The 57,542-nt window shown below is 71.3% G+C and carries 48 protein-coding genes and 1 pseudogene (1 of these 49 cut by a window edge); 18 read left to right on the forward strand and 31 right to left on the reverse strand.

The window, feature by feature from the left end:
* Positions 1–88: 88 nt before the first annotated feature.
* Positions 89–727, reverse strand: coding sequence for a helix-turn-helix domain-containing protein (locus AB0389_RS05365; RefSeq protein WP_366393970.1), 639 nt, complete (start codon positions 725–727; stop codon positions 89–91).
* Between the two features lie 207 nt (positions 728–934).
* Between AB0389_RS05365 and AB0389_RS05370 the strand changes: the two genes are divergently transcribed.
* Genes AB0389_RS05370 through atzF form a run of 4 tightly spaced genes read left to right on the forward strand, consistent with a single transcriptional unit; the run spans position 935 to position 7,648 of the window.
* Positions 935–1,762, forward strand: a complete 828-nt coding sequence (locus tag AB0389_RS05370; RefSeq protein ID WP_366393971.1) for an urea amidolyase associated protein UAAP1 — start codon at positions 935–937, stop codon at positions 1,760–1,762.
* Complete coding sequence (locus AB0389_RS05375; protein ID WP_366393972.1) at positions 1,759–2,385, forward strand: urea amidolyase associated protein UAAP2; 627 nt, start codon at positions 1,759–1,761, stop codon at positions 2,383–2,385. The genes AB0389_RS05370 and AB0389_RS05375 overlap by 4 nt, the downstream gene beginning before the upstream one ends.
* The gene (gene uca / locus AB0389_RS05380) at positions 2,382–5,975 is read left to right on the forward strand and encodes an urea carboxylase (RefSeq protein ID WP_366393973.1); all 3,594 of its coding nucleotides are present in this window, start codon (positions 2,382–2,384) and stop codon (positions 5,973–5,975) included. The genes AB0389_RS05375 and uca overlap by 4 nt, the downstream gene beginning before the upstream one ends.
* Before the next feature lie 11 nt (positions 5,976–5,986).
* On the forward strand, positions 5,987–7,648 hold the full coding sequence (atzF, locus tag AB0389_RS05385) for an allophanate hydrolase (RefSeq protein WP_366393974.1): 1,662 nt from the start codon (positions 5,987–5,989) through the stop codon (positions 7,646–7,648).
* A 101-nt stretch (positions 7,649–7,749) separates the two neighbouring features.
* Here atzF and AB0389_RS05390 read toward each other — a convergent pair whose 3' ends face one another.
* The 11 genes from AB0389_RS05390 to AB0389_RS05440 form a co-directional block, all read right to left on the reverse strand.
* Positions 7,750–10,578, reverse strand: a complete 2,829-nt coding sequence (locus AB0389_RS05390; RefSeq protein WP_366393975.1) for a DEAD/DEAH box helicase — start codon at positions 10,576–10,578, stop codon at positions 7,750–7,752.
* A 148-nt stretch (positions 10,579–10,726) separates the two neighbouring features.
* The gene (gene tatC / locus AB0389_RS05395; protein WP_366393976.1) at positions 10,727–11,683 is read right to left on the reverse strand and encodes a twin-arginine translocase subunit TatC; all 957 of its coding nucleotides are present in this window, start codon (positions 11,681–11,683) and stop codon (positions 10,727–10,729) included.
* A 54-nt stretch (positions 11,684–11,737) separates the two neighbouring features.
* Positions 11,738–12,034 (reverse strand): Sec-independent protein translocase subunit TatA, encoded by a 297-nt coding sequence (tatA, locus tag AB0389_RS05400; RefSeq protein ID WP_366393977.1) that lies wholly within the window; start codon positions 12,032–12,034, stop codon positions 11,738–11,740.
* A 231-nt stretch (positions 12,035–12,265) separates the two neighbouring features.
* The gene (locus AB0389_RS05405) at positions 12,266–12,463 is read right to left on the reverse strand and encodes a hypothetical protein (RefSeq protein ID WP_366393978.1); all 198 of its coding nucleotides are present in this window, start codon (positions 12,461–12,463) and stop codon (positions 12,266–12,268) included.
* 17 nt (positions 12,464–12,480) lie between these two features.
* A complete protein-coding gene (locus AB0389_RS05410) occupies positions 12,481–12,741 on the reverse strand; it encodes a hypothetical protein (protein ID WP_114658369.1) in 261 nt (86 codons plus the stop codon).
* Positions 12,742–12,871: 130 nt separating this feature from the next.
* Entirely contained in the window at positions 12,872–13,822 is a 951-nt protein-coding gene (locus tag AB0389_RS05415; protein WP_366393979.1) for a WYL domain-containing protein, read from the reverse strand.
* A 17-nt stretch (positions 13,823–13,839) separates the two neighbouring features.
* Positions 13,840–14,796 (reverse strand): WYL domain-containing protein, encoded by a 957-nt coding sequence (locus AB0389_RS05420; RefSeq protein WP_366393980.1) that lies wholly within the window; start codon positions 14,794–14,796, stop codon positions 13,840–13,842.
* A gap of 120 nt (positions 14,797–14,916) precedes the next feature.
* Positions 14,917–15,285, reverse strand: a complete 369-nt coding sequence (locus AB0389_RS05425) for an FKBP-type peptidyl-prolyl cis-trans isomerase (RefSeq protein ID WP_366393981.1) — start codon at positions 15,283–15,285, stop codon at positions 14,917–14,919.
* Between the two features lie 43 nt (positions 15,286–15,328).
* The gene (locus tag AB0389_RS05430; protein WP_366393982.1) at positions 15,329–16,264 is read right to left on the reverse strand and encodes an FKBP-type peptidyl-prolyl cis-trans isomerase; all 936 of its coding nucleotides are present in this window, start codon (positions 16,262–16,264) and stop codon (positions 15,329–15,331) included.
* 117 nt (positions 16,265–16,381) lie between these two features.
* Positions 16,382–17,743, reverse strand: coding sequence for a Pup--protein ligase (gene pafA, locus AB0389_RS05435; protein WP_366393983.1), 1,362 nt, complete (start codon positions 17,741–17,743; stop codon positions 16,382–16,384).
* Positions 17,744–17,752: 9 nt separating this feature from the next.
* Positions 17,753–19,021 carry an MFS transporter gene (locus AB0389_RS05440; protein ID WP_366393984.1) on the reverse strand — a complete coding sequence of 423 codons (1,269 nt, stop codon included), beginning with the start codon at positions 19,019–19,021 and terminating at the stop codon, positions 17,753–17,755.
* 135 nt (positions 19,022–19,156) lie between these two features.
* Here AB0389_RS05440 and AB0389_RS05445 point away from each other — a divergent pair, with 135 nt between their 5' ends.
* A complete protein-coding gene (locus tag AB0389_RS05445; RefSeq protein ID WP_366393985.1) occupies positions 19,157–20,182 on the forward strand; it encodes a LacI family DNA-binding transcriptional regulator in 1,026 nt (341 codons plus the stop codon).
* A 48-nt stretch (positions 20,183–20,230) separates the two neighbouring features.
* Here AB0389_RS05445 and prcA read toward each other — a convergent pair whose 3' ends face one another.
* From prcA to arc, 6 genes and pseudogenes are all read right to left on the reverse strand, one after another.
* Positions 20,231–21,031, reverse strand: a complete 801-nt coding sequence (gene prcA, locus AB0389_RS05450) for a proteasome subunit alpha (protein WP_366393986.1) — start codon at positions 21,029–21,031, stop codon at positions 20,231–20,233.
* Positions 21,032–21,072: 41 nt separating this feature from the next.
* On the reverse strand, positions 21,073–21,918 hold the full coding sequence (gene prcB, locus AB0389_RS05455) for a proteasome subunit beta (RefSeq protein ID WP_366393987.1): 846 nt from the start codon (positions 21,916–21,918) through the stop codon (positions 21,073–21,075).
* Positions 21,870–22,064: pseudogene (locus AB0389_RS05460) on the reverse strand (endonuclease VII domain-containing protein); the annotation flags it as partial. The gene prcB and the pseudogene AB0389_RS05460, both read right to left, overlap by 49 nt.
* A gap of 65 nt (positions 22,065–22,129) precedes the next feature.
* The gene (locus AB0389_RS05465) at positions 22,130–22,348 is read right to left on the reverse strand and encodes a ubiquitin-like protein Pup (protein ID WP_366393988.1); all 219 of its coding nucleotides are present in this window, start codon (positions 22,346–22,348) and stop codon (positions 22,130–22,132) included.
* 143 nt (positions 22,349–22,491) lie between these two features.
* Positions 22,492–24,003: a depupylase/deamidase Dop gene (dop, locus tag AB0389_RS05470; protein WP_366393989.1), complete on the reverse strand. Its 1,512-nt coding sequence runs from the start codon at positions 24,001–24,003 to the stop codon at positions 22,492–22,494.
* A gap of 193 nt (positions 24,004–24,196) precedes the next feature.
* Entirely contained in the window at positions 24,197–25,963 is a 1,767-nt protein-coding gene (gene arc / locus AB0389_RS05475; protein ID WP_114658381.1) for a proteasome ATPase, read from the reverse strand.
* Positions 25,964–26,218: 255 nt separating this feature from the next.
* On the opposite strand from arc, the gene AB0389_RS05480 reads away from it, so the two are divergent.
* Positions 26,219–26,539 (forward strand): ferredoxin, encoded by a 321-nt coding sequence (locus AB0389_RS05480; protein ID WP_366393990.1) that lies wholly within the window; start codon positions 26,219–26,221, stop codon positions 26,537–26,539.
* Between the two features lie 4 nt (positions 26,540–26,543).
* Here AB0389_RS05480 and AB0389_RS05485 read toward each other — a convergent pair whose 3' ends face one another.
* The 3 genes from AB0389_RS05485 to AB0389_RS05495 all read right to left on the reverse strand — a co-directional run bounded on the left by AB0389_RS05485 (position 26,544) and on the right by AB0389_RS05495 (position 29,504).
* Positions 26,544–27,137: a hypothetical protein gene (locus AB0389_RS05485; protein WP_366393991.1), complete on the reverse strand. Its 594-nt coding sequence runs from the start codon at positions 27,135–27,137 to the stop codon at positions 26,544–26,546.
* A gap of 172 nt (positions 27,138–27,309) precedes the next feature.
* Positions 27,310–28,215 (reverse strand): tRNA (adenine-N1)-methyltransferase, encoded by a 906-nt coding sequence (locus tag AB0389_RS05490; protein WP_366393992.1) that lies wholly within the window; start codon positions 28,213–28,215, stop codon positions 27,310–27,312.
* A 47-nt stretch (positions 28,216–28,262) separates the two neighbouring features.
* A complete protein-coding gene (locus tag AB0389_RS05495; protein ID WP_366393993.1) occupies positions 28,263–29,504 on the reverse strand; it encodes a site-2 protease family protein in 1,242 nt (413 codons plus the stop codon).
* 61 nt (positions 29,505–29,565) lie between these two features.
* On the opposite strand from AB0389_RS05495, the gene AB0389_RS05500 reads away from it, so the two are divergent.
* Positions 29,566–30,486 carry a PD-(D/E)XK nuclease family protein gene (locus AB0389_RS05500; protein ID WP_366393994.1) on the forward strand — a complete coding sequence of 307 codons (921 nt, stop codon included), beginning with the start codon at positions 29,566–29,568 and terminating at the stop codon, positions 30,484–30,486.
* 54 nt (positions 30,487–30,540) lie between these two features.
* Positions 30,541–31,212: a response regulator transcription factor gene (locus AB0389_RS05505; protein ID WP_366393995.1), complete on the forward strand. Its 672-nt coding sequence runs from the start codon at positions 30,541–30,543 to the stop codon at positions 31,210–31,212.
* Between the two features lie 81 nt (positions 31,213–31,293).
* Here AB0389_RS05505 and AB0389_RS05510 read toward each other — a convergent pair whose 3' ends face one another.
* The 3 genes from AB0389_RS05510 to metH all read right to left on the reverse strand — a co-directional run bounded on the left by AB0389_RS05510 (position 31,294) and on the right by metH (position 37,741).
* Positions 31,294–32,895 carry an ABC transporter substrate-binding protein gene (locus tag AB0389_RS05510; protein ID WP_366393996.1) on the reverse strand — a complete coding sequence of 534 codons (1,602 nt, stop codon included), beginning with the start codon at positions 32,893–32,895 and terminating at the stop codon, positions 31,294–31,296.
* 517 nt (positions 32,896–33,412) lie between these two features.
* Positions 33,413–34,111: an HAD family phosphatase gene (locus AB0389_RS05515; RefSeq protein WP_366393997.1), complete on the reverse strand. Its 699-nt coding sequence runs from the start codon at positions 34,109–34,111 to the stop codon at positions 33,413–33,415.
* A 120-nt stretch (positions 34,112–34,231) separates the two neighbouring features.
* The gene (metH, locus tag AB0389_RS05520; protein WP_366393998.1) at positions 34,232–37,741 is read right to left on the reverse strand and encodes a methionine synthase; all 3,510 of its coding nucleotides are present in this window, start codon (positions 37,739–37,741) and stop codon (positions 34,232–34,234) included.
* A gap of 237 nt (positions 37,742–37,978) precedes the next feature.
* Between metH and AB0389_RS05525 the strand changes: the two genes are divergently transcribed.
* The 5 genes from AB0389_RS05525 (at position 37,979) to AB0389_RS05545 (ending at position 43,818) form a co-directional block, all read left to right on the forward strand.
* Entirely contained in the window at positions 37,979–38,743 is a 765-nt protein-coding gene (locus AB0389_RS05525; protein ID WP_366393999.1) for an IclR family transcriptional regulator, read from the forward strand.
* A 230-nt stretch (positions 38,744–38,973) separates the two neighbouring features.
* Positions 38,974–39,765: an MIP/aquaporin family protein gene (locus AB0389_RS05530; protein WP_366394000.1), complete on the forward strand. Its 792-nt coding sequence runs from the start codon at positions 38,974–38,976 to the stop codon at positions 39,763–39,765.
* 52 nt (positions 39,766–39,817) lie between these two features.
* Positions 39,818–41,365 carry a glycerol kinase GlpK gene (gene glpK / locus AB0389_RS05535; protein WP_366394001.1) on the forward strand — a complete coding sequence of 516 codons (1,548 nt, stop codon included), beginning with the start codon at positions 39,818–39,820 and terminating at the stop codon, positions 41,363–41,365.
* Between the two features lie 53 nt (positions 41,366–41,418).
* Positions 41,419–43,029, forward strand: coding sequence for a glycerol-3-phosphate dehydrogenase/oxidase (locus tag AB0389_RS05540; protein WP_366394002.1), 1,611 nt, complete (start codon positions 41,419–41,421; stop codon positions 43,027–43,029).
* A 117-nt stretch (positions 43,030–43,146) separates the two neighbouring features.
* Positions 43,147–43,818: a FadR/GntR family transcriptional regulator gene (locus AB0389_RS05545; protein WP_366394003.1), complete on the forward strand. Its 672-nt coding sequence runs from the start codon at positions 43,147–43,149 to the stop codon at positions 43,816–43,818.
* 21 nt (positions 43,819–43,839) lie between these two features.
* On the opposite strand, the gene AB0389_RS05550 is transcribed toward AB0389_RS05545, so the two are convergent.
* Together AB0389_RS05550 and AB0389_RS05555 are read right to left on the reverse strand one after the other, a co-directional pair.
* Positions 43,840–44,616, reverse strand: coding sequence for an SDR family oxidoreductase (locus tag AB0389_RS05550; protein ID WP_366394004.1), 777 nt, complete (start codon positions 44,614–44,616; stop codon positions 43,840–43,842).
* On the reverse strand, positions 44,613–45,944 hold the full coding sequence (locus AB0389_RS05555; protein WP_366394005.1) for an enolase C-terminal domain-like protein: 1,332 nt from the start codon (positions 45,942–45,944) through the stop codon (positions 44,613–44,615). Before AB0389_RS05555 ends, AB0389_RS05550 begins: the two co-directional genes overlap by 4 nt.
* A 275-nt stretch (positions 45,945–46,219) precedes the next feature.
* On the opposite strand from AB0389_RS05555, the gene AB0389_RS05560 reads away from it, so the two are divergent.
* Positions 46,220–47,275, forward strand: a complete 1,056-nt coding sequence (locus AB0389_RS05560) for a PAC2 family protein (RefSeq protein WP_366394006.1) — start codon at positions 46,220–46,222, stop codon at positions 47,273–47,275.
* 197 nt (positions 47,276–47,472) lie between these two features.
* A complete protein-coding gene (locus tag AB0389_RS05565) occupies positions 47,473–48,516 on the forward strand; it encodes an NAD-dependent epimerase/dehydratase family protein (protein ID WP_366394007.1) in 1,044 nt (347 codons plus the stop codon).
* A gap of 90 nt (positions 48,517–48,606) precedes the next feature.
* On the opposite strand, the gene mshC is transcribed toward AB0389_RS05565, so the two are convergent.
* From mshC to AB0389_RS05585, 4 genes are all read right to left on the reverse strand, one after another.
* Positions 48,607–49,836, reverse strand: a complete 1,230-nt coding sequence (gene mshC / locus AB0389_RS05570) for a cysteine--1-D-myo-inosityl 2-amino-2-deoxy-alpha-D-glucopyranoside ligase (RefSeq protein ID WP_366394008.1) — start codon at positions 49,834–49,836, stop codon at positions 48,607–48,609.
* A 150-nt stretch (positions 49,837–49,986) separates the two neighbouring features.
* Complete coding sequence (locus AB0389_RS05575; RefSeq protein ID WP_366394009.1) at positions 49,987–50,880, reverse strand: SCO1664 family protein; 894 nt, start codon at positions 50,878–50,880, stop codon at positions 49,987–49,989.
* The gene (locus AB0389_RS05580; protein ID WP_366394010.1) at positions 50,844–51,434 is read right to left on the reverse strand and encodes a DUF3090 domain-containing protein; all 591 of its coding nucleotides are present in this window, start codon (positions 51,432–51,434) and stop codon (positions 50,844–50,846) included. Before AB0389_RS05580 ends, AB0389_RS05575 begins: the two co-directional genes overlap by 37 nt.
* Positions 51,435–51,549: 115 nt before the next feature.
* Positions 51,550–52,248, reverse strand: coding sequence for a histidine phosphatase family protein (locus tag AB0389_RS05585; RefSeq protein ID WP_366394011.1), 699 nt, complete (start codon positions 52,246–52,248; stop codon positions 51,550–51,552).
* 84 nt (positions 52,249–52,332) lie between these two features.
* Between AB0389_RS05585 and AB0389_RS05590 the strand changes: the two genes are divergently transcribed.
* Positions 52,333–53,355, forward strand: a complete 1,023-nt coding sequence (locus AB0389_RS05590; RefSeq protein WP_366394012.1) for a magnesium and cobalt transport protein CorA — start codon at positions 52,333–52,335, stop codon at positions 53,353–53,355.
* Positions 53,356–53,414: 59 nt separating this feature from the next.
* Here the strand turns inward: AB0389_RS05590 and AB0389_RS05595 are convergent, their stop codons facing one another.
* Positions 53,415–54,467 carry an LLM class F420-dependent oxidoreductase gene (locus AB0389_RS05595; RefSeq protein ID WP_366394013.1) on the reverse strand — a complete coding sequence of 351 codons (1,053 nt, stop codon included), beginning with the start codon at positions 54,465–54,467 and terminating at the stop codon, positions 53,415–53,417.
* Between the two features lie 193 nt (positions 54,468–54,660).
* On the opposite strand from AB0389_RS05595, the gene AB0389_RS05600 reads away from it, so the two are divergent.
* Together AB0389_RS05600 and AB0389_RS05605 are read left to right on the forward strand one after the other, a co-directional pair.
* Positions 54,661–55,644, forward strand: a complete 984-nt coding sequence (locus tag AB0389_RS05600; protein WP_366394014.1) for an aldo/keto reductase — start codon at positions 54,661–54,663, stop codon at positions 55,642–55,644.
* A gap of 23 nt (positions 55,645–55,667) precedes the next feature.
* On the forward strand, positions 55,668–57,542 hold the 5' portion of the coding sequence (locus tag AB0389_RS05605) for an ATP-dependent RecD-like DNA helicase (protein WP_366394089.1). The gene runs 372 nt beyond the window's last position; 1,875 of the gene's 2,247 nt are visible here — the first part of the coding sequence; the start codon lies at positions 55,668–55,670; its stop codon lies beyond the right edge, outside the window.

The raw sequence follows: 57,542 nt of genomic DNA on the forward strand, positions 1-57,542 counted from the left end.
CGGAGACAGTCGCGCGCGCCTACGCCCGCCCGACCGCGCCCCTGCCCGCGCCTCAGCCCTCGTCTCCGCCCGCGCCCCTGCCCGCGCCTCAGCCCTCGCCCCGCTCCGCCCCCACGATCCGCAGCGCCGCATCCGCCGTCGCCGCCGCGAACGCCGCCACCGGCCGCGCCGGATCGGAGCGGTGGACCAGGATCACGCCCTCGATCAGCCCGAAGACCAGATCCGTACGGAGCGCGGCCTCGTCCTTCTCCAGCGCCGCGCCCGCCGCGGTCGCGGCCAGCAGCGCGCCGTACGCGTCCTTCAGCTCGGCCCGTACCCGGTGGAAGCCGTCGAAGCGGTCCACCCGGACCTCGGGGAGCAGATACAGCCCGCCGAGGTTGTGCGGCCCGCCGCAGAGAAGTTCGACGTCCGAGCGGCACAGCTCCCACAACCTGGCCTCCGCGGAGCGCTCCTGATCGGCCAGCAGCTCGCGGGCCAGCTCCAGCGAGGGCCGTACGGTCGACTCCAGCAGTGCGGCGAGGAGATCCTCCTTGCCGCCGAAGTAGTGGTACATCGTGGCCTGCCGCAGCCCGGCGCGCTCGGCGACGGCCCGGGTGGTCGTCGCCGCGTACCCGTGCGTGGTGAAGAGTTCGGCCGCCGCGCGCAGCAGCTCCTCGGACGCGGACAGCCCGCTGTCCGGCCGCTGCTCCGCGCGCGGCCGGCCGACCCGTCGTCCCGTGGTCACCATGGGTCCGATCGTCGCACACGCCCCCGCGGTGCCCGTCCGCGGTTCCGCGTGAGTGTCCGGTAACTCCCGCGCAACACCCGGGCAATGGATCCGACGCACCCTCTCCGTAATTTCTGTCGGGCGACAGAAATCACGCGAGTGACGGCGAGTACCGGACACCGCCACCCAGGCGAGTACCGGACACCGCCACCCAACGGAGGCCGAGCCATGGCGACAGCGACGACTTACGGGGCCAGGGACCACGCCCGTGCCCAGGCCGGTACCGCGGCCGAGAACATGCCGACGGTGCCCGCCACCGACTGGCCGGATCCGCCCTGCGAGGCCGGCCATCTCGTCTGGGCGGAGACCGTGGCCGGCGGCGGCTACACCCACCGGACGGTGGCCCGCGGCACCGAGCTCCGGCTCACCGACCGCCACGGCGACGCCTGCGCCCATCTGCTGCTCCTCGCGGCCGGCCGGCCCTGGGAGCGCCTCAACACCGCCGACACCGTCAAGGTGCAGTGGAACGCGTACCTCCGCGCCGGCCAACTGCTGCTGTCCAGCCACGGCCGGGTCCTCGCCACCCTCGTCACCGACACCGCCGACGGCCGCCACGACGCCCTCTGCGCCACCTCCACCCTGGCCGGCAACACCGCCCGCTACGGCGCCGGCGCCCCGCACTCCGCCTCCCCCGCCGGCCGTGAGCTGCTGAAACTCGCCGCGCTCAAGAACGGCCTCGAACCCCGCGACCTGCCGCCGTCCGTCTCCTTCTTCCAGGGCGTGGTGGTACGGGACGACGGCGCGCTGGAGTTCACGGGCTCGGCCGGCCCCGGCGGCTCCGTGACGCTCCGCGCCGAGCAGGACCTGACCGTACTGCTCGCGAATGTGCCGCATCCGCTCGATCCGCGGCCCGCCTACACCAGCACCGCGCTGGAGGTGCTGGCCTGGACCGCGGGGCCCACCGCGCCGGGCGATCCCCTGTGGGACGCCACCCCCGAGGGCCGCCGCGCCTTCCTCAACACCGCCGAGTACCACACCTCGAAGGGCATCCGATGAGCACCACGGCCGTTCCCGCCCGGGCCGCCTGGTCCGCCGTCGTCCCCGCCGGGCACCACCTCACCCTCACCGATCTGCACGGCAACCAGGCCGTGGACTTCCTGGTGTACGACGCGCACGACACCGCCGTCCGCTACAGCGCCCCCGACACCATCGGCGCCCAGGGCAATGTCTTCCTCACCACCGGCAGCGTCCTGCTCTCCAACGAGCACACCCCGCTGATGACCGTCACCGAGGACACCTGCGGCCGGCACGACACCCTCGGCGGCGCCTGCTCCAAGGAGTCCAACACCCTGCGCTACGGCCATCACACCTGGTCGCAGCATGCCTGCATGGACAACTTCCTGAGCGAGGGGGCGCGCCACGGGCTCGGCCCGCGCGATCTCGTCCCCAACATCAACTGGTACATGAACGTACCCGTCGAGAAGGACGGCACCCTCGGCATCGTCGACGGCATCTCCGCGCCGGGGCTGCGCGTCACGCTCCGCGCCGAGACCGATGTGCTGGTGCTGGTCTCCAACTGCCCGCAGATCAACAACCCCTGCAACGGCTTCGACCCGACGGCCGTCGAGATGACGATCAGCGACGGAACGCCGCCGAGCGACGACGGGACCACCCCATGACCTCCGACAGCGTCGACACCTTCGACACGCTCCTCGTCGCGAACCGCGGTGAGATAGCCGTCCGGATCATCCGCACCGCCCGCCGCCTCGGACTCCGTACGGTCGCGGTCTTCTCCGACGCCGACCGCACGGCCCCGCACGTACGGCTCGCGGACGAGGCGGTACGGCTGGGACCCGCGCCCGCCAAGGAGTCCTACCTGGACGCGGGGCTGATCCTGAAGGCCGCGGAGCGGACCGGCGCGGGCGCCGTCCACCCCGGCTACGGTTTTCTCTCCGAGGACGCGGACTTCGCCCGGAGCTGCGAGGACGCCGGGATCGCCTTCGTCGGCCCGACCCCCGGTCAGCTCGACCTGTTCGGCGCCAAGCACACCGCGCGCGCCGCCGCCGAGGCCGCGGGCGTCCCGCTGGCCCCCGGCACCGGGCTGCTGCCGGATCTCGGCGCCGCGCTGGCCGCCGCCGACCGGATCGGCTACCCGGTGATGCTGAAGGCGACCGGCGGCGGGGGCGGCATCGGGATGCGTGCCGTGCACGACCCGGCCGGGCTCACCGACGCCTGGGAGGGGGTACGGCGGGTCGCGGCGGCGTCGTTCTCCTCCGCCGGACTCTTCCTCGAACGCCTCGTCGAACACGCCCGCCATGTCGAGGTCCAGGTCTTCGGCGACGGCGCGGGCCGCGTCGTCACCTTCGGCGACCGGGACTGCTCGCTCCAGCGCCGCAACCAGAAGGTGCTCGAAGAGGCCCCGGCCCCCGGCCTGCCCGACCGGGTCCGCCGTCAACTCGCCGACCACGCGCGGGAGCTGTGCGCCTCGGTCGGCTACCGGTCCGCCGGTACGGTCGAGTTCGTCTACGACGCGGCCCGCGAGGAGGCGTACTTCCTGGAGGTCAACACCCGTCTCCAGGTGGAACACCCGGTCACCGAGGCCGTCTACGGAGTCGACCTCGTCGAGTGGATGCTGCGCCTCGCCCAGGGCGAGCGGTCCGTCGTCCAGGAGCCGCCCGCGCCGCGCGGCCACTCCGTCGAGGCCCGTGTGTACGCGGAGGACCCCGGCCGGGACCACCGACCCGGCGCCGGACTCCTCACCCATGTCTCCTTCCCGCCGGAGTCCGACGCCCGCGTCGACGCGTGGATCGAGACGGGCACCGAGGTCACGACGGCGTACGACCCGATGCTGGCCAAGGTCATCGTCCACGGCGCCGACCGTACGGAGGCCCTCGCGGCGCTCGACCGGGCGCTCGCCGCCACCCGTATCGACGGCATCGAGACCAACCTCGGGCTCGTACGGGCCGCCCTGCGCCACCCCGATGTCAGCGCCGCCGCCCACTCCACGGCCACCCTCGCGACCGTCACCGATCCGACACCGCGCATCGAGGTGACCGCGGGCGGCACCCTCACCACCGTGCAGGACTGGCCGGGCCGCACCGGCTACTGGCAGGTCGGCGTGCCGCCGTCGGGGCCGATGGACAGCCTCTCGTTCCGGCTCGGCAACCGCGCGCTCGGCAACGACGAGGGCGCGCCGGGCCTGGAGTGCACCCTCCAGGGCCCCACCCTCCGCTTCACCACCGCCACCACCCTCTGTGTCACCGGCGCCCCCGCGCCGGTCACCGTCGACGGCACACCTGTCGCGCAGTGGGAGCCGGTCACGGTCCCGGCCGGCGCGACCCTCACCGTCGGCGCGCCCGCCGAGCTCGGGCTGCGGACGTACGTCCTGTTCGCGGGCGGCGGGCTGGACGTGCCGGACTTCCTGGGCAGCGCGGCCACCTTCACCCTCGGCCGGTTCGGCGGCCACGGCGGGCGCGCGCTGCGCACCGGCGACGTCCTGCACGGGCACGCGGCCGGCGAAACGCCCGCCCGGCCGGAGGCCACCGCTTCCGTACCCGCCGCCGAGCGCCCCGCCTTCTCCACCACCTGGCGGATCGCGGTGGTCGAAGGCCCGCACGCGGCGCCGGAGTTCTTCACCGAGGACGACATGCGGGCGTTCTACGCCGCCGAGTGGAAGGTCCACTTCAACTCGGCGCGCACCGGCGTCCGGCTGATCGGCCCCAAGCCGCGCTGGGCACGCGGCGACGGCGGCGAGGCCGGACTCCACCCCTCCAACATCCACGACACGCCGTACTCCGTCGGCGCCGTCGACTACACCGGCGACATGCCCGTCCTCCTCGGCCCCGACGGGCCCTCGCTCGGCGGCTTCGTCTGCCCGGCGACGATCGTCACCGGTCAGCGCTGGAAGCTCGGCCAGCTGCGCCCCGGCGACACCGTCCGCTTCGTGCCCGTCACCCCGGACACGGCCGCCGCGCTGCGCCTGGCCCCCGCCACCGAGCCCGTCGCCGACCGGCCGGACATCACCGACGGTGGCATTCTCGGCCGGGGCGCGTCCGTCACGTACCGCCGCAGCGGCGACGACAACGTGCTGGTCGAGTACGGCGAGATGCGGCTCGATCTGGCGCTGCGGATGCGGGTCCACGCCCTCGCCGAGGCGGTGGCGGCGGAGGAGCTGCCCGGGATCACGGACCTCACCCCCGGGATCCGCTCGCTCCAGATCCAGCTGGACCCGGACACGCTGTCCCAGGACGCGCTGCTCGCGGTGCTCACCCGGATCGAGGGCGAACTGCCGCCCACCGATGAGCTGGTGGTCCCGTCCCGTACCGTCCATCTGCCGCTGTCCTGGGACGATCCGGCGACCCGCGAGGCCATCGCCCGCTATATGGCGGGGGTACGGGACGACGCGCCCTGGTGCCCGTGGAACATCGAGTTCATCCGCCGGATCAACGGCCTGGAGTCGCCGGACGAGGTCTACCGCACGGTCTTCGACGCCGAATATCTCGTGCTGGGGCTCGGTGACGTCTATCTGGGCGCGCCGGTCGCCACCCCGCTGGACCCCCGGCACCGGCTGGTCACCACCAAGTACAACCCGGCCCGTACCTGGACCGCCGAGAACTCCGTCGGGATCGGCGGCGCGTATCTCTGCATCTACGGCATGGAGGGGCCCGGCGGCTACCAGTTCGTGGGCCGGACGACCCAGGTGTGGTCGGGCTGGCAGCAGCGCGGGGCGTTCCAGGAGGGCAAGCCGTGGCTGCTGCGTTTCTTCGACCGGATCAAGTGGTATCCGGTCGGCGCGGACGAACTCCTCACGCTCCGCGCCGACATGGCGGCGGGCCGCTTCGTCCCCCGGATCGAGGAGGGCACGTTCTCGCTCGCGGAGCACGAGCGCTTCCTCGCCGCGAACGCCGCGTCGATCGCGTCCTTCCGGGCCGGTCAGTCGGCGGCCTTCGAGGCGGAGCGGACCGCGTGGGAGGCGGCGGGCGAGTTCGACCGTACCGACGAGGTGCCCGTGGCCGCCGTCCCGCGCGCGGAGATCACGGTCCCGCCGGGCGGACGGCTGCTGGAGGCGGAGTTCGCCGCGTCGGTCTGGCAGCTGAACGTCGCCGCCGGTGACCGGGTGAGCGCGGGTCAGCCGCTGCTCGCACTGGAGGCGATGAAGATGGAATCACGGGTCCACGCACCGGCGGACGGTGTGGTGACGGAGGTTCTGACGTCGCCCGGCGCCCAGGTGGAAGCGGGCACTCCGCTGCTGGTCCTGTCCCCCGCGTAAGGAGCGTTCCCATGCATGTTTTCTCCGCACTCGACCGGGTCCGGGCCGCCTACCGGCGCATCGCGGAGGTGGACCGCCCGGAGATCTGGATCACCCTGCGGCCCCAGTCCGAGGTGGAGGCCGAGGCCCGCGCCCTGGACGCCACCCCCTCGGGGACCGGCGGACCGCTGCCGCTGGCCGGCCGGCTGGTCGCGGTCAAGGGCAATATCGATGTCGCCGGTCTGCCCACCACGGCAGGCTGCCCGTCGTACGCGTACGAGCCGGAGCGCGACGCCCCCGCCGTGGCCCGGCTGCGGGCGGCGGGCGCGCTGGTGCTGGGAGTGACGAACCTCGACCAGTTCGCCACCGGCCTGGTCGGCACCCGCTCGCCGTACGGCGCGGTGCGGGGCTCCCGTGACCCCGAGCGGATCTCGGGCGGCTCCAGCTCCGGCTCCGCCGTGGCCGTGGCGCTGGGGATCGTGGATCTCGCGCTGGGCACGGACACGGCGGGCTCCGGCCGGGTGCCCGCCGCCTTCAACGGCATCGTCGGGCTGAAGCCGTCGCGCGGACTCGTCCCCACCGAGGGTGTGGTGCCCGCCTGCGCGAGCCTGGACTGCGTCACCGTCTTCGCCCGTACGCTCCCCGAGGCGAGCGAGGCGCTCACGCTGATCTCCGTCGCCCCGGGCAGGCCGGCCCCGCACCGGACGCCGGGCCCGTGGCGCGTCGCCGTCCCGGCGGACCTCGCGCAGCTCGGTGAGCTGGACGAGGGCTGGGCCGAGGCGTACGAGGCCGCCGCCGCCCGGCTCGCGGCGGCGGGAGCGCGGCTGGTGCCGATCGATCTGACGCCGTTCAGCGAGGCGGCGCCGATGCTGTACGAGGGCGCGTTCGTCGCCGAGCGCTACACGGCGGTGGGTGAGTTCGTGGACGCCCACATGGACGACGCCGGTCTCGATCCCACGGTCGCCGGGATCATCGGCCGCGCCCGCGACATCCCGGCGCACCGGCTCTACGCCGATCTGGCGCGGCTCGACGCCCTGCGCGCGGCGGCGATGGCCGGGCTCGGCGACGCGGACGCGCTGCTGCTGCCCACCGCGCCGGGCCATCCCACGCTCGCCGAGGTGGCCGCCGACCCGCTGGGGGCGAACGCCCGGCTCGGCCGGTTCACCAACTCGACCAATCTCTTCGATCTGGCGGCGGTCGCGGTCCCCGGCGAGGAGGTACGGGGCCTGCCCTTCGGTGTGATGCTCATCGGCCGGGCCGGTACGGACGACCGGCTGGCCGCGCTCGCCGCGCTGCTCACCCCGCCGGTCCGGCTCGCCGTCGTCGGCGCGCATCTGACCGGGCAGCCCCTCAGCGGGCAGCTCCTGGCCCTGGGCGCCCGGCTGGTCCGTACGACGGAGACGGCGCCGGTCTACCGGCTGTACGCGCTGGACACCACCCCGCCGAAGCCGGGCCTGGTCCACGTGGATCCACGGGGGGCCACGGAGGGAGCGGCGATCGAGGCCGAGGTCTGGGAGCTGCCCCCGGCGGGCCTCGGCGCGCTCACCGCCGCGCGCCCCCGGCCCATGGCGATCGGGCGGGTGGAGCTGGCCGACGGGACCGCCGTCGCGGGCTTCCTCTGCGAGCCCTCCGCGCTCACGCACGCGAAGGACATCACCGAGTACGGCGGCTGGCGCGGGTACCTGGCCGGCTGAGCACCACGACGGCTGACCACCACGGCCAGAGAAGCGGGCCCCCGCCGGAAGGAGAGTTTCCGGCGGGGGCCCGGCCCTGTCGTCGGCCGTGCTGCGACCGCTCAGCCGACCGAGCTGTACGCCACCACCCCGCGCAGCACCGCGTCGACGGCCTTCCGCGCGTTCTTCGCGACCGTGCTGTTCTCCCGGGGGGCCGCCGCCGCGATCTGCCCGAGCACATCGATGACCTGCTTGCACCAGCGCACGAAGTCGCCGGCCGGCATCTCCGCCTCGCGCAGCACCTCGTCGAGCCCCTTGCCCGAGGCCCACATGTGGACCGCCCAGGCGAACCCGACATCGGGCTCGCGCTGGCCGACCCCCTCGGTCTGGCTGATCTTGAGGTCCTCCTCCAGGGCGTCGAGCCGGCCCCAGATCCGGATCATCTCCCCCAGCGCCTCCTTCGCCGCGCCCGAGGGCACCTTCGGCGCGACCGCGTCGTCGGCCTGGCGCGCCTCGTACACCAGCGCCGACGCGCAGGCGGCCAGCTCGGCAGGGGACAGCCCCTCCCAGACGCCGTCGCGCAGACACTCGCTGGCCAGCAGGTCCAGCTCGCCGTAGAGCCTGGCCAGCCGCTTGCCGTGCTGGGTGACCTCGTCGCCGCGCAGATAGTCCAGCTCGGTGAGGAGCGCCACGATCCGGTCGAAGGTGCGGGCGATGGTGTTCGTCCGGCCCTCGATCCGGCGCTCCAGCTGGCGGGTGTCCCGCTGGAGGCGGTGGTAGCGCTCGGCCCAGCGCGCGTGGTCCTCCCGCTCGTCGCAGCCGTGGCAGGGGTGGGCGCGCAGCTCGGTGCGGAGCCGGGCGATCTCCCGGTCGTCGGCCGCCGTCGCGCGTTCCTTGCGGTGCCGCTCGGGCACGATGTGGCCGGCCTTGCTGCGCAGCGCGGACGCCAGATCGCGGCGGGACTGGGGCGAGCGCGGGTTGAACGACTTGGGGATCCGCATCCGCTCCAGCGTCTCCACCGGCACCGGGAAGTCCATCGACGCCAGCCGCTTGACCTGCCGTTCGGCGGTCAGGACGAGCGGGCGCGGCCCGTCCTGGTGCTCGAATCCGCGGTGCCCGTTGGCACGCCCGGCCGGCAGCCCGGGTTCGAGCACGAGCGCGAGCCCGGCGAACTTGCCCGTGGGGACGTGGATGACATCGCCGGGCTTGAGCTTCTCCAGCGACGAGGCCGCCGCCGCCCGGCGCTGCGCCGCGCCCTGCTTGGCCAGGTCCGTCTCGCGGTCCTTGAGGTCGCGGCGCAGCCGCGCGTACTCCTCGAAGTTCCCGAGGTGGCAGGTCATGCCCTCGCGGTAGCCGTCGAGGCCCTCCTCGTTCCGCTGGACCTGCCGGGAGATCCCGACGACCGACCGGTCGGCCTGGAACTGGGCGAACGAGGTCTCCAGCAGCTCCCGCGAGCGGTGCCGGCCGAACTGCTGTGTCAGGTTCACGGCCATGTTGTACGAGGGCCGGAAGCTGGAGCGCAGCGGGTACGTCCGGGTCCCGGCGAGTCCGGCCAGCGCGCCCGGGTCCATGCCGCGCTGCCAGAGGACCACGGCGTGGCCCTCGACGTCGATGCCCCGGCGTCCGGCGCGCCCGGTGAGCTGGGTGTACTCGCCGGGGGTGATGTCGGCGTGGGTCTCGCCGTTCCACTTGACGAGCTTCTCCAGCACCACGGACCGGGCCGGCATGTTGATGCCGAGGGCGAGTGTCTCGGTGGCGAAGACCGCCTTGACCAGCCCGCGGACGAACAGCTCCTCGACGACCTCCTTGAACGTCGGCAGCATCCCGGCGTGGTGCGCGGCGATGCCCCGCTCCAGGCCCTCCAGCCATTCGTAGTAGCCGAGGACGTGCAGGTCCTCGCCGGGGATGGCGGCCGTGCGCTCCTCGACGATCTCGCGGACCCGCTGGCGCGCCGCGTCGCTGTTGAGCCGCAGTCCGGCGAAGAGGCACTGCTGTACGGCGGCCTCGCAGCCGGCGCGGCTGAAGATGAACGTGATCGCGGGCAGCAGCCCCTCGGCGTCGAGGCGTTCGATGACCTCGGGCCGGGAGGGGGTCCAGATCCGGCCGCGCTGGCGCCGCTCGCGCTCCCGGTCCGCCTCGCGGACCATCTTGCCGCGGCGCCGCTCGCGCGGGTTGTACGTGCGCTGGTTCTCCATCCGGGCCAGCCGGACGAGGTCCGGGCTGACCTCCCGCTTGGCGATGCCCCGTCCGCCGTGGTCGGTCTCCTCCTCGAAGAGGTCGTACATCCGGCGGCCGGCCATCACATGCTGCCAGAGCGGTACCGGCCGGTGTTCGGAGACGATCACTTCGGTGTCGCCGCGGACGGTGTCGAGCCAGTCGCCGAACTCCTCGGCGTTGGAGACGGTCGCGGAGAGGGAGACAAGGGTGACCGACTCGGGGAGGTGGATGATCACCTCTTCCCAGACGGCGCCCCGGAAGCGGTCGGAGAGGTAGTGGACCTCGTCCATCACCACATAGCCGAGCCCCAGCAGCGACTGCGAGGAGGCGTAGAGCATGTTGCGGAGGACTTCGGTGGTCATCACGACCACCGGCGCGTCCGCGTTGACGCTGTTGTCCCCGGTGAGCAGGCCGACCTTGTCGGCGCCGTAGCGCTTGGCGAGGTCGGTGTACTTCTGGTTGGAGAGCGCCTTGATGGGGGTCGTGTAGAAGCACTTGCGGCCCTCGGCGAGGGCCAGGTGCACGGCGAATTCGCCGACGATCGTCTTGCCGGAGCCGGTGGGCGCCGCGACGAGCACGCCCTTCCCCGACTCCAGCGCCCGGCACGCCTCGATCTGGAACGGGTCGAGACCGAAGTCGTACATCTCGCGGAACGGTGCGAGAGCCGTGGCCTGATCGGCGGCGCGGATCCGGGCAGCGGCGTAGCGCTCGGCTGGTGAGAGGTCCTCTGTCATCTTGCGTTCGAGCCTACCCGCCACCTCTGACAGTCAGCCCGATCTTTAATAGTGCTTGGGCCACGGTCGGCACGGCGACAGACGCCGCGGGGCCCGCCGGTTCGTTCCGGCGGGCCCCGCGGCATCGAGCGCGTCGAGCGCGTACGGATCAGGTGACGTCGTCGTAGCCGTTCAGCCGGTCCGTGCGGCCGCCGTCGGACTGGGCGGGCAGCTCGGGGCGGCCCGAGGCGGCGACGGTCGCGGTCCCGTTGATGGGCTCGGGGGTCAGGTCCAGCTCGGAGGCCTCGTCGTCGTCGAGGTCGCGGTCCGGGTTGCCGAGGTTCCGCCGCCGGTCGTTGATCAGCGAGAAGCCGCACGCCAGGAAGTACAGGACGGCCAGCGGGAGGGCGAGCACCAGCATGGAGATGGGGTCGCCGCCGGGGGTGGCGATCGCGGCGAAGATCGTCAGGCCGACAACCATGCCGCGCCACCAGCCGAGCATCCGCTTGCCGCTGAGCACCCGGGTCATATTGAGCAGGATCAGCAGCAGCGGCAGCTCGAAGGCGAGCCCGAAGACGATGACCATGCGCGTGATGAGGTCGAGGTAGTCATCGAGCGGCAGCAGGTTCTTGGCGTCCTCGGGGGTGAAGCTCAGCATGATCGACGCCGTCTCCGGCAGGATCGTGTACGCGAGGGTCGCGCCGCCCAGGAACAGCGGGACGCCGAGCGCCACGAAGCCGAGCGAGTAGCGCTTCTCCTTGCTGTGCAGCCCGGGCGCGACAAACGCCCACAGCTGGTAGAGCCAGACCGGGGTGGCGGCCAGGAACCCCGCCATCAGCGACACCTTCAGCGCGATGGTGAACGGCGACATCAGTCCGCTGGTGACCATGTCGGCGCACGGCTTGCCGTTGACCATGGTCGTGGCGCCGTTGGTGCAGCCGACCGAGGAGAGGATCGGCTCCATCAGGAACTTGAAGATCCGGGCCTGGAAGAACATGGCGATGATGACCGCCACGAGAATGGCCAGAACCGCCTTCAGCAGACGGTTCCGCAGCTCACGCAGGTGCTCCGTGAGGGGCATGCGCCCCTCGGTGTCTCTCTCCTGCTTCGGGGCAGACTTGCGCAACCCGCGTCCCTCGTCTCGTTCCGGAAAGCGTCCGACCGGTCAGTCGTGTACGCGTCAGCTCTGCGCGGTGCGGTTCGGCTCGGTGACCGGACGAGCGCTGGTGACGTCGCCGGGCGCGGCCTGGATGGTGCGCGCGGCGGCCTGGGGCTGGGCGGCGGCGTCCGCGGGCTGCTCGGCGGCGGGGGCCGCGGCGGCCTCGTCGTCCTTCTTCATCGCCTTGGCCTCGCTCTTGAGAATGCGGGCCGACTTGCCGAGCGAACGCGCCATGTCGGGAAGCTTCTTGGCACCGAACAAGAGAAAGACAATGCCGACGATCAGGAGAAGCTCTAGGGGCTTGAGGTTGCCGATCATGGAGATTCCTTCTCACTGGAGGCGGCTGGATGGGGAAGACACCGTCACCGTAACCGCCGGACCTGTGTGTCCGGTAGGTGGTGCTCCGGCGATCGTAACCCGCGGGGGTGAACGTGGGGCAATGCCCTTGCGTACGTCCCTTCTCGGCACGGACCACCGGATTTCCGGACTCCGCTCCGCAGCGTACCCCGCGTACGGGCCCCCGCAGCAGAGGGCGGACCTGCCCGAAAGTTATCGGAGGGCGTCGCCGGTGGCGGCCAGCCGGGTCGCCGAGCGCTCCAGTTCCTCGGCCGCCCGGTGGATCTCTTCGGTGGTGGCGGCGACCTGCCGGCCGAGCCGCTGGGCTTCGAGGAAGACACGGACCGCCAGCACACCGAGCACGGCGATCCCGCAGAATCCGAGGGCGATGGCGAGCATGGGCCAGAACATGAGCGGAAGACCGGTCCTTACAGAGTGGAGTGGAGCCGCAGCGTCCGCACGCCGCCCCCGGTGAGGAGTTCGACGATGCGTTCACCCGCGGGCTTGCGGACCGAGGACTGGCACTCGGGGCAGGTGAAGGAGTAGAAGGTGGTGCTGCGGCTGGCCCCTATCGCGAGGCGCAGCGCGCCGGCGGACAGTTCGAAGGCCGCGCGGCACTCGGGGCAGGCGGCCTTGAAGAGGACCGGGACCACCGCCGAGAGCCCCGGCAGTCCTGACGTCGCCGACATTTTCCTGGTTCTCCTCTGTGCATCGTCGCTTGTGCATCGTCGCTCGTGCTTCTTCGCTCAGGATCCGTGACACACGGCCGGAACCGGCCGCCACCGGCAGTCCACCCGGCGCCACCGGCCGCTTCCGGCCTCAGACTCCGTACGCCGCCAGCGCTTCGGCCGCGGCCCGCCGCGCGCTCGCCGCGAGGTCCGGCGGCGAGACGATCCGGCCGTCGCCGCCCAGCCGCAGCGCGAGCCGGCGCAACGAGGCCGGCTCGGGGGTGCGCAGGGTGATCCGCAGCCCGCCGCCGGGCAGCTCCTCGGCGGAGTCGTGCGGGTAGTACTCGGCCACCCACCGGCCCCCGGGGCCCACCTCGACGACCACCTCGGGGTCCTCCGCCGACGGCTGCACCAGCCCCTCGGACAGATCCCGCAGCTCCAGCTCCGGGGGTGCGGCCGGGGCGTCCAGCAGCTTGATCTCGGCCACCCGGTCGAGCCGGAAGGTCCGGCGCGCCTCGGAGAGCCGGCACCAGGCCTCCATATAGGTGTGGCCGACGGCGAACAGCCGGATGGGGTCGACCTCGCGCTCGGTCAGCTCGTCCCGCGCCGGCGAGTAGTAGCGCAGCCACAGCCTGCGCCGCTCGGAGATGGCCCGGTCGACCTCGGCGAAGACGCCGCCCTCCGACTCGAAGATCACCGAGAGCCGGGAGCTGGCGCCCGCCGCCTCGCCCGCCGCGGTCTCCAGCTTGGCGGTGGCCCGCAGCAGCGCCTCGCGGTCCCCCTCGCGCAGCCCCGGCAGGGTCGCCACGGCGCGCGCGGCGACCAGCAGCGCCGTCGCCTCGTCGGCGGCGAGCCGCAGCGGCTCGGCGACATCGTCCGGGTTGTGCCACCAGATGCGGTCGCCGTCCGTGTCGATGTCGAGCAGATCGCCGCCCCGGAAGCTGGTCCCGCACATGGGCAGCACGTCGAGGTCGGAGATCAGCTCGTCCTCGGTGATCCCGAAGGCGCGGGCCACATCGCTGACGTGCGCCCCGGGGCGCTCGCGCAGATAGGTGACCAGCGAGAGCATCCGCCGGGTCTGGTCGATGGCGTTGGCTGCCATGGTCTTGCGACTCCCCCTCAGCCCCGGGCCACGGCGCGCAGCCGCTCCAGGACATCGGCCCGCAGATCCGCGGGCTCCAGCACGAGCACGTCAGGGCCGAACTCCACCAGCCAGGCGTCGAGGCCGTGACCGTACGGGATCTCCAGCTCGTCCCAGCCGTCGCCCAGTTCGCGCGACGACACGGCCCTGGCACGCAGCGGATAGCCGCAGCCGGTACGCAGCCTGATCAGCGCCGAGCGGGTCGCCGTCTCGCCCGCCCAGCTCTCCACGGTCTCCCGGACGGTGACCACGTCCGGTACGGGCGCGCCGAAGGCCCCGGTGCGCGAGCGGACCCGGCCGGTGATGCGGGAGAGCCGGAAGACGCGTTCGGCGCCCCGGTCGCGGTCCCAGCCGGCCAGATACCAGTGGCCGCGCCAGCACTCCAGCGTCCACGGTTCCACCTGGCGCTGCTCGGGGCTGGCGGAGTTGGCCTTGCGGTAGTCGAAGACCACGGGCCGGCGGTCGCGGCAGGCCAGCATCAGCGGTTCGAAGGCGGCCTCGTGGACGGGGATCCGCGGTTCGAGGGCGCCGTGGTGCGCCTCGTACGCGTCCTGTGCCTCCGGCATCCCGGCGGCGCGCAGCTTCTGCAGCGCGCCGCTCGCCGCGCCCGCGAGCCGGGCCTGCTGCCACACCTTGGCGGCCAGCCCCAGCGCGGCGGCCTCCTCGGCGTCGAGGGTGATGGGCGGGAGCCGGTTGCTGTCGCGCCGGGCCAGATAGCCGACATCGCCGTCGAGGCTCTCCACCGTCTCGATGACCAGGCCGAGTTCGCGCAGATCGTCCTTGTCTCGTTCGAACATGCGGTTGAACGAGTCGTCGTTGCCGGCTTCGAGATACGCCTCGATGGAGCCGCGCAACTCACGTTTGCTGAGCGGGCGTCTGGTCCCGAGGAGACACAGCGCCAGATTCATCAGTCGCTCGGCCTTGGCAATGGCCATCGACGTCTCGCACCCCTTTGATCGTGGAGCTCCGCCCGCTGACCGTACCGTCCCCGGGTCTCGCGGCAAAAGCCGAGGGTCCATGCCGGACGGCATGGACCCTCGTGTCTCCGGTACGGATCAGACGGAGACGAGGTCGCAGACGAAGATCAGCGTCTCATTGGGCGCGATGGGGCCCTGGCCGCGCTCCCCGTACGCGAGGTGCGCGGGGATGATCAGCTCACGCCGGCCGCCGACCTTCATGCCCTGCACGCCCTGGTCCCAGCCCGGGATGACCTGACCGGCGCCGAGCCTGAACGGCAGCGGGGCGCCGCGGTTCCAGGAGGAGTCGAACTCCTCGCCGCTGGAGAAGGCCACACCCACGTAGTGCACCTTGACGTTGGCGCCGGCCTTGGCCTCCGCGCCGTCGCCCTCCCAGATGTCACGGATCTGGAGATCGGCCGGCGGCTCGCCACCCGGGAAGTCGACCTCGGGCTTCTCGATGCTCACTGAACTGCTCCCTCTGAATGATGAACGGACAACCGGGACAGTGTTACACCTTCGCCAGGATGTCCACGGCGAACACCAGCGTGGAGTTCTTCGGGATGCCCTGCTGCTCCTGGTCACCGAAGGCCTGGTCCGGCGGGATCACGACCAGAATCCTGCTGCCCAGCTTCTTGCCGACGATGCCCGACTTGAGGCCCTTGAGCGTGAGCTGCGGCAGCGGGAACGTCGTCGTACGGCCCGTCTTGTACGTGGAGTCGAACTGCTTGGCGCCCTTCCAGAGGTACGCCGCGTAGTTCAGCACGACGGTGTCCGAGTCCTTGACGACCTCGCCCTTGCTCTCCAGCACATAGTTCGAGACCAGCTTCTTCGGCGGGTCGCCCTTCGGGATCGTGACCGTCGGCTCCTTGCCGTCGTCGTTCGTCCCCACCACCGGCAGCGCCTTGTCGTCCTGCGGCACCGCGGAGCCGGCGGCGGACTTCGGCACCTGGGTCGCCTTCAGAATGTCCACGACGAAGACCAGCGTGGCATTGGGCTTGATGTCGCCCTGCCCCTGGGCGCCGTACCCGAGGTCCGGCGGGATCCCCAGCTCGACCCGGCTGCCGACCTTCTGGCCCTCGAGACCCTGGTCCCAGCCCTTGATGACCATGCCGGCACCGACCGTCAGATCGAGCGGCTGCTTACGGTCGAAGCTGTTGTCGAACGGCTTGTCGGAATCCCAGCTCTGCCCGAGGTAGTTGACCTGGATGGCGTCGCCCTTGACGACCTTCGCGCCGTCACCCTGGCTCAGGACATCAACCTTCAGCGCCTTCGGCGGTGTGCCCTCCCCCTTGTCCAGGGTCGGCTTCTGTCCGAACTTGGCACCCTCGCTGATCGCGGGGAGACCGTTCTTGGACGGGGTGGTGGAGTCGGAGCCTCCGTCGCCACCGCAGGCCGCGGTCAGCAGCAGCGCGGGGACGATGATGAGGCCGGCAAGTCGGCGCACGTGTTCCTCAGATCTCAGACGGCACGGTAGGCGCCCACTCTAGGGCGTGCCACGGGCCCCGTACGCGATATGTACGGGGCCCGTGACACGCATTACGCCGACGGAGTCGGCTCCGGCTCACATACCGGCGATGAGCTTTTCCACCCGTTCGTCCACAGAACGGAACGGGTCTTTGCAGAGCACCGTGCGCTGCGCCTGGTCATTGAGCTTCAGATGCACCCAGTCGACCGTGAAGTCCCTGCGCTGTTCCTGGGCACGGCGGATGAAATCGCCGCGCAGCCGCGCCCTGGTGGTCTGCGGGGGCACCGATTTACCCTCGAAGATCTTCATGTCATTGCAGATCCGCGCGGCCTGGCCGCGCTTCTCCAGCAGGTAGTAGAGACCACGACGGCGGTGAATGTCGTGGTAGGCGAGGTCTATCTGAGCGACCCTCGGATGCGACATGGTCAGATTGTGCTTGGCCCGGTACCGCTCGATGAGCCGGTATTTCATGACCCAGTCGATCTCGGTGGAGATACGGTCGAGATCCTCCGCCTCGATCGCGTCGAGCGTGCGGCCCCACAGCTCCAGGACCTGTTCGACCGTGCCGGTACGGATTCCGCGGCGCTCCACGAAATCCACGGCCTTCTCGTAGTACTCGCGCTGGATCTCCAGGGCGGAGGCCTCCCGGCCGCTCGCCAGGCGCACCTTGCGCTGTCCGGTGAGATCGTGGCTGACCTCGCGGATCGCCCGGATGGGGTTCTCCAGGGTCAGATCGCGCATCACCGTGCCCGCCTCGATCATGCGCAGCACGAGATCGGTGGCGCCGACCTTGAGCAGCATGGTCGTCTCGGACATGTTCGAGTCGCCGACGATGACATGGAGCCGCCGGTAGCGCTCCGCGTCGGCGTGCGGCTCGTCCCGGGTGTTGATGATCGGACGGGAGCGGGTGGTGGCGGAGCTGACCCCCTCCCAGATGTGCTCGGCGCGCTGGCTGGCGCAGAAGACGGCTCCGCGCGGGGTCTGGAGCACCTTGCCCGCGCCGCAGATGAGCTGCCGGGTGACGAGGAAGGGGATGAGAATGTCCGCGAGCCGGGAGAACTCCCCGTGGCGGGCGACGAGGTAGTTCTCGTGGCAGCCGTAGGAGTTTCCCGCCGAGTCGGTGTTGTTCTTGAAGAGATAGACGTCGCCCGCGATTCCCTCCTCGTGCAGGCGGCGTTCGGCGTCGACGAGCAATCCTTCGAGAATGCGCTCGCCCGCTTTGTCGTGCGTGACCAGTTCGGTCACGTTGTCGCATTCGGGAGTCGCGTATTCCGGATGCGAACCCACGTCGAGGTAGAGGCGGGCGCCGTTCCGCAGGAAGACATTGCTGCTGCGGCCCCATGACACAACACGGCGGAAGAGGTAGCGCGCCACTTCGTCAGGTGACAGTCGGCGCTGTCCCCTGAACGTGCACGTGACGCCGTACTCGTTCTCCAGCCCGAAAATGCGGCGGTCCATGTCTGAACATTACGCCTGATGACCGGAGCTGAAACCGGGTTGGGCCGCACCGCTTGGATCATTTTCCGTCCGGATGGTGGCATCGGCCGGTCCCGCGGGAGCCACGAGGACCCGCTGAGTGGCCAGCAGGACCAGCAGCGCGGCGGCCCCGCCGCCCCCGGCGACGGCGAAGCCCGCCACCGTACCGCCCAGCTCCACGGCGGGTCCCGCGACGGCCGTGCCGAGCGCCGTGCCGACGCCGAAGGTCGTCACGAGCCAGGAGAACGCCTCGGTGACGGTGCCGCGCGGGGCGTGCCGGTCGACCACGATGAACGCGCAGGCGATGGCGGGCGCCAGGAAGACTCCGGCGAGCGCGAACAGCCCGTTCATCGCGAGGATGCCCGGGGCGATCATCAGCGGCAGGTAGCAGAGCGCGAGGAGCGCGACGATGGCCCGCAGCCGCCGTTCGGGCGCACCGGCCCACTGCCTGGCCCCGTACCCCAGCCCGCCGACCAGCGCGCCGAGCCCGAGGGCCGCCATCAGCCAGCCGTACACCGCCTCGCGGCCCCGGTCGTCGGCGTACGCGAGGCCCGCCACGGTGATCGAGCCGAGGGCCACCCCGATGAAGAGGAACGCGCCGAGCAGTACGAGCAGTCCGGGCGAGCGCAGGGCGCCCAGCCAGTGCGCCTCGCGGGGCGCCGAGCGCCACTGCCGGGACGGCCGGGACAGGACGACGGAGAGCGCGCCGAGCACGCCTATGGCGTTGATGACGAGCAGCGCGGCGGCCGGGGAGCGGAGCGAGACCAGCAGGGTGACCAGCAGCGGGCCGACCGTGAACATGACCTCCTGCGCCACGGCGTCCATGGCGTACGCCCGGTGCACCCGCTCCTCACCGCCGAGGACGCTGGGCCACAGCGCCCGCAGCCCGCCCTCCAGCGGCGGGGTGAACACCCCGGCGACGGCGACGGCCGGGTAGGCGAGTGCCGGGGAGTCCGCGCCGGCGAGGACGAGCAGCACCATCCCCAGGGCGGAGACCACGGCGGCGGGCAGCTGCACCCGGGGCTGGCCGTAGAGGTCCACGGCCCGGCCGAGCAGTGGCTGGCCGACCGCCGTGGCGATGCCGTAGACCGCCGCCAGCGCCCCGGCCAGGCTGTAGCTGCCGCCGCCCGCCCGGACGAACAGGACGATCGCGATCGGGGCCGTGGCGCTCGGCAGCCGCCCCACGAGCGTGCCGGTCAGCAGGCGCGCGGCGTACGGCGCCTTGAGGATGTCTGCGTACCCGGTGGGTCGCGCGGCCATGTCCCGCCCTCTCCGTCGTTCTCCCGGCGGTTCGGCACCGGGCGAGGTTTTACGTATAACGTCAGGGTCATACGTACCATGAGCCCAGTTCCCGGGTCCACCGCGATTCCCGCCGCACGACGGAGCACGCCAGCCATGACAGAGCAGCCCGCCCGGCCCACCAGCAGGGACGTCGCCCGCGCGGTGGGGGTGTCCCAGGCGACGGTCTCCCTCGTCCTCGGCGGCAAGTGGCCGGGCCGGGTCTCCGAACGGACCGCCGGCCTGGTGCGGGACGCGGCACACGCCCTCGGCTACCGCCCCAACCTCGCCGCCCGCAGCCTCCGGCTCGGCACCACCCGGACGGCGCTGCTGGTCGTCCCCGCCCTCACCAACGAGTTCTTCGCCCGCGTCTACACGGGCGCGGCCGAGGTCGCCGCAGCGCACGGCTTCGGCGTGGTCCTCTACCCCTCCCCCGCCGGCACCGGACCCGCCAGGGATCCGTTCGCCTCGGCACGGACCGCGCTCGACGGGGTGATCGCCTCCTCCATGGCGACGGACGCCCTCGACGCGATCAGCGGCGCGGACGGCACGGATCTGCCGCTCGTCATGCTCGACAGCGACCCCGCGGCGCCCGGCGCCGCCGCCCGGGTGAATCTCGACATCGCCGACGGCATGCGGCAGGTGACGGAGCATCTGCTGGGCCTCGGCCACCGGCGGCTGCTCCACCTTGCCTCCGCCGTCGCCTCCTGGACCTTCGACGTACGGGCCCGCGCGCTCGCCGAGACGGTACGGGGGGTGCCCGGCGCGACCGTGAGGACCGCCTCCGCGCTCCTGGACACCGGTGCCGCGCGCCAGGCGGTGGAGCACGCCCTGGCCGCGCCGGGCCCCCGCCCCACCGCGCTGATCTGCGACGACGACATCCTCGCGGCGGGCGCCTGCAAGGCCGTACGCCGCCTCGGGCTGCGCGTCCCGGAGGACATCTCCGTCACCGGCTTCGACGATCTGACGCTGGCGACGGCGCTCGAACCGGAGCTGACCACCGTACGGCTGCCCGCCGAACAGGTCGGCGAGCGCGGTATGACGGCGCTGCTCACCGTCCTGGACGGCCGCCGCCCGGAGACCGGTGACCTGCCGGTCTCCCTCGTCGTCCGCGAATCGACAGCGCCCCCGGCGCCCGCGTGAGCGGACCGGGGGCGCGATCGGCACGGTTGGTCCGAGGACCGGCCGCGGCTACGCTTCCGTGCTCGGAGCGCTCTCCGTACCCTCCGTACCCTCCGTACCGTCCGGCTCCTCCGTGTCCGAAGGCGCGTCCGTCGGCGTCGAGGCGGCGCCGTCCGCCTCCAGCAGCCGGGCGAGCTGCCGGCCGACGATCCGCTTGAACTTCCGCTGCTGCGGTCGCGTACGGTCCAGCACGGCCACTTCGAGCCGCTCCGCGGGGATCTCCCGCTCGCCGCCGTTGGTGTCCCGGGACAGCGCCTGGACCGCCAGCTTCAGCGCCTCGGCCAGCGACATCCCGTCCCGGTGACGCTGGTCGAGATAGGTGCTGATCTGCTCCGAGCTGCCGCCCACCGCGACCGAGCCGTGCTCGTCCACGATCGAACCGTCGTGCGGCAGCCGGTAGATCTGGTCACCGTCCGCCGTGGCGCCCACCTCGGCGACGACCAGCTCCACCTCGTACGGCTTCTCGGCGGCGCTGGAGAAGATGGTCCCGAGCGTCTGGGCGTAGACGTTGGCCAGCCCACGGGCCGTCACATCGTCACGGTCGTAGGTGTATCCGCGCAGATCGGCGTAGCGGACGCCGCCGATGCGGAGATTCTCGTACTCGTTGTACTTGCCGGCGGCGGCGAAGCCGATCCGGTCGTAGATCTCGCTGAACTTGTGCAGCGCGCGGGACGGGTTCTCGCCGACGAAGACGATGCCGTCGGCGTACTGGAGCACGACCAGGCTGCGACCGCGGGCGATGCCCTTGCGGGCGTATTCCGCCCGGTCGGCCATGGCCTGCTGGGGTGAGACATAGAACGGCGTCGACACCGGCTATCCGTCCCTTTCTGTCGGTGGCAGGTTCTGGTTCATCAGAGCAGCGCGGCGCGCGGACCGTCGGGCTGGGTCAGCCGGCGCTCAAGGATCGCGCGGGCGATCTCGGAGGACTCGTCGTCGGTCAGCCGGCGGAAGCCGTCCTCGGTGATGACGGTGACGATCGGATAGATCCTGCGGGCCACATCCGGGCCACCGGTCGCCGAGTCGTCGTCCGCCGCGTCGTACAGCGCCTGGATGACCAGGGTGGTGGCCTGCTGCTCCGTCAGCTCCTCGTGGTAGAGCTTCTTCATCGCGCCACGGGCGAAGATCGAGCCCGACCCGGTGGACGCGTAGCCCAGCTCCTCGGAGCGCCCGCCCGTCACGTCGTACGAGAAGATACGGCCCCGCTCGCGGTCCACGTCCCAGCCCGCGAAGAGCGGGACGACGGCCAGGCCCTGCATGGCCATCGCGAGATTCGAACGGATCATCGTGGAGAGCCGGTTGGCCTTGCCCTCCAGTGAGAGCTGCGCCCCTTCGACCTTCTCGAAGTGCTCCAGCTCCAGCTGGAAGAGCTTGACCATCTCCACGGCGAGCCCGGCGGTGCCGGCGATCCCCACGGCCGAGTACTCGTCGGCCGGGAAGACCTTCTCGATGTCGCGCTGCGCGATCATGTTCCCCATGGTCGCGCGCCGGTCTCCGGCGAGCACCACGCCGCCGGGGAACGTCACGGCGACGATCGTGGTGCCGTGCGGCGCCTCGATCGCCCCCTGAAGAGGCGGCAGCGAGCGCTTGCCCGGCAGCATGTCCGGCGAGTGGTGGGACAGGAAGTCCATGAACGAGGACGAGCCGGGCGTCAGGAAGGCAGCTGGTAGACGCCCGGTGCTACGAGTGTTGGCTTCCACGCGTTTCCCTCCAGGTAAGCGACGGCCCGACGCAGGGTGTCGGGATCGTCTCCCAACTTGCCGATGGCCGAATTGCAGTTGAAGCACAGTACGCCACGGACCCTACCCGTCTCATGGCGGTGATCCACATGAACGGCGGGAGCGGCCGGGCGGGATCGCGCGGCTCCCCCGCCGCGCTGCCCGCACCACCGGCGCCCGTTCACATCCGCGACTACTGTCCGCCCTTTTGTACGAATCCGCGGACGAACTCCTCGGCGTTCTCCTCCAGGACGTCGTCGATCTCGTCCAGGACGGAGTCCACGTCGTCCGTCAGCTTCTCCTGGCGCTCCTTGAGGTCCTCGGACGCCTGCGCCTCCTGCGCCTGCTCCTCGGTCTGCTCCGTGGAACGTGTGGCCCGCTGCTGTCCGCCGTCGGTGTCCTTGGCCGCCATAACCCTCACCCCGCTCGGTTCGCCCCGCTCGATGTGACCTTCAAGATCCGACCCTACAAGGAGGGTCGGACATCGGCCCCGTACTTGCCTCATCCGGGACAACGTCCGGGGACCACTTCGATCATTCCCACCCCGGGACCGTTTCAGCCTCCGGAAAGGACCCGGACCAGCTCCTCCGCCGTGCGGCAGCGGTCCAGCAGCTCCTTGACGTGGTTCCTGGTGCCGCGCAGCGGCTCCAGGGTGGGGACCCGCTGGAGCGAGTCACGGCCCGGGAGGTCGAAGATGACCGAGTCCCACGACGCGGCGGCCACATCGTCCGCGTACTGCTCCAGACAGCGCCCACGGAAGTACGCCCGGGTGTCCTCCGGAGGGCTGGTCCTGGCCCGGTCGACGTCCCGGTCGTCCAGCAGCCGCCGCATCCTGCCGCGGGCCGCCAGCCGGTTGTAGAGGCCCTTGTCGGGGCGTACGTCCGCGTACTGGAGGTCCACGAGGTGCAGCCGGGAGGCGTCCCAGTCCAGGCTGTCGCGGCGCCGGTAGCCCTCCAGCAGCTCCCGCTTGGCGATCCAGTCCAGCTCGCCCGACAGGCTCATCGGATCGTTCTCCAGCCGGTTGAGCGTGTCCTCCCAGCGGGCCAGGACGTCCTTGGTCTGCTCGTCGGCGTCGGCCCCGTACCGCTCCTCGACATACTTCCTGGCCAGCTCGTAGTACTCCATCTGGAGCTGGACCGCGGTGAGTGTCCTGCCGCTGCGCAGCGTGACCAGCCGGCCGAGCGTGGGGTCGTGCGAGACCTGGTGCAGGGTACGGACCGGCTGGTCCACGGCGAGGTCGACGTTGATGAAGCCGTCCTCGATCATGGAGAGCACGAGCGCGGTCGTACCGAGCTTGAGATAGGTGGAGATCTCCGAGAGATTCGCGTCGCCGATGATCACATGGAGCCGGCGGTACTTCTCCGCGTCCGAGTGCGGCTCGTCGCGGGTGTTGATGATCGGCCGCTTGAGGGTCGTCTCCAGCCCGACCTCGACCTCGAAGTAGTCCGCGCGCTGGCTGATCTGGAAGCCGTGCTCGCGGCCGTCCTGGCCGATGCCCACGCGGCCCGCGCCCGTGACGACCTGCCGGGAGACGAAGAACGGCGTCAGATGGCGCACGATGTCCGAGAAGGGGGTCTCCCGCTTCATCAGATAGTTCTCGTGGGTGCCGTAGGACGCGCCCTTGTTGTCGGTGTTGTTCTTGTACAGATGGATGGGCTGGGCGCCGGGGATCCGAGCCGCCCGCTCGGCCGCCTCGGCCATGATGCGTTCGCCGGCCTTGTCCCAGAGGACGGCGTCACGCGGGTTGGTGATCTCGGGGGAGCTGTACTCCGGATGGGCGTGGTCGACGTAGAGCCGCGCGCCGTTCGTGAGGATCACATTGGCCAGGCCGATGTCCTCGTCGGTGAGCTGGCTGGAGTCGGCGGTCTCGCGGGCGAGGTCGAACCCGCGGGCGTCCCGCAGCGGGTTCTCCTCCTCGAAGTCCCAGCGGGCGCGGCGCGCCCGGTGCATCGCCGCCGCGTACGCGTTGACGATCTGGGACGAGGTGAGCATGGCATTGGCGTTCGGGTGTCCCGGGACGGAGATGCCGTACTCCGTCTCGATGCCCATTACTCGCCGTACGGTCATGCGGCCCTCCTTGCCCGGCGGCGCTCCGCGACGCCGCGGTACGAAAGAGACTAGAACGCCTCTGCGCCGGCGGGCAGATCATTTCCGTCATTGGCCTGGTGTGGTGGACGGTGCGGGTAGCAGGTCCAGGTGCGGGTGCGGGGAAAGCAACCGGCTGCGGACGCCCTTCGGACATCCGCAGCCGGTCCGCGCTCTACAGGTACTGACCGGTGTTCGCCACCGTGTCGATGGAGCGCCCGGTGTCCGCGCCCTGCTTTCCGGTCACCAGGGTGCGGATGAAGACGATCCGCTCGCCCTTCTTGCCGGAGATACGGGCCCAGTCGTCGGGGTTGGTGGTGTTCGGCAGGTCCTCGTTCTCCTTGAACTCGTCCACGCACGCCTGGAGGAGATGGGAGACCCGCAGACCCTTCTGATTGTGGTCGAGGAATGCCTTGATGGCCATCTTCTTGGCCCGGTCGACAATGTTCTGGATCATCGCGCCGGAGTTGAAGTCCTTGAAATAGAGGACTTCCTTGTCACCATTGGCGTAGGTGACCTCCAGGAAGCGGTTCTCCTCGGACTCCGCGTACATCTGCTCCACGACGGACTGGATCATTCCGTGCGCGGCGGCTTCCTTCGAGCCCTTGTGCTCGGAGACGTCGTCCACGTGCAGCGGCAGGGTGGGCGTGAGGTATTTCGCGAAGATGTCCTTCGCGGCCTCGGCGTCCGGGCGCTCGATCTTGATCTTCACATCGAGGCGGCCGGGGCGCAGGATCGCGGGGTCGATCATGTCCTCGCGGTTGGAGGCGCCGATGACGATGACGTTCTCCAGGCCCTCCACACCGTCGATCTCGGCGAGCAGCTGGGGGACGATGGTGTTCTCCACGTCCGAGCTGACGCCGGAACCACGGGTGCGGAAGAGGGATTCCATCTCGTCGAAGAAGACGATGACGGGGGTGCCCTCGCTGGCCTTCTCGCGGGCCCGCTGGAAGACCAGGCGGATGTGGCGCTCGGTCTCGCCGACGTACTTGTTGAGCAGCTCGGGGCCCTTGATGTTGAGGAAGTAGCTCTTCCCCGCGGGCCGGCCGGTCACCTCCGCGACCTTTTTGGCGAGCGAGTTGGCCACGGCCTTGGCGATCAGTGTCTTGCCGCAGCCGGGGGGGCCGTAGAGCAGGATGCCCTTCGGCGGTCGGAGTTCGTGTTCCTTGAAGAGGTCGGGGTGGAGGTACGGGAGCTCGACGGCGTCGCGGATCATCTCGATCTGGCCGCCGAGGCCGCCGATCTTGTCGTAGTCGACGTCGGGGACCTCTTCGAGGACCAGCTCCTCGACCTCGCTCTTGGGGATCACTTCGTAGACATAGCCGGAGCGCGGTTCGAGCAGCAGGGCGTCGCCCGGGCGGATGGTGATGTCCAGCAGCGGCTCGGCGAGCCGCACCACCCGTTCCTCGTCGGTGTGCCCGACGACCAGGGCGCGCTCGCCGTCCTCAAGGATCTCCTTGAGGGTGACGATGTCCCCGGCACGCTCGTACGCCATGGCCTCGACCACGTTGAGCGCCTCGTTGAGCATGACCTCCTGGCCGCGCCGGAGATCCTCCACTTCGACGCCGGGGCTGACGTTCACCCGGAGCTTGCGGCCCCCGGTGAAGATGTCGGCCGTGCCGTCCTCGTTGGTCTGGAGGAAGACTCCGAAACCGGCCGGCGGCTGTGCGAGCCGGTCGACCTCCTCCTTGAGTGCCACGATCTGGTCGCGGGCCTCGCGGAGTGTATTGGCGAGCCGCTCGTTCTGCGCGGACACGCCCGCCAGATTGGTCTGCAACTCGACGATCCGCTCTTCGAGAATTCTCGTGTGCCGCGGAGAGTCGGCGAGCTTACGTCGCAGGACGGCGATTTCCTGCTCGAGATAGGCAACCTGGCCGGCTGGGTCTTCGGACCCCCGCCCGGGCCGGATGCCGCGGTTGATGTCGTCGTCGTGGGCTGCCACGGTCCTCACCTCCTCCAAGGGGAGCTGGACGCTTCCTGACCCTACCTGGGTGGGTGATGATTGAAACCCCTAGATCAGAAACACTGTCGGGGTATGACCGATCTTCACCCTTGCGCCCTCTCCCTACAGCGGAGGGAATACCCACCCGAGGGCGTCGGAAAGCGGCCGGTTGTATCGTCGAACTGTTCAACACCCGTCAGGGCTGGCGCGACTTACCTCAGAACGCGTCGCCCGGCGCAGAAAACGGCAGGAGAGATGACCGTGCAGCAGGAGGCTCCGACCGAAGGTGTCACCGGGACCGGTGAGCCGCTGGAGGTCTGGATCGACCAGGATCTCTGCACCGGGGACGGCATCTGTGCCCAGTACGCCCCCGAGGTGTTCGAGCTGGACATCGACGGGCTGGCCTATGTGAAGAGCGCGGACGACGAGCTGCTCCAGTCCCCCGGCGCGACCACCCGGGTACCGCTGCCGCTGCTGAGCGATGTGGTGGATTCGGCCAAGGAGTGCCCGGGCGACTGCATCCATGTGCGGCGCGTCGCGGACCGGGTCGAGGTGTACGGGCCCGACGCGCAGTGATCGGTCACATACCCCGGGCGACCGGCTGCGGGCCCCGGACGAACGCGCCGTCGCGCCAGGTCCAGGAGGTCCGCTCCGCCTCGTCGGGGCAGCAGGACGGCACGTCGGGCCCCGAGTAGCCGAGCAGGGTGGCCAGGACCGCCCGGTCGCGTACGGCGAGCCCGGGGGCGATGCTGCGCCGGTCCGCGGGGTCCACGAGGGTCGCCACGATCCTGGGCTCGCCGCCCGCTCCGGTGAGGACGTAGACGCCGCTGGGCGGGGTGCCGGCACCGGCCCGGCAGCGGACCACGACGACGGTCTCGGGGACGCCGTCGCCGTCGAGGTCGCCGTAGGCCCGCTGGACGATGACGGTGTCCGCCCCGTCGCACTCCAGCGGGAAGTCCACCGCCGCCGGGTCGGGGGGCTCCGGGGTGGCCGGGGCGGTGGTGCCCGCGCTCTTCACCGAGGGTTCGCCTGGCGGGGTGGCGATGGCCGTGGCGGCGCCGGGCGTGGAGATACCGGCGAGGCCGACGACAACGGACAGTGCGGCGGCCGTGGCGAGCCAGTGGACGGGCCGGGGCCGGGCGTGCGCGTGGTCCGGGGCGTCGGGGATCTGCACGCGGAGCGTCTCCTGTGAGGGTGGGAGGAGACAGCATCGTGCCACATGTCACACGGGCGCGGAACCGTGGGGTCCGTACGGCCGACCGGTCCAGGGCCAACGTAAAGAGGCCGCCGCCGAGTTCCTCCGTACGGGACGGGAACTCGGCGGCGGCCGGGCAGCGTTGACGGTGTCAGCGGGCGGCGCCGCCGCTGGCGCTGCCGGGGCCCTCGTAGTCGTCGCCGTAGGAGCCCTTGGAGGGGCGGCGGCGGCGCAGCGGGGGTTCGACGCCGTCGGCGAGCCGGCGGGCGGTCACCAGGAAGCCGGTGTGCCCGATCATCCGGTGGTCCGGGCGCACGGCGAGCCCTTCGACGTGCCAGTTGCGGACCATGGACTCCCAGGCGGCCGGCTCGTTGAAGGTGCCGAACTCCCGGATGGTCTCGACCGTGCGGGAGAGCTGGGTGGTGGTGGCCACGTAGGCGCAGAGGATGCCGCCGGGGACCAGCGCCTTGGAGACGGCCTCGATGCACTCCCAGGGGGCGAGCATGTCGAGGATGACGCGGTCGACGTCCGTGTCCGACAGGTTGTCCTGGAGGTCACCGACCGTCAGTTCCCAGGCGGGGTGGGGCTCGCCGAAGTAGCGTTCGACGTTCTGCCGGGCGATGTCGGCGAAGTCCTGGCGGCGTTCGTAGGAGTGCAGCATCCCCTGGTCGCCGATGCCGCGCAGCAGGAAGCTGCTGAGCGAGCCGGAGCCCACTCCGGCCTCGACGACGCGGGCGCCCGGGAAGATGTCGGCGAAGGCCAGGATCTGGCCGGCGTCCTTCGGGTAGACGACGGCGGCGCCGCGGGGCATGGACAGGACGTAGTCGGGGAGCAGGGGGCGCAGCGCGAGGTAGGCGACGTTTCCCGTGGTACGGACAACACTGCCCTCGGGAGCACCGATCAGCTCGTCGTGCGGGAAGGACCCTTTGTGGGTGTGGAAGTTCTTCCCGGCTTCGAGCGTGAAGGTGTAGTGGCGTCCCTTGGGGTCGGTGAGCTGGACCTGGTCCCCGACCTTGAAGGGGCCGCGACGTCGGGCGGCACCGGTCGGTTCGGACATACGGTCAGCTTAGCCGCTCTTTCGGAAGGCTCTTCGCCGTGCTCAGGCTACTGAGGGCGGGCCATCGCCGATACGAAGGCGCGCTCGACGTCGGCCGTGGAGAGGACGCCGTAGATCTCGCCCGTCTCCTCCAGTACGAGGTACTCGGTGGCGGGGCTGGCCCTGAGGCGTTCCAGGAGGGCCTCGCCGGCGAGGTCGGCGGGGACCTTCATGCCGTCGGTGAGGTCCTGGGCGAGGCCGCTGACGGCGACCCAGGGGCGGCGGTGCTGCGGGACGCCGACGATCGCCGACTCGCGGACCAGGGCCCTGGGGTCGCCGTGGCCGTCGACGACGACCAGCGCGCGGGCGCCGGCCTCGTTGGCACGGCGGAGGGCCTCGGAGAGCGGGGTGCTGGACTCGACGGGGACTGCGCGCCGGGTGAGGGCGCGGGCCTGGAGTTCGGGGAGGTGCTCGCGGAGCCGGGCCATGCGCAGGCTGTTGCCTGCGCCGGTCCAGATGATGGCGGCGAGGATGGCGGCCAGGAGCGCGTCGGTGACGGTCTCCATGCCGCTGACGTCCCGGGTGGAGGTGCCGAGTGCGCCCGTGCGGGTGAGCAGCGGGAGGCCGATGAGGACGGTGACGGCGAGCGCCCTGCCGACCCAGGCGGCGGCGATGGTGCCGCTCATGGGCTTGCCGGTGATCTTCCAGACGACGGCGCGGAGCATCCGGCCGCCGTCCAGCGGGAGGCCGGGCAGCAGGTTGAAGACCGCCACGATGAGGTTGGAGACCATCAGTCCGGCGAGGAGGACACCGGGGACGGTGCGGGGCTCGACGGTCAGCAGACAGAGGTAGAAGACCCCGGAGAGGACCAGGGAGAGGAGCGGGCCGACGAACGCGAGGATGAATTCGCGGCCGGGGGTCTCGGTCTCCTTCTCGATCTCGGAGACGCCGCCGAAGAACTGGAGCTGGATGCGGCGCACCGGCAGTTTGAAGCGCAGGGCGGCGACGGTGTGGGCCAGCTCGTGGACGAGTACGGAGGCGTAGAAGGCGACCGCGAAGAAGAGCGCCACGAGGTAGCGGAGATTGCCCAGTTCGGGCAGGACCCGGTCGAGCTGGCCGCCGAAGATCCAGGTGATGAGCGCGGCCACCACGAACCAGCTGGGGGCGACGTAGACCGGCACCCCGAAGGGGCGGCCCATGAGGATGCCACCGCCGGGGTCTTCACGGCGCGGCGGCTTTCCGCCGGGACCCGAGTCCCCCTTGCCGGGCCGCGGCAGCTTGCTCGCGCCGCTCTCGTCGTCCTCTTTCACGGGTTCCCTTCGTCGGCAGGGTCGCTCGCTCGATCATGCAGTGCGAGAGGCTCTGTAGTCGATGGTATGCGGATCGCTGTCAGTGTCGGGTCGTAGGGTCTGCGTCATGAGTACGAGCCTGCCGCCCTCCTCGCTGTCGCCGTCGCGTGCGAACGACTTCATGCAGTGCCCGCTGCTGTACCGGTTCCGGGTGATCGACAAGTTGCCGGAGAAGCCGAGCGAGGCGGCGACGCGCGGCACGCTGGTGCACGCGGTGCTGGAGCGGCTCTTCGACGCGCCGGCCGCCGAGCGGACGCCGTCGCGGGCCCGGGCGCTGGTGCCCGGGCAGTGGGACCGGCTGCTGGAGGCCCGCCCTGAGCTGGCGGAGCTGTTCGCGTCGGATCCGGCGGGTGAGCGGCTGGCGCGCTGGCTGACGGAGGCGGAGCGGCTGGTGGAGCGGTGGTTCTCGCTGGAGGATCCCACCCGGCTCGAACCGGCGGAGCGCGAGCTGTTCCTGGAGGCGGAGCTGGATTCGGGGCTGCGGCTGCGCGGGGTGATCGACCGGGTCGATGTGGCGCCGACCGGTGAGGTGCGGATCGTGGACTACAAGACGGGCAAGGCCCCCCGTCCGGAGTACGCGGAGAGCGCGCGGTTCCAGATGACGTTCTACGCGCTGGTGGTGCGGCGCCTCAAGGGCGTGCTGCCGCGCCGGCTCCAGCTGGTGTATCTGGGCAGTGGCGAGGTGGTCACGTACGACCCGGTGGAGGCGGACCTGGAGCGGGTGGAGCGGAAGCTGCTGGCGCTGTGGGAGGCGATCGAGCGGGCGACCGTGACGGGTGACTGGCAGCCGCGGCGTACGAAGCTCTGCGGCTGGTGCGATCATCAGGCGGTGTGTCCGGAGTTCGGCGGGACACCTCCGGTGTATCCGCTGACCGTGGTGCCCCCGAGGACGGCCGGGGACGCACGCGAAGGGGCGGAGGCGGCGGTGCCGGAGGGCGTGTAGGCGCCCGGACGCGGCAGGGCAGAATGGGACCGGTCTATCCGAAGGAGATCCCTCGTGACTGTCCGCGTCCTACTGGTCGACGACCAGCCGCTGCTGCGCACCGGATTCCGGATGATCCTGGAGGCGGAGCAGGACATCGCGGTCGTCGGCGAGGCCGGGGACGGCCTCCAGGCCATCGACCAGGTCCGCGCGCTCCAGCCCGATGTGGTGCTGATGGACATCCGTATGCCGCGGATGGACGGGGTGGAGGCGACGCGCCGGATCACCGGTCCCGGCCGGGACGGTCCGGCGAAGGTGCTGGTGCTGACGACGTTCGATCTGGACGAGTACGTGGTGGAGGCGCTGCGCGCGGGCGCCAGCGGGTTCCTGCTGAAGGACGCGCCGGCCAATGAGCTGGTGCAGGCCATCCGGGTGGTCGCGGCGGGCGAGGCGATGCTCGCGCCGAGCGTCACGCGCCGGCTGCTGGACAAGTACGCGGATCATCTGCCGTCGGGCGAGGAGCCGCTGCCTGACACGCTGCACACGCTGACCGACCGTGAGGTCGAGGTGCTGAAGCTGGTGGCGCGCGGGCTGTCGAACGCGGAGATCGCGGCGGATCTGTTCGTCAGCGAGACGACGGTCAAGACGCATGTGGGCCATGTGCTGACGAAGCTGAGCCTGCGTGACCGGGTGCAGGCGGCGGTGTACGCGTACGAGAGCGGCCTGGTGCGGCCGGGCGCCCAGTAGGGCGGGAAAGAGGCCGTGGAGTACGCCGAAGGGCCCCCGGGAGGTTCCCGGGGGCCCTTCGGCGTGTGTCCGCGTGAGACGTCAGGAGCCTGTGCCGCGGCGCAGCTCCCAGAGGTGCAGTTCGGCGGAGGAGTTGACCGCCCACTCGACCCCGGCGATGTCGCTGCGGGAGGCGACGTACTGCTTGCCCTGCCAGAGCGGCAGTACCGGGACGTCCTCGGCGACGATGTCCTGGATCTCGCCGAAGGTCTTGGCGGCGGCGCTGCGGTCGGCCTCCTTGCGCGACTTGGGTATCAGGTCGTCGCGCAGCTTGCGGTTGTCGTAGGGGGTGCGGAGGAAGCTGTCCTTGCCGAGGAACGGGTCGATGTAGTTGTCGGGGTCCGGGAAGTCGGGGAACCAGCCCATGCCGTAGACGGCGTACTCGCCCTTGATCTCATTGGGCCGGAAGGTCGCCCACTCGGCGCCCTTGATGTCGATGTCGAAGAGCTTGCTGGCGTTCAGCTGGTCCCTGAGGGTCTCGAACTCCTTGGCCGTGGCGGAGCCGTAGTGGTCGGTGGTGTAGTTCAGGGTGAGCTTGACCGGGGTGGTGACGTTCGCCGCCGTCAGCAGGGCCGCGGCCTTGGAGACATCGGCGTCGCCGTACTTGTTGAAGAACGGGTTCGTGTGGGTGGCGACGGTCGACGGGATGAGCGAGTAGAGCGGCTCGGCCATCGCGCCGTACACCTTGTTGATGAGCTGACCCCGGTCGATGGTGTACGCCATGGCCTGGCGGACGGCCTTCTCCTTGACGCCGGGCGCTTCGGTGTCGAAGCCGAGGTAGCGGATCTCCAGGCCGGGCATCTCGGTGAGCTGGATGTCGTCGTCGGGGTTCTCGATGAGGTCCTGGACCTGCTCGGGCGACATGGCGCGGGTCATGACGTCGATGCCGCCGGAGTTCAGCGCCTTGCCCATGGTGTCGGCGTCCTTGAAGGGCCGCAGCTCGACCTTGTCGCTCTGGAGCTTGACCGCGCCCTTGTACGTCGGGTTCCTGGTGAAGGCGGCCTTGACGACCTTGTTGTCCTTCACCTCGGCCTTCAAGGTGTACGGGCCGGAGCCGGAGAGCTCGAACCCCTCGCGGAGCTTCTTCGCCTGGTAGTCCTTGGGGTTGACGATGCCGGCCGGCGGCGTGGTCAGCTTGTACGGGAAGGTCGCGTCCGGTGTCTTCAGGTGGAAGATGATCCGCGAGTCGCCGTCGGTCTCCATGGTGTCGATGTTGGCGAGCAGACCGGCGATCCCGGAGGGGTCCTTGATGTCCAGGACACGCTTTATGGAGAACTTCACGTCCTCGGACGTGATGGGGTCCCCGTTGGAGAACTTGAGGCCCTCGCGCAGGGTGCAGCGGTAGCTCTCGTTGCTGCGGTCCGTGAAGACGCACTCGGAGGCCGCGTCGGGCATGGGCTGGCCGCCGCCGCGCGGCACGTACATCAGCGTCTGGACGACCTGGCGCAGCACGTTCCAGGTGCCCGTGTCGTACGCGAAGGCGGGGTCCAGGGGCGCCGGGCCGTCCTCGGTGGCGATGTACTGGTCCGTGGTCCCCACGACTATGGCATCACCGCCGGAGCCGCTGTCCGAGCCACCGCAACCGGCGAGCACGGGCGCAAGCAGGCCGACCACGACCGGCAGCACCAAAGTCTTGCGGTTCATCCTGGACGTACTCCCTCATCCGGCACCGAGATACAGCGGTATTAAGGAGACTCCGCCGCGTATACCCGGTCGGGGCAGTGCGATCGGGCCGGGATACAGGGCGATCGGTCCTGTGTGCATGGCGACTTGGGTGGCCGTCGGGACACGTCGTTGATGCGGCGAAGTGCTCGCGATGAGATTAGTCGGAGGCACCGGGAATGCCGGACCGGGCCCGATCTGAAACGTAATCACACAGTGATCGACAATAGCGTCCTGTGAATATGCCAGCTCAGGAATCTTTCACTCATGCCCTCACCAACCCGGACACAAGGGCACAGGAACAGCCGTCGACGGCGGTACTGGATCAACCATATCCGCCGCTGTCGACGGCAAGAGAGGTGACAAACCTCACTCGGAAAGCATTTCCGTACGGCTTCCGCCGAGAACCGGGACGTTACGGAAAACATCCGCGCCAATGCGATGAGTTCTCTTCTCGCATTCCCTCACGACGCTCTGTGTGCGGGACATGCCCTTTGCGTTACCTTTGCGTCATCAGATCACGCAGGAATACCAGGTCGACGTCTTCCAGCGAACCGACGACGGTCCGTCCGGGGGCCGCGGCGATGGGCGCGACTGACGGTACGGCGACGACCTTGCAGCCCGCGGCCTCGGCGGCGGCCACGCCGGTGGCGGTGTCCTCGACGACCGCGCACCGCGCCGGGTCGACGCCGAGCCCGCGCGCGGCGAGCAGGTAGGGGTCGGGGTTCGGCTTGGTACGGGGCACCTCGTCGCCGGCGACCGTGAGCGCGAAGTTCTCCGGGCCCAGCGAGGTCAGGACGCGGTCGATGATGCGCCGGTGCGAGGCGGAGACCAGCGCGGTGGGCACCTCGTGCGCGGCGAGTTCGGCGAGGAGGCGCTGCGCGCCCGGCATCAGCGGCACACCGAGCCCGATGCGCTCCTCGAAGGTGTCGTTGAGGAGCACGGTCAGCTCGGCGAGGGTGATGTCCGCGCCGGTGGCCTCGATCAGGAAGCCCGCGCTGCGGGTCATGGGCCCGCCGACCACCACATCGCGCCAGGACTCGTCGAGGACATGGCCGAGGGTCTTGAAGACCTCGACCTCGGCGTCCCACCAGAACCCCTCGCTGTCGACCAGGGTGCCGTCCATGTCGAGGAGCACCGCCTGCAGGGCGGACCCTTCGGCCGTACGGGTCAGGGACGCGGGGACCGTACTGGTCATCCGGCACACCTCCATGGGGGACGAGAAGGCCGGTCCCCCGCCCGGTGGGCACTTCCCCACCGGGACAGGCGACCGGCCTGCGCTGGACCGACCAGTGTACGACGCGTGCGCCGTGGGTGCTCAGCGGGCGTTGAAGTACTTCGCCTCGGGGTGGTGGATGACGATGGCGTCGGTGGACTGCTCCGGGTGGAGCTGGAACTCCTCGGAGAGCTGGACGCCGATGCGCTCCGGCTCCAGCAGTTCGGCGATCTTGGCGCGGTCCTCCAGGTCGGGGCAGGCCCCGTAGCCGAGCGAGAAGCGGGCGCCGCGGTACTTGAGCGCGAACATGTCGGAGACGTCGGCCGGGTCCTCGCCGGCGAAGCCCAGTTCGGAGCGGACGCGGGCGTGCCAGTACTCGGCGAGCGCCTCGGCGAGCTGGACGGAGAGCCCGTGCAGTTCGAGGTAGTCGCGGTAGGAGTTGGCCTCGAACAGCTCGGCGGTCGCCTCGCCGATCCTCGATCCGACGGTGACGACCTGGAGGCCGACCACGTCCGTCTCGCCGGACTCCTCGGGGCGGAAGAAGTCCGCGAGGCAGAGGCGGCGGCCACGGCGCTGGCGCGGGAAGGTGAAGCGGGTGCGCTCGGAGCCGTCGTCGCCCAGCAGGATCAGGTCGTCGCCCTTGGACACGCAGGGGAAGTAGCCGTAGACGACGGCGGCCTCCAGCATGTTCTGGGTGTGCATCCGGTCCAGCCAGCCGCGCAGGTGCGGGCGGCCCTCGGTCTCGACGAGCTCCTCGTAGCTCGGTCCGCCCTTGCGGGACTCTTTCAGCCCCCACTGGCCCTTGAAGAGCGCGCCCTCGTCCAGCCAGGAGGCGTACTCCTTGAGCTGGATGCCCTTGACCACGCGGGTGCCCCAGAACGGCGGCGTGGGGACGGGGTTGTCCACGGAGACGTCCGAGCGGACCGTGCCCTCCTCGGCGCGCTCCTCGACCACCAGGGCGGGCGCGGCCTTGACGCGGCGCTGCTTCAGCTCAGGGAGGACGGCGCCGGGGACGCCGCGCTTGACGGCGATCAGGGCGTCCATCAGCCGCAGGCCCTCGAACGCGTCGCGGGCGTAGCGGACTTCGCCCTCGTAGATCTCGTGGAGGTCCTGTTCCACGTAGGCCCGGGTGAGCGCGGCGCCGCCGAGGATGACGGGGTAGTCAGCCGCCATCTGCCGCTGGTTGAGCTCCTGGAGGTTCTCTTTCATGATCACGGTGGACTTGACCAGCAGTCCGGACATGCCGATGACGTCGGCGCGGTGCTCCTCGGCCGCGTCGAGGATGGCGGCGACGGGCTGCTTGATACCCAGGTTGACCACGTTGTAGCCGTTGTTGGAGAGGATGATGTCGACGAGGTTCTTGCCGATGTCGTGGACATCGCCGCGGACGGTGGCGAGCACGATGGTGCCCTTGCCCTCGTCGTCGGACTTCTCCATGTGCGGTTCGAGGTGCGCGACCGCCCTCTTCATGACCTCGGCGGACTGGAGGACGAACGGCAGCTGCATCTGGCCGGAGCCGAACAGCTCGCCGACGACCTTCATGCCGGCCAGCAGAGTGTCGTTGACGATCTCCAGGGCGGGCCTGCCGGTGAGCGCTTCGTCGAGATCCGCCTCCAGGCCGATCTTCTCGCCGTCGATGATGCGGCGCTGAAGGCGCTCCTCCAGCGGCAGCGCGAGGAGCTCCTCGGCGCGGCCGGCCTTCATCGACTTGGTGTTGACGCCCTCGAAGAGCTCCATGAGCTTCTGGAGCGGGTCGTACCCCTCGGCGCGGCGGTCGTAGATGAGGTCGTGGGCGGCCTTGAGCTGCTCCTCCTCCAGCCGGGCGATGGGCAGGATCTTGGAGGCGTGCACGATGGCGGAGTCCAGTCCGGCCTTGACGCACTCGTCCAGGAAGACCGAGTTGAGGACGATCCTGGCCGCCGGGTTCAGCCCGAAGGAGATGTTGGAGAGGCCGAGGGTGGTCTGCACGTCGGGGTGGCGGCGCTTGAGTTCGCGGATCGCGCCGATGGTGGCGATGCCGTCGCCCCGGGACTCCTCCTGGCCGGTGCAGATGGTGAAGGTGAGGCAGTCGATGAGGATGTCCGACTCGTGCACGCCCCACTTGGTGGTGAGGTCGGTGATCAGCCGCTCCGCGATGGCCACCTTGTGCTCGACGGTACGGGCCTGGCCCTCCTCGTCGATGGTGAGCGCGATGAGCGCGGCGCCGTGCTCGACGGCGAGTTCGGTGACCTTGGTGAAGCGGGACTCGGGGCCGTCGCCGTCCTCGTAGTTGACGGAGTTGATGACGGCCCGGCCGCCGAGCTTCTCCAGTCCGGCGCGCAGGACCGGCAGTTCGGTGGAGTCGAGGACGATCGGCAGCGTGGAGGCGGTGGCGAACCGGCCGGCGAGTTCGGCCATGTCGGCGACGCCGTCGCGGCCGACGTAGTCGACGCAGAGGTCCAGCAGATGGGCGCCCTCGCGGATCTGGTCGCGGGCCATCTCCACGCAGTCGTCCCAGCGGCCGGCCAGCATGGCGTCGCGGAACTTCTTCGAGCCGTTGGCGTTGGTGCGCTCGCCGATGGCGAGGTACGAGGTGTCCTGGCGGAACGGCACGGTCTGGTAGAGCGAGGCGGCGCCCGGCTCGGGGTGCGGGGTCCGCTCGGTCGGAACGGCGCCCCTGACCCGCTCGACGACCTGGCGCAGGTGCTCGGGCGTCGTACCGCAGCAGCCGCCGACCAGGGAGAGGCCGTACTCGCGGACGAAGGTCTCCTGGGAGTCCGCCAGGCCCTCGGGGCCGAGCGGGAAGTGGGCGCCGTCCTTGGTCAGTACCGGCAGACCCGCGTTCGGCATGCACATCAGCGGCGTGCGCGAGTGGCGGGCCAGATAGCGCAGGTGCTCGCTCATCTCGTCCGGGCCGGTGGAGCAGTTGAGGCCGATGAGGTCGATGCCGAGCGGTTCCAGGGCGGTGAGGGCCGCGCCGATCTCGGAGCCGAGCAGCATGAAGCCCGTCGTCTCGAAGGCGAGGGAACAGATCAGCGGCACGTGCACGCCGAGGGCGTCCATCGCGCGGCGGGCGCCGATGATGCTCGACTTGGTCTGGAGGAGGTCCTGTGTGGTCTCCACGATGAGGGCGTCGGAGCCGCCCGCGAGGAGGCCCTCGGCGTTCTGCTGATAGCCGTCGCGCAGCACGTCGTACGCGATGTGGCCGAGCGAGGGCAGCTTGGTGCCGGGGCCCACGGAGCCGAGCACCCAGCGCTGGCGGCCGTCCCCCGCGGTGAACTCGTCGGCGACCTCGCGGGCGATGCGGGCACCGGCCTCGGACAGCTCCACGATGCGGTGGGCGATGTCGTACTCGTTCGCCGCCGAGTGGTTGGAGCCGAAGGTGTTGGTCTCGACGCAGTCGACGCCGACCGCGAAATACTCTTCGTGCACGGATCGGACGATGTCCGGGCGTGTCACGTTGAGGATCTCGTTGCAGCCTTCCAGATCCTGGAAGTCCTCCATCGTCGGATCCTGCGCCTGGAGCATGGTGCCCATGGCCCCGTCGGCGACCACCACGCGGGTGGCGAGCGCCTCGCGCAGGGCGTCGATACGGGTCCGGCTGTCGGTGGAGGGGGTCGGCAACGAGGCCATGTGAGTACTCCCGGGTTGCGACGGCTGTCGGCTTTGCGCCTGGCTGGTGGCAGACGCACCCGGCCAGCGTAGCGGGGACGGGCCCGATCCGGTGCGGTGTCCCAGCGACTGGACGGCATCCTGTGTCCGGGAATCTCCCGGGCACGCGGTCTTGAGGGACCCTTCTCCCTGAGGAGAATGGGTCGGCATCGACCGATAGTGTTCAGCATTGTCGAACGTAGTGGAGGTCCGGGTCCGATGGCGAAGAACATCCAGTCGCTGGAACGGGCGGCGGCCATGCTCCGGCTGCTCGCGGGCGGCGAGCGCAGGCTCGGCCTGTCCGACATCGCCGCCTCGGTCGGGCTGGCCAAGGGAACGGCGCACGGCATCCTGCGCACCCTCCAGGCGGAGGGCTTCGTCGAGCAGGACGCCGCGTCAGGGCGCTATCAGCTGGGGGCCGAGCTGCTGCGGCTCGGCAACAGCTATCTGGACGTGCACGAGCTGCGGGCCAGGGCGCTGGTCTGGACGGACGATCTGGCCCGGTCCAGCGGGGAGAGCGTCCATCTGGGCGTGGTGCACCAGCAGGGCGTGCTGATCGTCCACCATGTCTTCCGGCCCGACGACAGCCGGCAGGTGCTGGAGGTGGGCGCCATGCAGCCCATGCACTCCACGGCCCTGGGGAAGGTGCTCTCCGCGTACGACCCGGTGGCGCACAGCGAGGCGGTGGAGAGCGACCGTACGGCCTTCACCCCGCGCACCATCACCGCCCTGGCGGACTTCGAGGCGGTGCTCGACCTGACCAGGGCTCGCGGCTGGGCGGCCGACGTCGAGGAGACCTGGGAGGGCGTGGCCGCGGTGGCGGCGCCCATCCACGACCGGCGGCGGATGCCGGTGGGGGCCATCGCCATCACCGGTGCGGTGGAGCGGCTCTGCCCCGCGGGCGAGCTGCGGTCCGAGCTGGTGGCGGCGGTCCGCGAGTGCGCGCGCGCCGTTTCCCGGGACATCGGCGCCGGGCGCTTTTGAGCGGAATGCCCGATCATCGGTATGGAGTGAGGTTTCGACCGCCGAACTCTTGACGGAACATCCCCCAGCGGAGAAAACTGCCGGTCAACGGTCGGCATTGTCGAACACTTATCGGCAATACGAGTTAGTGTGTGACAACGCCACTGGCCGGTAACGCCCTCAGCCCTGAGGGCGCGGACCATCCGGTGCGAGCCGGAGGTCTGCCCTCCCCCTGGACGAAGGAGTCTCGGGTGTCCAACTTCGACATCTTCATAGGCGAGGTCACAGGTACCGCCCTGTTGATCCTGCTCGGTGGCGGCGTAGTCGCCGGGGTTGTTCTCAAGCGTTCCAAGGCCCGGGACGCGGGCTGGGTGGCCATCAGCTTCGGCTGGGGCTTCGCGGTCATGGTCGGCGCGTATCTGTCGGCGCCCATATCCGGCGCGCTGCTGAACCCGGCCGTCACACTCGGTCTCGCGATCGAGGGCGGCATCAAGTGGGGCGACGTCCCCCTGTACATCGCCTCCCAGATGCTGGGCGCGATGATCGGCGCCTTCCTCGTCTGGGTGGCGTACCTGGGCCAGTTCAAGGCCCATCTCACCGACCCGGAGATCCTCGCGGCACAGCCGTCGGTCGAGGGGCTCGTCGACCAGAAGACGGCCCCCAAGGCGGGTCCCGTCCTCGGCGTCTTCTCCACCGGACCCGAGGTCCGGAACGTGGTCCAGAACATGCTCACGGAGATCATCGCCACGTTCGTCCTGGTCATCGCCATCCTCACGCAGGGTCTCAACGACAAGGGCAACGGTCTCGGGGTGCTGGGAGTGCTGATCACCTCGTTCGTCGTGGTGGGCATCGGCCTCTCGCTGGGCGGTCCGACGGGATACGCCATCAACCCGGCCCGTGACCTGGGTCCGCGCATCGTGCACGCGCTGCTGCCGCTGCCCAACAAGGGCGGCTCCGACTGGAGCTACGCGTGGATACCGGTGGTCGCGCCGCTGATAGGCGCCGCGCTGGCCGGCGGCTACTACAACTGGCTGCTGAAGTGACACCCCCGACCGCACCTCCCCTCCCCCTTCGCACCGAGCAGGAGCAGACACCGTGAGCGACACCAACACCGGCACCTCCTCCCACGGCACGGGCCCCTTCATCGCGGCCATCGACCAGGGCACCACCTCCAGCCGCTGCATCGTCTTCGACCGGGACGGCCGTATCGTCGCCGTCGACCAGAAGGAGCACGAGCAGATCTTTCCCAAGCCGGGCTGGGTGGAACACAACGCCGTCGAGATCTGGACGAACGTCCAGGAAGTCGTGGCCCGCGCCATCGAGAAGGCGGGCATCACCTCCGCCGACGTGAAGGCGATCGGCATCACCAACCAGCGCGAGACCACCCTGCTCTGGGACAAGAACACCGGCGAGCCCGTCCACAACGCCATCGTCTGGCAGGACACCCGTACCGACGCGCTCTGCCGCGAGCTGGGCCGCAACGTCGGCCAGGACCGCTTCCGCCGCGAGACCGGGCTGCCGCTGGCCAGCTACTTCGCCGGCCCGAAGGCCCGCTGGCTGCTGGACAACGTCGAGGGGCTGCGCGAGCGCGCCGAGCGCGGCGACATCCTCTTCGGGACCATGGACTCCTGGGTCATCTGGAACCTGACCGGCGGCACCGACGGCGGTGTGCACGTCACCGACGTCACCAACGCCTCCCGGACCATGCTGATGAACCTGCACACCCTCGCCTGGGACCCGAAGATCCTGGAGTCCATGCAGGTCCCGGCCGCGATCCTGCCCGAGATCCGGTCCTCCGCCGAGGTGTACGGACACGCCAAGGGCGGCGCGCTCGACGGCATCCCGGTCGCCTCGGCGCTCGGCGACCAGCAGGCGGCCCTCTTCGGCCAGACCTGTTTCGCCGAGGGCGAGGCCAAGTCCACGTACGGCACCGGCACCTTCATGCTGATGAACACCGGCGGTAAGCCCGTCAACTCGTACAACGGTCTGCTGACCACGGTCGGCTACCGCATCGGCGACCAGCCCGCCGTGTACGCGCTGGAGGGGTCCATCGCGGTCACCGGCTCGCTGGTGCAGTGGATGCGCGACCAGATGGGCCTGATCAAGTCCGCGGCCGAGATCGAGACCCTGGCGTCCTCCGTCGAGGACAACGGCGGCGCGTACTTCGTCCCCGCCTTCTCCGGTCTCTTCGCCCCGCACTGGCGCCCCGACGCCCGCGGTGTCATCGCCGGTCTCACCGGCTACGTCACCAAGGCGCACATCGCCCGCGCGGTGCTGGAGGCCACGGCGTGGCAGACCCGCGAGATCAGCGACGCCATGACCAAGGACTCCGGCGTCGAGCTGACCTCGCTCAAGGTCGACGGCGGCATGACCTCCAACAACCTGCTGATGCAGACCCTCTCCGACGTCCTGGACGCCCCCGTGGTGCGTCCGATGGTCGCCGAGACGACCTGCCTCGGCGCCGCCTACGCCGCAGGACTGGCCGTGGGCTTCTGGCCGGACACCGACGCCCTGCGCGCCAACTGGCGCCGGGCCGCCGAGTGGACGCCCCGGATGGAAGCGGCCACCCGTGACCGCGAGTACAAGAACTGGCTCAAGGCCGTCGAGCGGACCATGGGCTGGCTCGACAACGAAGACAGCTGAAACCGGACAGCTGACGAGCCGCAGAGCCGGCGAGAGCTGAAGAGGAGTTACGCATGAGCACCCTGCAGAGCGTTCCCGCACTGGGGACGCACCCGGCCGGCGGTTCCCTGCCGAGCCGCGCCGAAACCCGGGACCAGCTGGCCAGAGCGGAGTACGACCTGCTGGTGATCGGCGGCGGCATCCTGGGCATCTCCACCGCCTGGCATGCCTCCCAGTCGGGACTGCGGGTGGCCCTGGTGGACGGCGGCGACTTCGCCGGCGCCACCTCCTCCGCCTCCTCGAAGCTGCTCCACGGCGGACTGCGCTATCTCCAGACCGGCGCGGTGAAGCTGGTCGCGGAGAACCACTTCGAGCGGCGCGCGGTGTCCCGGCAGGTGGCACCGCACCTGGCCAATCCGCTCACGTTCTATCTGCCCGTCTACAAGGGCGGCCCGCACGGCGCCGCCAAGCTCGGCGCGGGCGTCTTCGCCTACTCGGCGCTCTCCGCGTTCGGGGACGGCGTCGGCCATGTCATCAGCCCGGACAAGGCGCGGCAGGCCGTGCCCGAGCTGCGTACGGAGAACCTCAAGGCCGTGGCCGTGTACGGCGACGACCAGATGAACGACGCGCGGATGGCGCTGATGACCGTCCGCGCGGCCGTCGACTCCGGCGCCACCGTCCTCAACCACGCGTCGGTCACCGGGCTCCGCTTCACCCAGGGCCGGGTCACCGGCGCCGAGCTGCGGGACGCGCTCGACGGGACGGAGTTCGGTGTCGACGCCCGGCTGGTGCTGAACGCCACCGGCCCCTGGGTCGACCACCTGCGCAAGCTGGAGAACCCGGACGCGGCGCCGTCCATCCGGCTCTCCAAGGGCGCGCACCTCGTCCTCAGGCGAACCGCCCCGTGGAAGGCCGCGCTCGCCACCCCCATCGACAAGTACCGCATCACCTTCGCCCTCCCGTGGGAGGACATGCTGCTGCTCGGCACGACCGACGAGGAGTACGAGGGCGAGCCCGCCGATGTCGCGGTCAACGAGAAGGACATCGCGCAGATCCTGGACGAGGCCGCGTTCTCGGTCCGGGACCAGCAGCTGACCCGTGATCTGATCACCTACTCCTTCGCCGGACTGCGTGTCCTGCCCGGCGGGCCCGGGAGCACCTCCAAGGCCAAGCGCGAGACGGTCGTGACCGAGGGCCGGGGCGGCATGCTCTCGGTCGCGGGCGGCAAGTGGACCACCTTCCGCCATATCGGCCGCACCGTCCTGAAGAAGCTGGAGTCGCTGCCGGGCCACCCGCTCGGCCAGGGCATGGAGCCCGTGTCGCAGCTGCCCAAGAAGCTGCCGCTGCCCGGCATCGCCAGCCCGAACGCGGTCGCCCACCGGCTCCTGATCGACGGCGGCGGCACGGGACCCTCCATGTCCCCCGACACCGCCCGCCATCTCGCCACCCACTACGGCTCGCTGGCCTTCGACATCGTGCGGCTGGCCAACGAGTACCCGGAGCTGGCCGAGCGGATCCACCCGGACGCCCCGGAGATCTGGGCGCAGGTCGTGTACGCCCGGGACCACGAGTGGGCCGAGACGGTCGACGACGTACTGCGCCGCCGTACCACCCTCACCATCCGGGGACTGGACACGGAGCCGGTCCGGGCCCGGGTCGCGGAGCTGCTGGCCGAGCGGAGCTGACGGCGGACGTCCGCGGTGTGCGGGCGAGGGTGTGACTCCCGCCGGGGAGAGGCCCTCGCCCGCCGTACGTGTCGGCCCGCATAATGGGGCGATACATCGGATGTCTGGAGGTCGCCCGTGGCTGTCACTGACGAGGCCATCGAGAAGATCAAGGAAATGATCGTCTCCGGCGCCCTGCGCCCCGGCGACCGTCTCCCCAAGGAGAGCGAACTCGCCGCCGAGCTGGGGCTGTCCCGCAACTCGCTGCGCGAGGCGGTGCGCGCGCTGTCGCTGATCCGCATCCTCGATGTGCGCCAGGGCGACGGTACGTATGTGACGAGCCTCGACCCGCGGCTGCTGCTGGAGGCGCTGAGCTTCGTCGTGGACTTCCACCGGGACGACACCGTGCTGGAGTTCCTCGCCGTACGCCGCATCCTGGAGCCGGCCGCGACCGCGCTGGCGACCCCCCGGATCACCGGGGCGCAGCTGGACGCGCTGGACGCGGCGCTGAACGCGCTCGGGCCGGCGCCGTCGGTCGGCGAACTGGTCGCGGCGGACCTGGAGTTCCACCGGTCGATCGTGCGTCACTCGGGCAACACGGTGCTCTGCTCGCTGCTGGACGGGCTGTCGGGGCCGACCACCCGGGCCAGGGTCTGGCGCGGGCTGACCCAGGAGGACGCCGTCGCCCGGACGCTCCACGAGCACCGCGCGATCCTCGCGGCGCTCCGCGACCGGGACGCCGAGGCGGCCCGGTCGTGGGCGACGGTGCATGTGGCGAGCGTGGAGATGTGGCTCAGATCGGCCCTCTGAAAGAGGGACCGACCGTGCTCGTCAGGTCAGGGGGCGCAGGCGCAGCCCCTGCATCCCGCCGTCGACCGCGAGCGCCGTTCCCGTGACGGCCGCCGCCGCGGGTCCGGCGAGATAGGCGACGGCCGCCGCGACCTCGTCCGCGCCCACCAGCCGGCCGGACGGCTGGCGCGCGGCGAGGGCGGCGCGTTCGGCCGCGGGGTCGTCGGCCGCGTCGAGGAGCCGGCCGACCCAGGGGGTGTCGGCGGTGCCGGGGTTGACGCAGTTGACGCGGATGCCCTCGCGGACGTGGTCGGCGGCCATCGCCAGGGTCAGCGAGAGCACCGCGCCCTTGCTGGCGCTGTAGAGCGCGCGCTGCGGCAGCCCGGCGGTGGCGGCGATCGAGCAGGTGTGGGTGATCGAGACCGCGCCCGGCCGCTCGGCGGCGGCGCGGCGCAGATGCGGCAGGGCGTGCCGGGCGGTGCGGACCATACCGAGGACATTGACGTCGAGGACGCGGCGCCACTCGTCGTCGGGGTTGTCCTCAACGCCGCCGATGGCGCCGATGCCCGCGTTGGAGACAACGGTGTGCAGCGCGCCGAACTCCCGGGCGGCCGTGTCCACCGCCGTACGGACGGCCGCGTCGTCGGTGACGTCGGCGGTGAGCGCCAGGGTCCCGGCGGGCGCGCCGCCGGTCTCGCGGTCCAGTACGGCGACGCGCGCGCCGCGCGCCAGCAGCAGGGCCGCGACGGCCGCGCCGATGCCGGAGGCGCCGCCGGTGACCAGGGCGCCGAGGCCCTCGAAGTCCTGTACCGCCGTCATGATCCGTTCTCCTTCCGCCGGCCGGGAGCGCCGGTACGGGCCGCCCAGACGGGTCCGTCGGGGTAGTGGTGGGCGGCGAGGGACGCGGGGAGCATCCTGGCCGAGAAGCCGGGCGCGGTGGGCGCGGCGTAACGTCCGCCGGTGACGACGACGGGGTCGGCGAAGTGCTCGTGGAGATGGTCGACGTACTCGATGACGCGGTCCTCCTGGCTGCCGGAGACGGCGACGTAGTCGAACATCGCGAGGTGCTGGACGAGTTCGCAGAGGCCGACCCCGCCCGCGTGCGGGCAGACGGGGACGCCGAATTTGGCGGCGAGGAGCAGGATCGCCAGGTTCTCGCCGACGCCGGCGACCCTGGCCGCGTCGATCTGGACGTAGTCGACGGCCTCCGCCTGGAGGAGCTGTTTGAACACGACGCGGTTGGCGGCGTGTTCGCCGGTGGCGACCCTGACGGACTGTCCGGCGCGGATGGCGGCGTGGCCGAGGATGTCGTCGGGGCTGGTCGGCTCCTCGATCCAGTGCGGCGCGTACGGGGCGAAGTCGGCCAGCCGGCGCAGCGCTTCGGGGACGTCCCAGCGCTGGTTGGCGTCCAGGGCGATCCGTACCCCGTCGCCGACGGCGGCGCGGGCGAGCCGCAGCCGCCGGACGTCGTCGTCGGGATCGGCGCCGACCTTGAGCTTGATCTGCCGGAAGCCGTCGGCGACGGCCTGCCGGGCGAGGGTGACGAGCTTGGTGTCGGAGTAGCCGAGCCAGCCGGGCGAGGTGGTGTACGCGGGGTAGCCGCCGGCCCGCAGCCGGGCGGCGCGTTCGGCGCGGCCGGGCTCGGCGGCGCACAGGAGGGCGAGCGCCTCGTCGGGGGTGAGCGCGTCGGTGAGATGGCGGAAGTCGACGAGCGAGACCAGCTCCTCGGGGGTCATCCCGGCGAGGAACTCCCAGACCGGCAGGCCCGCGCCGGTGGCCGCGAGGTCCCAGGCGGCGTTGATGACGGCGCCGGCCGCCATGTGCATCACCCCCTTCTCCGGTCCTAACCAGCGAAGCTGGGAGTCGTGGGTGAGCGCGGTGGAGAGGTCGGCGAGATCGGCGGCGGTGCGCGGGGCGGGCCGGCCGACGACATGGGGCCGCAGCGCCTCGATGGCGGCGGCCATGACCTCGTTGCCGCGTCCGATGGTGAAGCAGAAGCCGTGCCCCTCGCCGCCGGCCGACGTGCGGAGCACCACGTAGGCGGCCGAGTAGTCGGGGTCGGGGTTCATGGCGTCGGAGCCGTCGAGCTGCTCGGAGGTCGGGAAGCGGATGTCGTGCACGGTGAACCCGGTGACGGTCTCGGTCATGCGCGCCTCTCGTACAGAACATCGGATCTCTTTGCGAACATCCGATGTATAGCGCCGCCCACGGGCGACCGTCCAGAGCGGGGTCGAAATCGAGCCGCAGTGCTCGGATGAATCACCGGGAAATTGGACAGGGAGAGAACGGGGAAGGGACGGGGACGAGCGCGGACGGGACGGCGGCCCAAGTTCACCCGGCCGTGCACAGGGGCTGCGGCCGGGGACGGGGAAAGCCGTAAGGTTGGTGCGGAGAAAAAGGAAACTTCGGAAGGAGGCACTGGGTGATCGAGCTCGACGGGGTTCCCGAGCTGATCGACCCGGTCATGGTGGCCGCGTTCGAGGGCTGGAACGACGCGGGCGACGCGGCCTCCGCGGCGGTGGCTCATCTGCACCGGGAGTGGAAGGGCGAGGTGTTCGCGGCGCTGGACGCCGAGGACTACTACGACTTCCAGGTCAACCGGCCCACGGTCTATCTGGAGGGCGGCCAGCGGAAGATCACCTGGCCGACCACCCGGCTCTCCGTGGTGCGGGTGGGCGGGGAGACCCCTCGTGACCTGGTGCTGGTGCGCGGCATCGAGCCGTCCATGCGCTGGCGCTCGTTCTGCAACGAGCTGCTGGGCTTCGCCCATGAGCTGGGCGTGGAGATGGTGGTCATCCTGGGCGCGCTGCTCGGTGACACCCCGCACACCCGGCCGGTGCCGGTCAGCGGGGTCACCTCGGACACGGATCTGGCCAGGACGATGGATCTGGAGGAGACCCGGTACGAGGGGCCGACCGGCATCGTCGGCATCCTCCAGGAGGCCTGCACCCACGCGGGCGTGCCGGCGGTGAGTCTGTGGGCCGCGGTGCCGCACTACGTGTCGCAGCCGCCCAATCCCAAGGCGACGCTGGCGCTGCTCAACCGCCTGGAGGATCTGATCGGGCTGCGGATCCCGCTGGGCGAGCTGGCCGAGGACGCGCGGGCCTGGCAGCTGGGTGTCGATCAACTGGCCGCCGAGGACAGCGAGGTGGCGGAGTACGTCCAGTCGTTGGAGGAGGCGCGGGACACGGCCGAGCTGCCCGAGGCGACCGGCGAGGCCATCGCCCGGGAGTTCGAACGGTATCTGCGCCGGCGTGACGGCGGTCCGGGCCCCGGCCAGGGGTCAGGACCGGCTCCGGGCGGCCATGCCACGGAGGGCGGGGACGGCGCGCCGTATCTGCGCGACGCCTCGGGCGGTGGCCGCACCCGCCCGCCACGGCCACCGCGCGACAGCTCGGGCCCGGGCAGAGCCCCGGGATCCACGGACGGTCCCGTGGACGAGCCGGGGGACGACGAGGACGACTCCTCGGACGACTGAGGGGGACGGGCGACAGCCGGCGGGGCCGGTGCGGCAGGGGATACGACGGGCCCTGCCGCACCGGCCCCGCCACCTTGCGTACGGCGCCCCGCCGCCTTGCGTACGGCGCGATCCGGCCAGTAGTCCGGGCCAATGGTCGTAAGTGATCACAACGGGTCTACCCTGCTCCGCAGTTGACCGCGGAGAGGTGTGGATTGATGAAGGTGCTGGTGACCGGCGCGTCGGGGTTTCTCGGCGGCCATCTGGTGGACGGCGCCGTGCGCGCGGGCCATGACGTCCGGGTCCTGGTGCGCCCCGGCAACGACCTCACCCGGCTGACGGCACTGCCCGGGGTCGAGCCGGTGTACGGCGATCTCGGCGACGCCGACGCGCTGCGCCGCGCCACCGAGGGCGTCGACACCGTGCACCACAGCGCCGCCCTGGTCGGGCAGCGCGGCAGCCGCGCCCAGTTCTGGGAGACCAATGTGGCGGGGACCGAACGGCTGCTGACGGCGGCCCGGAGCTCCGGGGCGCGGCGGTTCGTCTTCATCAGCACGCCCAGCGCGCTGATGGACCCCCGGGACGGCGACCGGTTCGGCATCGACGAGAGCATCACGTACCCGGACCGGTTCTTCAACCTCTACTCCGAGACCAAGGCCGCCGCCGAGCAGCGCGTACTGGCCGCCGACGGGCCGGAGTTCACCACGGTCTCGCTGCGTCCCCGGGGGATCTGGGGGCCGCGCGACCGCTCCGGTTTCCTGCCGAACCTGATCGCCAAGCTGGTGGCGGGCAAGCTGCCCGATCTCGCCGGCGACAAGCGGGTGCTGACCTCGCTGTGCCACTGCGCCAACGCGGTCTCCGCCGCGCTGCTCGCCGCCGGGGCCCCGGCCGAACGGGTCGGCGGCCGGGCGTACTTCATCGTCGACCGGGAGCCCGTCGAGGCGCGGGAGATGATCCTGCGGCTCACCGAGCTGTTCGGCGGTACGCCGCCCACCCGCACGGTGCCGCCGCTGGTGCGGGACGCGCTGGTCTCGGGGGTGGAGCTGCTCTGGCGGATCCCGGCGCTCGCGGCCCGGCGCGAACCTCCGCTCAGCCGCTACTCGGTGGCGCTGATGACCCGGTCCCGTACGTACGACACGTCCGCGGCCGAGCGGGACTTCGGGTACTCCCCCGTGATGGACACGGAGACGGGTCTGCGGGAACTGGCGGAGTGGGTGGAGTCGCTCGGCGGCACCGAGGCGTTCGTACGCTCCGTGTCCTGACCGCGACGGGGCCGCGACCGGACCGCGAACCGGGGTACGGCCCGACGGTCGTACCCCGGTACCCCGTACCCCGGAGCGGCTCCGAGTCCCCTACAGCGCGACGCCGAGCAGCGCGTCGACGGTGCGCGAGACCACGCCGGGCGCGCCTTCCTCCGTACCGCCCGTGGACTCCTGGAGCGCGGCCCAGCGGTCGACGGCCGCGAGCGCCGCGGGGGCGTCCAGATCGTCGGCCAGTGCCGCGCGGACCTCTTCGACCAGCGCCTCGGCGGGCGGTCCGTCGGGCCGCGACACCGCGGCCCGCCAGCGCGCCAGCCGCGCGACGGCGTCCTGGAGGACCTGGTCGGACCACTCCCAGTCGGAGCGGTAGTGGTGCGCGAGGAGCGCGAGCCTGATCGCCGCCGGGTCCACGCCGGCGCGGCGCAGGGTGGACACGAAGACGAGATTGCCCCGGGACTTGGACATCTTCTCGCCGTCCAGGCCGACCATCCCGGCGTGCACATACGCGCGGGCGAAGGGGTGTTCGCCCGTCAGCGCCTGGGCGTGCGAGGCGCCCATCTCGTGGTGCGGGAAGGCCAGATCGCTGCCGCCGCCCTGGACGTCGAAGCCCATGCCGAGATGGTCGAGGGCGATGGCCACGCACTCGATGTGCCAGCCGGGCCTGCCGCGGCCCAGGGAGCCGCCGTCCCAGTTCGGCTCGCCCGGCCGGGCGGCCAGCCAGAGGATCGGGTCGAGCGGGTTCTTCTTGCCCGGCCGGTCGGGGTCGCCGCCGCGCTCGGCCGAGAGCAGCCGCATCGCCTCGGCGTCGAGCCGCGAGACCTCGCCGAAGTGCGGATCGGCCGCCACGGAGAAGTAGACGTCGCCTTCGAGTTCGTACGCGGCGCCGGCCTCGACCAGCCGCTCCACCAGCGGCACGATGCCCGGTATCGCCTCGACGGCGCCGATGTAGTGCCGGGGCGGGAGCATGCGCAGGGCGGTCATGTCCTCGCGGAAGAGCGCCGTCTCGCGCTCCGCGAGCCCGACCCAGTCCTCCCCGTCGCGCTCCGCCCGTTCGAGCAGGGGGTCGTCGACATCGGTCACGTTCTGGACGTAGTGAACCTGCCGCTTCGTGTCGAGCCACACGCGCTGCACGAGGTCGAACGCGTTGTAGGTCGCCGCGTGACCCATGTGGGTCGCGTCGTACGGCGTGATGCCGCAGACGTAGATACGGGCGACGGGACCGGGCGCGAGGGTGACGCGGCCGTCGGTCGAGGTGTCGTGAATCGTGAGGTCGCGGCCCTTGCCAGGCAGGGCGGGGACCTCGGAAGCGGGCCAGGCATGCATGTCATGAGCGTAACCGGATGGAAGTTCCGGATACGAACCGGATGGCCGGCCATGGCCGATGAGGCACTCTTGCGCGTTCCGTCACGGGCTGCATTCGGCGCCGGGCGCGCCCCCTTCCGCAGGCCGGCGGGCTCTAAACCGTGTGGGGACTCACACCGGCGGCCAGGGAATCGGCGGCCACTGCCCGGACGGTTCCGGGTGCCGGCCCGTGTGGCGCAGCTCACGGACCCGGGCGCGGACGGCGTCGGTCTCGGCCACGGTGATGAGTTCGGCCAGTCGGGTGGCGAGGGGCGCGGCGGGTGCCAGGGCCTCCTCCAGCCGGGCCAGCACCGCCAGCGCCTCGTCGGTCAGCGGCTCGCCCGCCCAGCCCCAGAGCAGGGTGCGCAGCTTGTCGTCCACGTGGAAGGTGACGCCGTGGTCGATGGCGTAGAGGTGTCCGCCGGGCGCGGGCAGCAGGTGGCCGCCCTTGCGGTCGCCGTTGTTGATCACGGCGTCGAGCACGGCGAGGCGCCGCAGCCGCTCGTCGTCGGCGTGCACCAGCAGAGCCGTCCGGCCCTCGCCGACCTCGGCGCGCCCGACGGCCTTCCAGCCGTCGCCGGGCTCCTCCTCGTCGACGAGGGCGAGCAGCGGCCCGGACGACGGGTCAAGGCCAAGGTCCAAGTCCGGATCCGTCTCCGCGTCGTCCGCGTCATCGGTGTCGTCCGCGTCGGCCGGCTCCATGTCGATCCAGAGCTGGCACATGCCCTGGCCGTACGGTCCGTCCCGGAGCACGGTCGCAGGAACGAGGCGCCAGCCGGTCGCCTCGGAGACCTCGTACGCCGCCACCTCGCGCTGGGCGAGCGTCCCGTCGGGGAAGTCCCACAGGGGGCGCTCCCCCGCGACGGGCTTGTAGACGCAGGGGGCCTCCCGGCCCTCGTACGCGACCGAGCAGTAGAGCACCCCGTTGGACGCCTCACGGATCCGGCCACGCACCGTCAGCTCGCCCTTGGTGAGCAGCTCGACGTCGGTCACGCTCCGCGGCGGTATCCGTTCTGGCGCGGGCATACGTGTCCTTCCGGGTCGAGCGGCAGGCTGCACAGCGGGCACGGCGGCCGGCCCGCGTTGACCACGTCCAGCGCGCGCTTGGCGAAGGCCCTGGCCTGGGTGCCGGAGAGCCGGACGCGGAGCATCGGCGGACCGTTCTCCTCGTCCTGGAGGAGCCGCTCCTCGGCCTCGGCGAGATCCTCGTCGGTGTCGGCCTCCAGCTCGACGAGCGCCTGCGCCTCGATGATCATGCGCTGTTCGTCGCCGTCCCAGGCCAGCGCCATGGTGCCGACCCGGAACTCCTCCTCGACGGGCGCGTCGAGCGGGGCGGAGTCGGTCACCTCCGCGGGCGCCACGGCCGGGACGGGCGCGTTGCCGCCGGTCCGGCGCACGACCTCGTCGAGCAGCTCGTCGATGCGCTCGGCGAGCGCCGCCACCTGGGTCTTCTCCAGGGCGACGCTGGTCACGCGCCCGGCGCCGGACGCCTGGAGGAAGAACGTACGGCGTCCAGGCAGCCCGACCGTACCGGCCACGAAGCGGTCCGGTGGGTCGTAGAGGAACACCTGACGGGACACGTCCTGTCTCCCTTGGAGATCGTCGGAATCGGAACAGAGGAATCGGAACAGAGCGGGGGGAAGCGCCGCCCTCGGCATCGCGCGGACGGCGCGTCCACCCTACTGCGCCGATCGATCACGTCGCTCCCGCGCCGCCCCCCACCGTGCCCGGTCCCTCGGCCGGTCCGGCGCCCCGGCTCTCGCGCGGGGCCAGACCGGCGAGATCGCCCGTGTCACCGAGCCGCAGCACAAAGGGGCGCAACCGGGTGTAGCGGACCGCCGTCACCGAGCACGGGTCCGCGTGGATGCGCTGGAAGAGATCGAGATGCATCCCCAGCGCGTCCGCCACGAGGGCCTTGATGATGTCGCCGTGCGAGCACATCAGGAAGACGGCGTCCTCGCCGTGCTCCTCGTCGATCCGCGCGTTCCACTCCCGTACGGCCTCGACGGCGCGCGCCTGCATGGCGCGCATCGACTCGCCGCCGGGGAACACGGCGGCGGAGGGGTGCTGCTGCACGACCGCCATCAGCGGCTCGTCGGCCAGCTCGGCGAGCTTGCGGCCCGACCAGTCGCCGTAGTGGCACTCCCCGATCCGGTCCTCGGTACGCACCTCAAGCTCAGGCCTGGCGTCCAGCAGCGGCCGGAGCGTCTCCAGACAGCGCTGCAGCGGGCTGGAGACAACGGCGGCGAGCGGTATCCCCGCCAGCCGTCCGGGCAGCGCGGCGGCCTGCGCGGCGCCGCGCTCGTCGAGGGCGACACCGGGCGTCCATCCGGCGAGCAGCCCCGCGGTGTTGGCGGTGGACCGCCCATGACGTACGAGGATCAACGTGGCCATGCCTGCCAGCGTAGGGCCTCGGTACGACAACGGTCCGCGCCCGCCGACAGCCGGGGGATGCGCTCCTGGCCGGAAAAGGGAAGAATGCCCGCCGTGATCGTGGACTGTGCCATCTACCGCGGCGGACGCCGTACCGACGGGCCCGCCGACTTCTCCGACGCCCTCGCCGAGGCCAGGGCCGAGGGCGACGCGTTCCTCTGGCTCGGGCTGCACGAGGCGACGGTGAAGGAGTTCGAGCTGGTGAGCCGCGAGTTCGGGCTGCATCCGCTGGCCGTGGAGGACGCGCTCACCGCGCATCAGCGGCCCAAGCTGGAGGTCTACGACGACTCGCTGTTCATGGTCCTCAAGCCGGTGGTCTACGACCACGGCAGCGACAGCGTGTCCACGGGCGAGCTGATGGTCTTCATAGGCGACTCGTTCGTCGTGACCGTCCGGCACGGCGAGGGGGCCCCGCTGGCGGCCGTACGACGCCGTCTCGAGGCCGAGCCCGAGGTGCTCAAGCACGGCCCGACCGCCGTCATGTACGCGGTCAGTGACGCGATCGTCGACCACTACATCGAGGTGGCCGGGGAGCTCCAGGCCGATCTGGAGGAGCTGGAGGCCGATGTCTTCGCGCCGGACGGCGGCGACGGCGGGTCCGGCTCACGGAGCGCGGGCACCGGGACGCCGACCGCGGCGCGGATCTACGGGTTCAAGCGGCAGGTGCTGGAGTTCCGCCGGGCCAGCGGCCCGCTGGCGGCGCCGATGGCGCGGCTGTCCGGGACGGGCGTGCCCTTCGTCCATGAGCACGCGCAGCCGTTCTTCCGGGACGTCAACGACCATCTGCTGCACGCCAACGAGCAGGTGGAGGGGCTCGACCGGCTGCTCTCCGACATCCTTTCGGCGCATCTCGCGCAGATGGGCGTGCGGCAGAACGACGACATGCGGAAGATCTCGGCGTGGGCCGCCATGGCCGCCGTCCCCACCATGGTCGCCGGGATCTACGGGATGAACTTCCGGCACATGCCGGAGCTGAAGTACGTATGGGCCTATCCGGCCGTGCTCGGCTTCATGGCGATCGTGGTGTTCGGGCTGTACCGCCAGTTCAAACGGCGCGGCTGGCTCTGACGACCGGCGCGGGGCGACCGCGCCGGTGTCGTGGGGCAGAGGCCGTACGGCGCCGGGATCTACGAGGCGAGCCCGGCGCGCTCCAGGGCCTCGGTGCCGGTCCGCAGCGCGGTGATCCGCTCGTCGAGGGTGAACCCGGCCGGCGCGAGGGTCAGCGTGGTGACGCCCGCCTCCGCGTACTCCGTCATCCGGTCGGCGATCCGCTCGACCGTGCCGAGCAGCGTCGTCGAGTCGATCAGCTGGTGCGGCACGGCCGCGCCCGCGCCCTCCTTGTCGCCGGCGAGGTACTTGTCCTGGATCTCGGCGGCCTCCTTCTCGTACCCCATGCGCTGGGCGAGCTGGTTGTAGAAGTTCTGCTTCCTGCTGCCCATGCCGCCGACGTAGAGGGCGGTGTACGGGCGGAACGTGTCGGCGAGCGCGTGGATGTCCGTGCCGACGGCGAGCGGCACAGTGGGACAGACATCGAAGCCGTCCATGGTCAGACCGGCCTTCTCGCGGCCCGCCCGCAGATACCTGATCGCGGTCTCCTCCAGGTGGCCGGCGGAGGGGAAGATCAGCAGCGCGCCGTCGGCGATCTCGCCGGTCTGCTCCAGGTTCTTCGGGCCGATCGCCGCGATGTAGAGCGGGATGTGCTCGCGCTCCGGGTGCACGGTGAGCTTCAGCGGCTTGCCGGGGCCGCCGGGCAGCGGCAGCGTCCAGTGCTCGCCCTCGTACGCGAGCCGCTCCCGGGACATGGCGCGGCGGACGATCTCGACGTACTCGCGGGTGCGGGCCAGCGGCTTGTCGAACTTCACGCCGTACCAGCCCTCGGAGACCTGCGGCCCCGAGACGCCGAGGCCGAGCCGGAACCGGCCGCCGGAGAGCGAGTCGAGGGTGGCCGCGGTCATCGCGGTCATCGCGGGCTGGCGCGCGGGGATCTGGAGGATCGCGGAGCCTACGTCGATGGACTCGGTGTGCGCGGCCACCCAGCTCAGTACGGTCGGGGCGTCGGAGCCGTACGCCTCGGCGGCCCAGCAGACGTCGTAACCGAGCCGGTCCGCCTCCTGCGCGACGGCGAGGTTGTCGCTGTCCATTCCCGAGCCCCAGTAACCGAGATTGATGCCGAGCCGCATAGCCACTCCCTGTGCCGATCGGCAGTACGCCGATATGCCGATATACCGATGGATTACTGACGGGTAACGTGCCTGTTCACGGGACTCTAGCGCGCCGCCGGGTGATCCGTCAGGGCCCTCGGGCGGCTCCATGACGGCCACGTTGTCCACAGGCTCGCTCGGCGTGCCGCAACGGCCAGTAATCTCAACCGCCATGGAGCAGAGGCATCTCGGCCGTACCGGCCTGCGTGTGTCCAGGATCGGGCTCGGCACCCTGACCTGGGGACGGGACACCGACGAACATGACGCCGCCGACCAGTTGAAGACATTCTGGGAGGTCGGCGGCACACTGGTCGACACCGCGGACGTGTACGGCGGCGGGGAGGCCGAGTATCTGCTCGGCCGCATCCTTGAGCGGCTCATACCGCGCCGGGACCTGATCATCGCGACGAAGGCCGGCAGTGTGCCGGATCCGTACCGGCGCTTCGACGGGTCCCGGGGGCATCTGCTCGCGGCGCTGGACGACTCGCTGGAGCGGCTCGGTACGGACTATGTCGATCTGTGGCAGGTCCACGCCTTCGACACCGAGACACCGCTGGACGAGACGCTCAGCGCGCTGGACATCGCGGTCACCAGCGGCCGGGCGAGATACGCGGGAGTGTCGAACTTCTGCGGCTGGCAGCTGGCCAAGGCCGCCACCTGGCAGCTCGCCGCGCCCGGGACGCGCACCCGGCTGGCCAGCACCCAGATGGAGTACTCCCTGCTCCAGCGCGGGGTGGAGCGCGAGGTGCTGCCGGCCGCGAACGACCTCGGGGTGGGGCTGCTGCCGTCCTCCCCGCTCGGCCGCGGGGTGCTCACGGGCAAGTACCGGCACAGCACACCGCCGGACTCGCGGGGCGCGTCCGAGCAGATGGCACCGTTCGTCGAGCCCTATCTCGACGGCGCGGCGCGGCGGATCGTCGACGCCGTCGCGACGGCCGCCGACGGGCTGGCGACGACCCCGCTGGAGGTGGCGCTGGCCTGGGTCAGGGACCGGCCTGGCGTGGTCGCGCCGATCGTCGGCGCGCGCAACGCGCAGCAGCTCACGGCCGCACTGTCAGTGGAGAGCCTTAGTCTTCCTGACGAGATCTGCCGGGCGCTCGACGATGTGTCGGCGCCCGTGCACCGCTATCCCGATCAGGACTGGAGCACGCTGTGAGTACGGATCGCGACCCCACCGCCGTGGAGGAGGCCGAGCCCGTGCCGGTGCCCGAGACCGAGCCCGCCGACACCGCTGCTGCTGACACCGCCGCTGACACCGACACCGACACCGGCACACCGTCCGAGGCCACCGATGCGGCCGATGCGGCCGATGCGGCCGGGACCAAGGCTGCCGAGCCCGAAGTGTCCGAGGCCGCCGCCGAGTTGGCGGCGCAGCGGGAGCTGCGGGAGCGGATCGAGCAGCGCAAGGCGGAGAAGGAGGGGCCGATCGCCGCGGGCACCAAGCTGAGCGGGCAGGCCGCCGATCTGCTCGCCGCCGTGCGGGCCCTGGAGAGCGGCGCCCCGGTGGACCCGTCCCTGCTGGCGCGCGCCGCGCCGGTACGGACACCCGCACCGGCCGCCGCACCGGCCGCCGTACCGGCACAGGCGCCCGTACCGGCGGGGGCGTCCGCGCCCGCCGCCCCCGGCCCCGCGTCCGCGGCGCCGCCCGAGGCGACGGCCGCCGTACGGAGCGTGCTCGGGGAGGGCGGGGCCCCGGAGTCGCTCGCCGGGCAGCTCTGTGCCGTTCTCGGGGAGCGGGCCGCCGACGCGCTGCGCGCCAACCCGTGGCTGCTGCTCGCCGTCCCGGGCGTACGGCCCGAGCAGGCCGACGGGTTCGCGCGGGCGCTGCTGGGAGCGGCGTGCGGCCCGGGTGACGAGCGCCGGGCCGCCGCGCTGGTCGGCCGGCTGCTGGAGCGCGCCGCGCTCCGGGGCCACACGGCGCTGGAGGCGTCCTCGGTGCGCTCCGCGCTCGCCGGGCACGCGGTGCCCGACCCGGACGAGGCCGTGCGGCACGCCGTGGCCGAGGGCGCCGTACTGGTGTTCAGGGACGGCGCCGGGGACGAGGACATCGAGGAGGGCGCGGCGGAGCCCCACGACACTGGCGAGGCCGGGTCCGGGGCCGGGGCCTCCGGGGAGGATGAAGCCGCGCCGTCGGCGCCGGTGCTGCTGGGCCTCGACCGGTACGCGCTCGCCGAGGAGAGCCTCGCCGACGGGCTGGCGCGGCTGGTCAAGACCGGCCAGGAGGCGTCAGGGGCTGCCTGGTCCGGCGCGTCCTGGGCGGAGGCCGCCGCGGGGGCCCCCACGCCCTCGGCCGCCGAGCTGATCCGGGCCGTCACCGGCCACGGGCTCGTCCTGCACACCGGCGGCGAGGCGGCGCGCGCGGAACCGGTCGCGCTGGCCGCCGCGGCGCGCGCGCTCGGCCTGCGCGTGGTGGTCGCGGCCCACAGCGAGAACGGCCGCGCGCGGCTGGGCGCCGAGGCCGGCGCCGTCACCGTGGCCGGGCTGCTGGCCGGCGCGGAGGGCCCCGGTCGGGACGCGGACGGCGCCTTCGCGCTCGACCTCCTCGTGGTGCTGGACGCGCCACAGCTGGATGTGGAGACGGCCGCGATGCTCGTGGAGTCCCTGCCGGACGGCGCCCGGCTGGTGCTCGGCGGCGACCCCGGGGTGCTGTGGTCGGCGGGCGCGGGACGGGTCTTCGCGGACCTGCTGGCGGCCGGGGTGTGCCCGCGCGTCGCCTCCCGTACGCCCGATCCCGGCCCGCTGGGCGAGCTGGTCTCGGGCATCGGCGCCGGCGAGCTGTCCCCGGTGGAGGCGCCCGGCAAGGAGGTCGTGATCGTCCCGGTGCGGGACGCGGGCGAGGCGGTGCACCGGGCCGTACAGCTGGTGGCGGAGTCGGTGCCGCGCGCCTTCGGCGTGGCGGCCGGCGAGACGCAGGTGATCACCGTGGGCCACGGCGGCCCCTGCGGCACCCGCGCGCTCAACGCGGCGCTCAAGCAGCGGCTCAACCCGGGACCTGGCGCGTTCGGCGGCTTCGACCCGGGGGACAGGGTCGCGTACGTACCGGCGCCCGGTCGG

The organism is Streptomyces sp. NPDC093109, from assembly GCF_040701725.1.
Lineage (GTDB): Bacteria > Actinomycetota > Actinomycetes > Streptomycetales > Streptomycetaceae > Streptomyces.

Excerpts from the sequence above, each read along its gene's own strand:
- AB0389_RS05365 (WP_366393970.1), bottom strand. The coding sequence starts at position 727 with ATGGTGACCACGGGACGACGGGTCGGCCGGCCGCGCGCGGAGCAGCGG.
- AB0389_RS05370 (WP_366393971.1), top strand. The coding sequence starts at position 935 with ATGGCGACAGCGACGACTTACGGGGCCAGGGACCACGCCCGTGCCCAG.
- AB0389_RS05375 (WP_366393972.1), top strand. The coding sequence starts at position 1,759 with ATGAGCACCACGGCCGTTCCCGCCCGGGCCGCCTGGTCCGCCGTCGTC.
- uca (WP_366393973.1), top strand. The coding sequence starts at position 2,382 with ATGACCTCCGACAGCGTCGACACCTTCGACACGCTCCTCGTCGCGAAC.
- atzF (WP_366393974.1), top strand. The coding sequence starts at position 5,987 with ATGCATGTTTTCTCCGCACTCGACCGGGTCCGGGCCGCCTACCGGCGC.
- AB0389_RS05390 (WP_366393975.1), bottom strand. The coding sequence starts at position 10,578 with ATGACAGAGGACCTCTCACCAGCCGAGCGCTACGCCGCTGCCCGGATC.
- tatA (WP_366393977.1), bottom strand. The coding sequence starts at position 12,034 with ATGATCGGCAACCTCAAGCCCCTAGAGCTTCTCCTGATCGTCGGCATT.
- AB0389_RS05405 (WP_366393978.1), bottom strand. The coding sequence starts at position 12,463 with ATGTTCTGGCCCATGCTCGCCATCGCCCTCGGATTCTGCGGGATCGCC.
- AB0389_RS05410 (WP_114658369.1), bottom strand. The coding sequence starts at position 12,741 with ATGTCGGCGACGTCAGGACTGCCGGGGCTCTCGGCGGTGGTCCCGGTC.
- AB0389_RS05415 (WP_366393979.1), bottom strand. The coding sequence starts at position 13,822 with ATGGCAGCCAACGCCATCGACCAGACCCGGCGGATGCTCTCGCTGGTC.
- AB0389_RS05420 (WP_366393980.1), bottom strand. The coding sequence starts at position 14,796 with ATGGCCATTGCCAAGGCCGAGCGACTGATGAATCTGGCGCTGTGTCTC.
- pafA (WP_366393983.1), bottom strand. The coding sequence starts at position 17,743 with ATGGACCGCCGCATTTTCGGGCTGGAGAACGAGTACGGCGTCACGTGC.
- AB0389_RS05440 (WP_366393984.1), bottom strand. The coding sequence starts at position 19,021 with ATGGCCGCGCGACCCACCGGGTACGCAGACATCCTCAAGGCGCCGTAC.
- AB0389_RS05445 (WP_366393985.1), top strand. The coding sequence starts at position 19,157 with ATGACAGAGCAGCCCGCCCGGCCCACCAGCAGGGACGTCGCCCGCGCG.
- AB0389_RS05465 (WP_366393988.1), bottom strand. The coding sequence starts at position 22,348 with ATGGCGGCCAAGGACACCGACGGCGGACAGCAGCGGGCCACACGTTCC.
- dop (WP_366393989.1), bottom strand. The coding sequence starts at position 24,003 with ATGACCGTACGGCGAGTAATGGGCATCGAGACGGAGTACGGCATCTCC.
- AB0389_RS05480 (WP_366393990.1), top strand. The coding sequence starts at position 26,219 with ATGACCGTGCAGCAGGAGGCTCCGACCGAAGGTGTCACCGGGACCGGT.
- AB0389_RS05490 (WP_366393992.1), bottom strand. The coding sequence starts at position 28,215 with ATGTCCGAACCGACCGGTGCCGCCCGACGTCGCGGCCCCTTCAAGGTC.
- AB0389_RS05500 (WP_366393994.1), top strand. The coding sequence starts at position 29,566 with ATGGTATGCGGATCGCTGTCAGTGTCGGGTCGTAGGGTCTGCGTCATG.
- AB0389_RS05510 (WP_366393996.1), bottom strand. The coding sequence starts at position 32,895 with ATGAACCGCAAGACTTTGGTGCTGCCGGTCGTGGTCGGCCTGCTTGCG.
- AB0389_RS05515 (WP_366393997.1), bottom strand. The coding sequence starts at position 34,111 with ATGACCAGTACGGTCCCCGCGTCCCTGACCCGTACGGCCGAAGGGTCC.
- metH (WP_366393998.1), bottom strand. The coding sequence starts at position 37,741 with ATGGCCTCGTTGCCGACCCCCTCCACCGACAGCCGGACCCGTATCGAC.
- AB0389_RS05525 (WP_366393999.1), top strand. The coding sequence starts at position 37,979 with ATGGCGAAGAACATCCAGTCGCTGGAACGGGCGGCGGCCATGCTCCGG.
- AB0389_RS05540 (WP_366394002.1), top strand. The coding sequence starts at position 41,419 with ATGAGCACCCTGCAGAGCGTTCCCGCACTGGGGACGCACCCGGCCGGC.
- AB0389_RS05550 (WP_366394004.1), bottom strand. The coding sequence starts at position 44,616 with ATGACGGCGGTACAGGACTTCGAGGGCCTCGGCGCCCTGGTCACCGGC.
- AB0389_RS05555 (WP_366394005.1), bottom strand. The coding sequence starts at position 45,944 with ATGACCGAGACCGTCACCGGGTTCACCGTGCACGACATCCGCTTCCCG.
- AB0389_RS05565 (WP_366394007.1), top strand. The coding sequence starts at position 47,473 with ATGAAGGTGCTGGTGACCGGCGCGTCGGGGTTTCTCGGCGGCCATCTG.
- mshC (WP_366394008.1), bottom strand. The coding sequence starts at position 49,836 with ATGCATGCCTGGCCCGCTTCCGAGGTCCCCGCCCTGCCTGGCAAGGGC.
- AB0389_RS05575 (WP_366394009.1), bottom strand. The coding sequence starts at position 50,880 with ATGCCCGCGCCAGAACGGATACCGCCGCGGAGCGTGACCGACGTCGAG.
- AB0389_RS05585 (WP_366394011.1), bottom strand. The coding sequence starts at position 52,248 with ATGGCCACGTTGATCCTCGTACGTCATGGGCGGTCCACCGCCAACACC.
- AB0389_RS05590 (WP_366394012.1), top strand. The coding sequence starts at position 52,333 with ATGCCCGCCGTGATCGTGGACTGTGCCATCTACCGCGGCGGACGCCGT.
- AB0389_RS05595 (WP_366394013.1), bottom strand. The coding sequence starts at position 54,467 with ATGCGGCTCGGCATCAATCTCGGTTACTGGGGCTCGGGAATGGACAGC.
- AB0389_RS05600 (WP_366394014.1), top strand. The coding sequence starts at position 54,661 with ATGGAGCAGAGGCATCTCGGCCGTACCGGCCTGCGTGTGTCCAGGATC.